The following is a 51,352-nucleotide window of genomic DNA, read 5'->3' on the forward strand; positions in this document are numbered from 1 at the left end:
TTTTGCGCCGCAAAGCTGGTATTTATTTATACAGAAAGGACTGGTGTAGATAAATTTTCTATCCGCTTGCAGGTACTGGGGTGGCACATCTTTTTAGGATCGTGAATCGTGGGGCGTTCGTCGTCTGTTGTCTGTTGTCCATCGCCCATCACCAAATTCAAACTATCCCATATGGAAGAACTTTTCACTACCCAGATTTCTCAAGGTGCCGGCAGCATGGCCTACCGTGTGGTATTTGACCAGGAGCAGTACCAGTTTATTCCCAATGGTTTTGAAGGCAGCAGCTTTGCCTTTCGCCGGGAGCACGACGAGTGGCACCCGGTGGAACCCTTGCCCGAGACAGTGCAGGACCAGGCAGTGGAAGCACTGGAAAAATACCTCCTCTCGCAGCATTAGCTTTTCAACCCTATAAGGTTTTAAAAACCTTATAGGGTTGCCCGTACAGCAAGCTGCAGAAATCCTTCCTGGCAATTCTTTCAAAATCCTATCAATCACTGGTTCTTGGTTCCCCTCATCCTTACGCTTCACCTCGACGAGGCTTCCTTTCAGTACTTCAACCAGTTGCGCAAAGCGCATTTTCCACCGGAGCGCAACTTTATAGCTGCGCACCTGACGCTTTTTCACCACCTGCCCGATACACCTGAACTGCGGCAGCAGCTTGCCGGTGCTGCAGGCACCCAACAGCCCTTGCAGCTGGAAGTTACCGGCCTGCGGTCGTTGGGTGGTGGCGTGGCTTTCCGCCTGCACTGCCCGCCTTTGCAGGCCTGGCACCGGCAGCTGCAGCAACAATGGTTTGACCTGCTCACCCCGCAGGACCGGCAGCCCCTGCAGCCACATATAACGGTACAAAACAAGGTAATGCCGCCAGCAGCCCGCCAGCTCTTACAACAGCTTGAAGCCGGTTTCACCCCATTCCACGTGCAGGCAGCCGGCGTACAGCTATGGGCTTATATGGGCGGTCCCTGGCAGCTATTGCAGGATTACCCTTTTGCTTCCTCTTCCGGCCAGGCGGCTGCAGTTTAGCCGGCCTGGAAACATTGCCTTGAGAACATACTACCGTTATTATTGGTCTAACCTTATTCCCACCCTGTCCCCACCTTCCTCCCACCATATCCCAGGTATAAGCCGTGTATATCCCTACTTTGTTCCCACTTTACCGTAACAGTGGGAATAGAAAATGGGAACTATGGTGCAGTTTGTCCAAATGCTGACCTGCGATCGGAACCGAAAAGCAGTTAAAAGCAATCAGTACTTTGTTATTTCCATGTGCTGCTTTGGAGTGGCAGGGTTTGCAGGTAGGCCCAAGCTATGATCGGGTTAAGCATGCAGGTACGCCGCTGCTACAATGGGGTGAACTCCGCCGAGCACAATCTGACCTAAGGCTTTGGTAAGCAGATAGAGCGAAGTGCATAATTGGATTGTGGTTCGCCCTGCAGCCATGCGTGGGCTTTTTATTTATACAGAATAACCCCTTCAAGGAGCGTTGTAAAACAGAAGCTGTTGGCCAAAATTTCCTGAGTTGCAAAGGTGTTGCTATGGTCAGGAGGATAGCTGTATCCCACCGCTTTCCTGCAATTATGGGTGCATCTACGCGGCCACCCGCGGAAAACTACGTCTCCCCTTAACAGAAAGTACTTTTTAGCTATATGTGTTTTCCATTAGCCTCCCGTTTTTACGCGTTTTTACGCGTTATACCTGAGCTGGTCTTACTAGTTTGGTGTTTGTTTTTCCTGTGCAGCTGACCTGCCGGCCTGCATTTGCACCAGCAAAAGTCCTGCATTTAGTCCGTAGTCCAAACCAAACAGGCACTTAGCCGTATCCCATGAATTCTAGCAAAACAACAATATGCGTTGGATTGCAGCACCTGTTACTGTTGCTTTTGTGTATGACGCTATGGAGCGTTCGTACACGGGCTGCTTCCGTTTATTTCAACAATGTTTACCAAGGAGCTGGTACTGGTTATAATGCGAGCAGCAGCCCCATTGCCAATATTACCCTGTTACAGGGTACCGGCTTCCGCTTTACTTCGCTCAACCCCGATGCTCCCAACTTTGTGGCCGATGCTGGTGGCAACGATATACGCGGTACGCTCAATTATGTGGATCCTACCGGAAGAGTAATACAGATTACCGGTATTGTTTCCCGTTTAGATAAAATAAACGGGGTTCCGGAAGGATTCTATTTCGTTGACCTGGTAAATGGGAAAGGCTACCTGCTGGTGTTGGCAGGATCAGAGAGTATGTACAGAGCAGGTACCGATGTACGCACCTCGTCCGAAAGCACCCTGTTGTCTTCGCTGAATACCACTGTAACAGACCAGCAGTCGGAGCCCCGCCTATCCATTGCCAATACATCGGCAGTGGAAAATGCAGGCTTTATGGTTTTCAACCTGACGGTAAACCCCGCAGCATCCAGCAATTTTTCTTTTACGCCCACCCTTGCTGCAGGCACGGCAACATCGCCTTCCGATTACACCACTTCCATGCAGTACAATACCGGCAATGGGTGGCAACCCGTGTCGGGCCCCATCAACGTGTCGGCCTCTGTTACTTCTTTCCAGATAAGGGTGCCGCTGGTAGATGATAATGTTGTGGAAAGCAATGAAACTTTTATCCTGAACTCGGGGCCCATTACCGGGGGCAATTTCCTGAACCACCAGGGCACGTTTGGGCAAGCCTCCATCCTCGACAACGATGGCAACCCGGCACCCATCAGCCAGTCCGATGTGGTATATACCTATGGCGATGGGCCGTTTACGCTCAACCCCAGCTCTCCCAACACTACCGGTGGCTACACCTACAGCGTAACGGGTCCGGGAGGCGTGGTAATGCAAATGCAACAAACCAACAACTTTAGCATCCTGGGTGTGGGGGTTACACAGGTAACCATTTACCAGGCACCAGGCAGCGGCTATGGCATGGGAACCCAGGTAGTTAAGGTAACGGTGCTGCCTGCTTCCCTGCAGATAAAGGCAATCGATAAAACGAAACTGTATGATGGCCTGGCATTTACCGGCGGCAACGGGGTTACATATACCGGGCTGGTGTACGGCGAAACTCCGGCCGTGCTTTCCGGAACCCTCCAGTACAGCGGCAGCTCGCAACAGGCGGTGAATGCCGGCACCTATGGCATCACTCCCGGCGGGCTGTCCAGCAACAACTACTCCATTACCTATGTGGGTGGCCAGCTCCATGTATTGAAAGCATCCCTCACCATCACTGCTGCCGACGAGGTGAAAACCTACGATGGCCAGCCATACAGCGGCGGCAACGGCGTAGGCTATGCGGGTTTTGTGGCGGGAGAAACAACTGCCGTGCTGCAGGGAGCGCTCAGGTATGGCGGCACAGCGCAGGGAGCAAAAAACGTTGCCACTTATGCCATCGCTCCATCGGGCTTTACGGCCACCAACTACAATGTCAGTTATATTAGCGGCAGGCTGGTGATCGATCCTGCACCGCTTACCATTTCTGCACAGGCGCAAAGCAAGGTGTACAACGGTCAGGTGTACAGCGGTGGCCACTCGGTTACCTACAATGGTTTTGTAAGCGGCGACAATGAAACCAATGCGCTTACAGGTACCCTTTCGTATACAGGCAACTGGCAGGGCGCCACTGCCGCCGGCACCTATACCATTACGCCACAGGGACAAACAGCGCCCAACTACATCATCACCTATGCCGATGGTACCTTGTATATCAATAAGGCCACGCTGACCATTACCGTGCTGAACCGCACCAAAAACTACGACGGGCAGGTGTACAGCGCCGGTTATGATATTTCTTATGGTGTTTTTGTAAATGGCGAAAATCCGTCGGTATTAAGTGGAACGCTGGTATATGGCGGCAACGCACAGGCGGCGGTAAATGCCGGTAACTATACCATTACAGCCGGTGGGCTTTCTGCTGCCAATTATAATATCAATTATGTAACGGGCATCCTCACCATCAACAAGGTGCCATTGGAGGTGCGGCCCAACAACCATAGCAAAACCTACGATACACAACCCTACAGTGGTGGCAACGGGGTGAGTTTTTCCGGTTTTATGAACGGCGAAACGCAAACGGTGCTGGGTGGCAATCTCACCTTTGGCGGTGCTGCGCAAGGCGCCGTAAATATGGGCAACTATACCCTTACTGCCAGCGGCTTTACGGCTGCCAACTATACCATTAGCTATACTGCGGGTACGCTCACCATCAACCCGGCGGTGCTTACTGTAACCACCCTCAGCCATACCAAGGCTTATGACGGTCTGGCTTACCAGGGCGGCAATGGTGTGCGCTATAGCGGGTTTGTAGGTAACGAAACAGAAACTGTGCTGGGAGGCAACCTCCAATACAGCGGTGCTGCACAAGGAGCAAAGAATACCGGTACTTACGCTTTGTCGGCAGGCGGGTTGGCAGCCGCAAATTATACCATTCAGTACATGGCTGGTACGCTTACCATCACGCCCGCTCCACTAACCGTGCAGGCTCTTGCGCAAACAAAAGTGTACGACGGAACGACTTTTGGCGGTACCCACAGTGTGCGCTACTCGGGCTTTGTGGCCGGTGAGTCGGAGGCGGTGCTGAACGGAACCCTCAGCTTCGGCGGCAACTGGCAACCGGCCACTGCCGTGGGTGACTATTCCATCCAGCCTTTGGGTCTAACGGCTGCCAACTACCAAATCAACTATGTGGGCGGCACCCTCTCCATCACACCCGCAAACCTTGTTGCAACGGTTGACAACAAACAAAAAATTTATGACGGTCAAGTCTATGGCGGCGGCTATACCCTGTCGGTAAGCGGCTTTGCTCCCGGCGAGAACTACCAGGGCGTGTTGAGCGGCACCCCTGTTTTTGGAGGCTTTGCTTCAACGGCTGTTGGTGCGGGTAGCTATGCTATCAGTGCAGGCGGGCTTTCGGCTGCCAACTATACCATTACCTATGTGCCGGGTACCCTTACCATTAGTAAGGCGTCCCTGTTGGTAAGTGCCGGATCGGCTACCAAAACTTACGATGCCCAACCTTATGCAGGTGGAAACGGGGTCAGCTATAGCGGCTTTGTAGCTGGCGAAGATGCCACCATACTTGGGGGTAACCTTGTTTATGGTGGCACTGCGCAGACTGCCGTTCATGTGGGCAGCTATAGCATTATTCCCAGCGGACTTTCGGCAGCCAACTACGATATCACCTATAACAACGGTACCCTCACCATTAACCCGGCCCTGCTTACCGTTGCGGTAAACAGTATTGCCAAAACCTATGATGGTACAAGCTATAGTGGCGGCAATGGCATCAGCATCACCGGCTTTGTTGGTGGTGAAGATGCTTCCGCTTTGAGCGGCACTGCAGTTTACGGCGGTTCGGCACAAGGTGCCAGGGATGCGGACAGTTACACCTTAACGGCAAGTGGCTTGTCTGCATACAACTATACCATCACCTATGTGGCGGGTACCCTTACCATCAACAAGGCACCTTTGCAGGTAAGGGCTGCAAATCAGATCAAAACCTACGATGGGCAGGTATTCAGTGGCACACATAGTGTTGTCTACACCGGCTTTGTGGTGGGAGAAACAGCAGCCGTGCTGGGAGGTACTATCAATTACGGCGGTAGCTGGCAAAGGGCTACCGGTGTTGGCACCTATGCCATACAGCCTTTTGGGCTAACGGCTGCCAACTACACCATTACCTACGAAGCTGGTGCCCTGGAAATCAGGCCTGCCCTGCTTACCATAATGGTGGACAATAAAGAGAAGACCTATGATGGCCGCCCATTTTCTGGTGGTTATACCCTCAGTTACCGTGGTCTGGTAGGCAATGAAACAGCGCAAACGGCTCTTGTGGGTAACCCCCGTTTTGAAGGTGCTGCCATCAGTGCTACCTATGCGGGTAGCTACGGCATCACAGCGTCGGGGCTTACTGCTGCCAATTATACCATCCAATACGAGGGAGGTACGCTTACCATCCGTAAAGCGGCCCTGGTAGCTGCCGTTCAGTCTGCAGCCAAAATATATGATGGCCGCACTTACTCGGGTGGCAATGGTTTAAGCTTTACCGGTTTTGTGGCCGGTGAAAACGCCGCTGTGCTTGAAGGCAGTGCGCGTTACGGCGGTACGGCGCAGGGTGCCAAAAATGTAGGCAGCTATACCCTTACTGCCGATGGACTTTCGGCAGCCAACTACCTCATTAGCTATGTACCGGGTACCCTGGCAATCAGTCCCGCTACCCTGATAGCCAGGCTGGTCAATGCCGAAAAAATTTATGATGGCAAGCCCTGGCAGGGTGGGAGCGGTATTACCTACACCGGTTTTGTGCCGGGTGAAGATGCATCGGTGGTGGGAGGCAATCCCCAGTACGGTGGCACAGCACAGGGTGTGCGCCGGGCAGGTACCTATACCCTTAGCCTCAGCGGATTGCAGGCTGCCAACTATACCATTACTTATGAACCTGCTACCTTAACCATCCGCCCCGCACCACTTACGGTGAAGGTGCACGATGCCCGCAAGGTGTACGACGGCCGTCCATATGCCGGCACCCATGGCGTGAGCTATGCCGGTTTTGTAGCCGAGGAAACGCCAGCGGTGCTCACCGGAACCCTGGCCTACAGCGGCAACTGGCAGACGGCCATCAATGCGGGTTCCTACCAGATTGTACCCGGCGGTATTGCGTCCGTCAACTATGCCATCAGTTTTCTTCCGGGCAGCCTGGTAATTGCCAAAGCGCCTCTTTTGGTAACGGCAGAAAATAAATCAAAGACCTACGACGGTCAGCCTTTCAGCCCTGCGGGGTATACGGTTGGCTACCAGGGTTTTGTTGCCGGTGAAGATGAACGCCAGCTTTCGGGCAGGCTCCTTTTTGGCGGTGCTGCCGCTACCGCCACCCGGGCAGGCAGTTATGCCATTGTTCCGGACGGACTGTGGGCGGCCAACTACGAACCCCATTTTGCCGCAGGCACCCTGGTTATCAACAAGGCGCCCCTGGTGGTGAAGGCCCTCGACCATTCCAAAACCTACGATGGGCAGCCTTTTCCTGCCACGGCTTATAAAGTAAGCTTTGGCGGTCTGGTACGGGGCGAAGAGCCGGGTACCGTGCTGCAGGGTACCCTGAAATTTGCCGGAACCGGCGTTACTGCTACCGATGCGGGCAGCTATGCCGTGCGTCCCGGTGGACTGAACGCCGCCAACTACGATATACGGTACGAGGATGGACTGCTCACCATCCAGAAAGCCGACCCCGTACTGGTGCTGCCCGACGTGGTAAAAACCTATGGCGACCCCGACTTCAGGCTGGCAACCCCGCAAAGCAAGAGCACGGGCCGGTTTAGTTTTGCCCTCAACAACGATTCGGTGGCCCTGCTGGCGGGCAGTACGGTAAAAGTGCTGAGCGTGGGCACGGCACCCATTATGGTATGGCAGGCCGAAGACCGCAACTACAATGCGGCCAGCGCCAGTGCCCGCCTGGTGGTGAACAAGGCGCCCCTTATCGTAGTGGCCAATGGCGCTTACCGTTGTGTAAACGACAGCAACCCCACCCTTTCCTATACCATCAGGGGTTTTGTAAAAGGCGAGCATGCTGCCGTGCTGAGCGCCCAGCCGCAGGTAAGCACCACCGCTACCGCCAGCAGTCCCGCCGGCCTTTACCCCATCACCCTTACGGGCGGAGCCGCTGCCAACTACAGCTTTCGTTATGTGGAAAGTACCCTGCGGGTGAACAAACCGGTGCGCCAGCCGGTAGAGCTGCCGCTGGTATCGATGGTAAAAGGGGAAAGCGCACAACTCCATGCCCGTCCTTTTGGCACTGCTTACCAGTGGCTGCCGGCCACAGGTCTTAGTGCGCCCAATGCGGCCAGCACCGAGGTGCGGGTGCAGCAGGACCAGGAGTTTACCGTAAAAGTGACCGAAAATACGGGTTGCGTGGTGGTGGACCGGGTGAAAGTGCGGGTATTTGAACAGGGCGGCCTTTATGTGCCCAATGCTTTTTCGCCCAACGGCGATGGCCGCAACGACCAGCTGCGGGTGATCGGGCCCGGGCTGAAGCTGAAATTCTTCCGGGTGTTCAACCGCTTTGGACAGATCATGTTTGAAACTGCCGACGCCAGCAGGGGCTGGGATGGCACCTTCAGGGGGACCCCTCAACCTGAGGATACCTATGTATGGGTGCTGATGGCAGAGAAAAAAGACGGCAGCCCATTGGAAGGAAAAGGGTTTGTGATCATTACCCGGTAAGTACATCATGGTTTATGCCGTAGCCAGGGAGCAAAAACCTGTATGTATCAATTTGGAAGGCACTTCCTACAGGTTGGGGCAATAATTGACGGGATCCTTATCCTGCACATTAAAATATACACGGCGCCTGTTTGATGGGCTTTATCCTATTTGGCTGAAGGCCCATCGCCAGCATCCTAGTATGCCCAAGCTATGAGGACTACGTATTTATCATAAGCGAAACCACGCAATACTCAATCCCGGTATTTACGGGCAAAAAAGAGTAGTGTTGCCGCCATTTTCGAAAAAATTCTAATATGGCGTAGTGGTAAACCCTAACTGGAAAGATGGTGGTTATTATGTAGTACAGTTTATTTCAGGTTATAATGTATCATTATGCGCTATATATATAGTTGCTTTGCAAAAAAATCCATTTGCGCTAGCCGTTCCCCCATTTGCCCGGTGGTGCCGGTATCTTTTTGCCTGATGGAGCATACCTATTATTCATGTATCCAATCTTTGCTGCCCGCCTCTTGCGCAACGAGCAACCCCGTGCTGCCCGTACCCAACCTGCTTTGCCTGTATTGAAAAACAAAAACTTCGTTTTCCTGGCCGTGCTCACCCTGGTTTGCACCCTGGTTGCCGGTGCCAAAACAACCGGGCGTCTCGAGGGAGCACCCATTGAAAAAACCATCCAGCATACCCGCACCAGCCTGGTGGAGAAGATCGGCAAAGCCCTGCAGGTGCCCGGTGCAGCAACCCGGTTCTTCCAGTTGTTCAACGGTGGCGCCAGCCAGCCTTCTGCTTTTTGGCAGGCACGCCTGGCCATTTTGGCCAATAATCCCGAAACCGCACTGAGCGTAAGCATCCAGCAGTTGAGCAACGAGCAGCTGAGGGGTGCCTATGGTGCTTTTACCCGTAAAGGGGTAAACGGCCAGCCTGCCATTTACCTCAACCATTACTGGCTGGAACAACTGGCCAGCAAATCGGGTGTGGAAAGGGTACTGGCAGAGGAAATGGGCCATGCAATTGATTATTACCTCAACGGCAACCTGGAAACCCCCGGCGACGAAGGCGAGGCTTTTGCCCACAGCCTGCTGCACCTGCCGGTAAATGAAGCGGAAGCCAAACGCATGGCGGAAGAGAACGACATAGAGGCACTGGTAATAGCGGGCAAGGAAGTAGTGGTGGAAGAAGCTACCATTTATTTCAACAATATGTACAAGGGTACGGGTATGTATACCTTGCAGGACAACACGGTAACTGGTATACAGCCTATTGCCGGGTCAGGATTTCGTTTTACTTCAGCCAACCCCAATGATGCCACTTTTGTAAAAAGCGGCAATAACGTAAGTGGTTTTATAACCTATGTGGACGTTAACGGCGTGGTGCAAACCCTGACCGGTGTTATTTCACGCCAGGATAAATCAGGATCCACCACCACTGCACTCCAGTTTCTGCTGGCAACCAACCCCACCAACACCACACAGGCACAGGTTTACTGGCTGATTATGCCTGGCCACGAATCGCGTTACAGTACGGGTGGTACCATCACCACTTCTTCGGACCCCAACTACGACCGGGATATGAACACCGTGCTGGCCAACCAGCAGAGTGCGCCTAAAATAACCGTAAGCAATCCTACGGTTGCAGAAAATGCAGGTTCGGTTGTTTTCGACCTGACAGTAAGCCCCAATGCTACTTCCACCTATTCTTTTACCCCCACGCTTACTGCGGTAACAGCTGTTGCCGGCACCAACTACACAACAACCGGCATACAGTATAAAACCAATAGCAACGGTACCTATACCAATTACACCGGTGGCGCCCTTTCTTTTGGTACAACGGTAAACAGCATACAGATCAAAGTGCCTGTACTGAATGATGGCGTAACTGCACCCACCTTGTATTTCAACCTGAATACAGGTGCCATTTCCAACGGGGGCATCTTAAACAATGCAGGCGCTTATGGGCAGGCAGGCATTACCGATGTGACGCCGGCCTCAACCATTACGCATGCCGATGTGGTAAAAACCTATGGCGATGCAGCCTTCTCCCTGAACCCTACTTCTAATAATGCTACGGGTGCATTCAGCTATGCCGTTACCGGAAACGGTAATGTATTGTCGGCCAGCGGCAACAACTTTACTATCCTGGGCGCCGGTACCACCCAGATCACTATTACCCAGGCTCCCGGAAGCGGTTATGGTCAGGGTACCAAGGTGGTGAATGTTACCGTAAACAAAGCCAGCCTTTCGGTAACGGCTGATGGTAAAACAAAAACTTATGGCGGGGCCAACCCCACGCTGACGGCTTCTTACAACGGGTTTGTTTACAACCAAAACCTGGCAAGCAGCGGCGTAACCGGCACACCCGCCCTGTCTACTACCGCTACTGCTACCAGCGCTGTTAATACTTACCCTATTACTGCTGCCGTGGGTACGCTTGTTTCCGGCAACTATAGCTTTACCTATACCCCGGGTACGCTTACCGTGAACAAAGCAACGGTAACCGTTCGGGCCGACGACCAGGTGAAAACTGCCGATGGCCAGCCCTTTACAGCATTTACCTCCAGCTACTCGGGCTTTGTAAATACCGACAACAGCTCCGTGGTGACCGGCTCCATTATTTATGGCGGGGCTGCCACTACTGCTACTGCGATTGGTACTTATGCTATTGTACCTGATGTAAGTGGCCTCAGTGCCGCCAACTACAACTTTGTGGCATCAGGCACCGATGGTACCCTCACAATTTCCAACCAAACGGTTGCACCTATTACCCAGGCGGATATTGTAAAAACCTATGGTGACAACAGTTTCACCATGAGCCCCATTTCGGCCAATACTACCGGTGCTTATACCTACCAGGTAACGGGTGCTGCCGGTGTGGTAACCGAAAGCAACGGCACTTTCACCATTGTGGGTGCGGGTACCACGCAAGTAACCATCAGCCAGGCTTCGGTGGGTGCTTATGCGCCGGGTACCAAAGTGGTAAACGTTACGGTAAATCCCCGTACCCTGACGGCCACCGCTACCGCCACCTCCAAAATGTACGATGGCAATAACACGGCTGCCGTATCCCTCGGCGATGACCGCCTGGCTGGTGATGCTGTAACGGTAAACTATACCGGCGCTACGTTCAACAATGCCAACGTGGGCACCAACAAAGCAGTAACGGTTTCAGGCCTGAGTCTTTCGGGTACTGCTGCTGGCAATTATACTTTGGCAGCTACCACCGCTTCAGCCAACGCAGATATTACTGCTGCACCGGTAACCGTTACCGTTGCACAAACTTCCAAAACTTATGGTACGGCTGATCCTGCGTTTACCTATACAGCCGCAGGCCTAATAGGCAGCGACCAGCTGACCGGCACGGTAACCCATGCTGCCGGTATCACTGTGGGTACCTATGCTTTCAGCGGCCTGAGCAACAGCAACTATACCGTAACCTTTGCGCCTGCCAGCTTCAGCATTGTGCAGGCTACCCTGGTGGTGACGGCTGCTGCAACCGATAAACAATATGACGGCAATAACACTGCTACTGTAACCCTGGGCGATAACCGGGTGGTTGGTGACCAGGTGACCGTTTCCATTACAGGTGCCACCTTTAGTGATGCCAACGTGGGTAATGGTAAAACGGTTACTGTTGCAGGTCTGAGCCTGTCGGGTACAGATGCCGGTAACTATATATTGGCCGCAAATACTGCAACGGCTACTGCCAGCATTACGGCCAAACAGGTAACGGTTGTCGTGAGCCCCGCTTCGAAAGTTTATGGCACCACTGACCCCAATTTTACAGCTATACCCACCGGGCTGGTAGGCAACGATGTGCTCACCGGAACCCTGGTGCGTGCCAGTGGTTCGGCTGTGGGTACCTATGCCTTTAGCGGACTGAGCAACGGCAACTATACTATTATATATAATAACAGCTTTGCCATCACACCAGCAACGCTGACCGTAACTGCTTTGGCCTCCGGCAAGCAGTACGATGGCAACAACACGGCAAGTGTTACGCTGAACGACAACCGCGTAAGCGGCGACCAACTGACGGTAAGCAATACCGGCGCAACCTTCAGCAACGCCAACGTAGGCAACGCCAAAACCGTTACGGTTGCAGGCCTGGGCGTTTCGGGTGCCGATGCAGGCAACTATACCTTGGCTGCTACCAGCATTACCACTACTGCCGATATCACGGCTGCCGCAGTAACCGTGGTGGTGAGCCCCACAACCAAAGTGTATGGCGCTGCCGATCCCGCATTTACCTACACATCTACCGGCCTGGTGGGCAGCGATGCGCTGACCGGCTCGGTTACCCGTGCTGCAGGTACTGCAGTAGGCAGCTATGCCTTCAGTGGTTTAACCAACAGCAACTATACTATTACATATAGCCCTGCCAGCTTCGGCATCACTGCACGTACGCTTGTGGTAGCCGCTTCGGCCAGCAATAAAACCTATGATGGCAACAGCACGGCTACCGTTTCGCTGAACGACAACCGCGTAAGCGGCGATGTGTTCACTGTAAACCGCACCTCGGCTACCTTCAGTGATGCCAACGTAGGCAATGGTAAATCCGTGACTGTTGCAGGCCTGAGCATCTCGGGTGTTGATGCCGGTAATTATACCCTTGCTGCAACAACAGCTACCGCTACTGCCGACATTACAGCCAAGACTGTGACCGTAGCAGTGACGCCCGCCACCAAAGTGTATGGTGCTGCCGATCCTTCGTTTACCTATAACCAAACAGGACTGATAGGCCAGGACCAACTGACCGGCACCATCACCCGCGCTGCCGGTACCGGTGTGGGTACCTATACGTTCAGCGGCCTGAGCAACGGTAACTATACTATTACATATAGCCCTGCCAGTTTCAACATCACTGCCCGTACGCTTACCGTCACAGCTACTGCCAGCAACAAGCCCTATGATGGCAACAACACCGCTACCGTAACCCTGGCCGATGACCGGGTGGCTGGTGATGTGTTTAACGTAAACCATACTGCCGCCACCTTTAACGATGCCAATGCCGGCAATGGTAAAACCGTAACCGTTGCAGGCCTGAGCCTGACGGGTGCTGCTGCCGGCAATTATACCCTGGCTGCAAATACTGCAACGGCTACTGCCAGCATCACGGCAAAGGCAGTTACTGTAACTGTGGCACCTGCTACCAAAATATATGGTGCTACCGATCCCCTGTTTACCCCAACCATCACCGGCCTTGTAGGCAGCGATGTGCTGAATGGTTCCCTGGTGCGTGCTGCAGGAAACGGTGTGGGTACTTATGCCTTCAGTGGTCTGATCAACAGCAACTATACCATTACCTATAGCCCAGCCAGCTTTGGCATCACTGCACGTTCGCTGAACGTAACCGCCACGGCCAACAACAAGCCTTATGATGGCAATACCGCGGCTGTTGTAAACCTGGGCGACAACCGCGTGGCCGGTGATGTGCTGACCGTAAACTATACTGCGGCCACGTTCAACAATGCCAATGCAGGTACGGCCAAGCCCGTAACGGTTACCGGTATCAGCATCGGCGGTATGGCTGCTGCCAACTATACCCTGGCTGCTACCAGTGCCGCTACCACGGCCAATATCACGGCGGTGCCTGTAACGGTTACCGTGTCGCCTGTTTCCAAACCTTTGGGAACACCTGACCCCGTATTTACCTACACCACTGCAGGCTTGCTGGGCAGCGATGTGCTCACGGGTACCGTGGTGCGTGCCACCGGTGAAACCATGGGTACTTATGGCTTTAGTGGTTTGGCCAACAGCAACTATACTATTGCCTATACCCCTGCATCGTTCACCATTACGCAGAGCCCGCTTGCTATCAGCGGCCAGCCACAGGGTGCAGCGCTTTGCCAGGGTGGTACCCTCAGTCTTTCGGTAACGGCGGCAAATGCTACGGGTTACCAGTGGTATAAAAACGGGGTGGCCATTAGCGGTGCTACCAGCGCCACATATGTCAAGAACAACCTGACTGCCGCTGACGCAGGCACCTATACGGTGGTTGTAAGCGCAGCAGGCAACGTTACCGTTACCAGCGCCAATGCTACCGTAACGGTGAGCCAGCCGGTAACGGCGGCCATCACCCCTGGCGGCAGCGCGGCCTATTGCCCCGGATCTTCGGTGGTGCTCTCGGCCAACAGCGGCGCGGTATCCTACCAGTGGCTGCGCAACGGTACCGCCATCAACGGCGCTACTGCCCGCACATATACCGCAACGGCTCCCGGCAGCTATACGGTTGTGATCAATATGGGTACGGCCTGTGGCAATACCACCAGTGCTGCCTTTGTATATGCCATGGACCCCGCAGGCGACTGCGATGGCGATGGTATCACCAACAGCATTGAGTGCCCTTCGCTGGGTGCCAGCTGTGCGGATACCGATGGTGATGGTACTCCCGACTACCTGGACCTCGACTCCGACGGCGATGGTATTTCCGACGCCATTGAAAAAGGACCTTCCGGTACGCCAGTGGACACCGATGGCGATGGTGTGCCTGATTTCCGTGACCTCGATACGGACAATGACGGCATCCCCGATGCTGTTGAAAAAGGCCCCAACGGCACACCGGTAGATACCGATGGCGATGGTACGCCTGATTTCCGCGAACTCGATAGTGATAAGGATGGCATCCCTGATGCAACCGAAAAGGGCCCCAATGCAACACCCCGTGATACGGACGGTGATGGTGTGCCCGACTTCCGCGACCTGGACAGCGATAATGACGGCATTCCTGATGCGGTAGAAAGAGGTTCCAGCGCTACGCCCTTGGATACCGATGGCGATGGCATACCCGATTTCCGGGATGTGGACTCCGACAACGATGGCATTACCGATGCCCAGGAAAAGGGCAACGGCAGCCAGCCTTTGGATACCGATAACGATGGTATCCCTGATTTCCGCGACCAGGATTCAGACAATGATGGTATTTCGGACCGTGTGGAACGCGGTTCTGCTGCCCAGCCCATTGATACTGATGGGGACGGCATCCCCGACTTCAGGGAACTGGATTCGGATAACGACGGCAAACCCGACAACCAGGAAGGTGGTACCGAAGACTGCGATGGCGATGGCATCCCCAATTTCCGCGACCAGCAGGAATGCCTGATCGACATCCTGGTGCCCGATGTGTTTACACCCAATGGCGATGGCATCAACGATGTGATCAAGCCTGTACTGCCCGGCATCGTACAGTTCAAATCCTTTAAGGTGTTCAACCGCTGGGGTAACCTGCTGTATGAAACCCGTGAAGCCGGTAAAGGCTGGGATGGCCGCTACCTGGGTGCGCTGCAGCCCACCGAAACCTACCTCTGGTTTGCCGAAGGCCTGGGTAAGGATGGTCGCAACATCATCAAACGCGGTACGCTGAGCCTGCTGCGCTAATCAATCCTTATTTCCCTGTTCCTGCCCCGTGCAGGAGCAGGGATCATATAACCACCAATCCGGAAAAACCTCCTTGCATCTTTTGTCATGAAAAAACTGCTCCTCATTGCTTTAGGTCTTGCCACCGGTGCCCTTGCCCAGGCCCAGGACCTGCACTACAGCCGCATCCAGGAAATGCGCACCTGGTACAACCAGGCCCTGCAAACGGATCGCCAGGCTACCGGCGCCCTCAACTATCGCACGCTGGATTACCAGGGCATCATTGCCTTCCGCACCGCCACCGGCCTTGTGGATGTGCCCCTGCTGCGCAAGGATGCCCATGATGCCAACAACGGTTACCTGAGCCTCACCGGGGGCGTGAGCATTGATAAAAGCAATAGCCGCGTGTTGCAAAACTTCAGTGGTATGGCCGGTGTCAGCTACTCGCTACCCGTAAATGCCGCCCGCAACACTTATGTGGCTGCGGGTTTCCAGGGTGCTTTTTTCCAGAACAGCACCAATATGGGTTCGGCTACCCTGCCCGACCAGTACGATAATTACCGCCTGGTGCCCAACCGCGCCACCGCCGATCCTTACGGCTCCGCAGAAGTGCATTATATCAGCCTGAATGCCGGCCTGAGTGTGTTTCACAAAAGCGAAGCGGTACAGTGGTATGCCGGTGCATCGATGCGGCACCTCAACGAGCCGCAGGCCAGCAACAGCAAGGGCGCCGGTTATAACCTGCCCCGCACCTATAGCGCACAGCTGGGTTATGTACGCCAGATTGACGGCGACCAGCGCATCGGGGTGCACACCGCCCTCAACTGGAAAGCCGAAGCCTATGAACACCTGGCCAACCTGCAGTACAACTACGAGTTCAACCGCTTTGGCTTCGACCGTGGACTGGGTTTTGGCCTGGGTTACCGCTACCAGGATGCCATCATCCCCAACTTCGAGTTTCGATTGGAGAAAACCACCTTTGGGTTTAACTATGATATCAATGTGGGCGGTATCCATAAAATGGGTATGCGCCGCACCAGCATGGAACTGGGTATCAAGCACCGGTTTTAATGTTATTCACAAATAAATGGTCAGCCCTCGCAGTTGCGGGGGCTTTTTTGTTGGTGCTCACAGATGGCACGGATGATTTCTTGGACATTTTGTACTAACTGCATGGTTGCTGGTTGCCGGTATTTTGAACTTAGGTGCAAGCCAATTGAGATGGGTAGGACTGTGTAGCGCTACCGCGATTTTGCGGTGGGTTTCATGCAAATGGCGCGGAGCAGCAGAGGGCACAAAGGAATGCTTTGGTACAAAACCAAGTACCCATCCGTGTTTATCTGTGCCATCTGTGAAACATACCCCTGATCTTAGGCTAGCCAATTGCATATTGCCATCTAAACTTGCAATCCCAATGACTACAGAAGTACTTACCGCTACCGCCATGGGTATTGCCCTGAGTGCCTGTTGCGGCTTCCGGGTGTTCATCCCGGTGCTGGCGGCCTCGCTTGCCGGCAGGCTGGGTGTGGTAGACCTGCCCACCGATATGGATTGGATGGCATCCCTGCCCGCCCTGATTGCTTTTGGGCTGGCAGCCGTACTGGAAATAGCGGCTTACTATATTCCCCTGGTAGACAACCTGCTCGATACCATTGCAACGCCACTTTCGGTGGGAGCAGGTACGGTACTGGCTTCTTCTTTATTGCCGCTCACCGAAGCGGAGCCCTTGCTGCGCTGGGGCACGGCCCTGGTGGCGGGTGGTGGTGCAGCCGGCACCATTCAGTTGGGTACAGGCCTGCTGCGGCTGATCTCTTCCAAAGCAACTGCCACCGTGGGCAACCCGGTGGTGGCCACTACCGAGAATGCCGCCGCAATAGGGGGCGCCATTTTCAGTTTTATCATACCGGTGGTGCTGGCGCTGATCTTATTGGTGCTGGTGGTGTGGGTGTTGGGAAAACTGGTGCGGACGGCGAGGAGGATGGGAAATGGATGATAGCCCATGGATAATGGACGATGGACCATGGTAGGAAAAGCTGCCTACTTTCCATAGTCTATCGTCAATGGACCATGGTCTGTCCTCAATGCTCCTGATTCAGCAACCGGAACAGCTGCACCAAGGCTGCTTCGTTCTTCAGTTTGAGCTTGTGCTTTTCTGTAAGCTGGCTGATGGCTGCAGCCTGTGCTGGCATTTGTTTAACCAGGTAGTCTTTGTCTTTTTTAACTGGTATTATTTTACCATCCGGCAGACTGGCATACAGCATTTCCTTTTTATAACCGCGTTCCTCTTCCGGGATATCTTCTTTGGCCAGGTAAATGGATTTAGCCTTGCAGCGTAGCAGCTGTACAGGCCCATCGGCCAGCAATTCGTAAAAAGTAGCTTCATCGTTGCGCTGTACCGGCGGGTAGCCGCTGCGGTATACTACCTGTATGCTATCGTCTTTTTTGATGATGCCCATGGAAAACTGCTGCACAGGATCGAGGAACTCCATCACCTGCCCGTTCTGCTGGTAGAAAAGCTGGTTGTTGTACACGTCAAAAAGCAAGGGCAGTTGTCTTTGCTGACCGCTGGTTTTGAGCGTCACCACGCCCGGCGACCACTGTTGTTTAATAAACAGCTTTTGTACATCATCGGTGACCTCCACCGGCGGCAGCGAGCCCATGGCAAGAGGCCGGGGTGTATAGCGCAACTCCTGCTGTTGGGAAAAGGCGGAACAGGCCATCAGCAGGTAAAAGGAGAGGAGGAGGGGCTTCATGGTTAGCGGGTTTGGTTTCAAGTTCGGAAAAAAACCAAAACCACAGGGGGAATAAAGATGATGGACGATAGACCATGGACCATAGTAAGAATAGTTGCCTTCTTTCCACCGTCCATGGTCCATCGTCCATGGTCTGATTCCTAATAGTCCACCACCTGCTCCACAATAGCCTCGGGCAGCTCGCGCCAGCCGTACTGCTGGTTGCGGAGCTGGGGCTCGAAGCCTGCCTCGCGGATGGCATCCTGGATGGTGCGGCTGGTAAAGCGGTGGGGAGCACCGGCGGCACTCACCACGTTTTCTTCGATCATGATGGAGCCAAAATCGTTAGCGCCGGCATGGAGGCAGGTTTGTGCGGTTTGTTTGCCCACGGTAAGCCAGCTGGCCTGTATGTTCTTTACGTTGGGTAGCATGATACGGCTGATGGCCACCATGCGGATATACTCTTCGGGTGTGGTGAGGTTCTGCACGCCACGGATGCGGGTAAGCAGGGTGTCCACATCCTGGAAGGTCCAGGCAATAAAAGCCAGGAAACCCTTGGCCTGCTCCGGCTTTTTGGCCTGCACCTCGCGGATGCGCACCAGGTGCTCGAAGCGCTCCTGTATGGTTTCCACGTGGCCAAACATCATGGTAGCCGATGTGGTGATATCCAGTTTGTGTGCTTCGTGCATGATGGCCAGCCATTCGTCGGCGCCGCACTTGCCTTTGGAGATGAGGCGGCGTACGCGGTCCACCAATATCTCGGCGCCGGCACCGGGCAGCGAGTCCATACCCGCTTCCTTGAGGGCTTTCAGCACCTCGTGGTGGCTGGCCTTTTCCAGCTTACAGATATGGGCCACTTCGGGTGGCCCGAGGGCGTGGAGGCGGATATCGGGGAACTCGGCTTTGATGGCCCTGAAGGTGTCTACATAAAACTGGAGGCCCAGCTCGGGGTGGTGGCCGCCCTGCAGCAGCAACTGGTCGCCACCATAACGGATGGTTTCCTCGATCTTGCGGCGGTAGGTAGGCATATCGGTGATATATGCCTCGGCATGGCCGGGTATGCGGTAGAAATTGCAAAACTTACAGTTGGCCACGCACACGTTGGTGGTGTTCACATTGCGGTCGATCTGCCAGGTAACCTTGCCATGGGGTACCTGCTTTTTGCGCAGCTCGTCGGCAATCATCATCAGGTCGGTAAGCGGTGCGTGGTGGAAGAGGTGCATGCCTTCTTCAACACTCAGAAAACCAAAGTCCAGGGCTTTGGCATACAATGCGGATAAATCCATAGAACTGCAAATTTAGGTTACCGGGCTTTCCCTTTTACGAAGGAGCAGAAACAGAGCGAATTGGGGGTTAACTTTAAGAAAATAGTTTGGGGTTAGGAGTTTGGGGTTTGGGATTAAACCAACCCCAAACCCCAAACTCCTAACTCTTAACCTAATCCATGCGCACCCTTTTGCTTGCCCTTCTTTGCTTGCTGCATGCTGTAAACACGCTGGCCCAGGAAGAGTTCATCCAGCCTTCCCGGTATCTTACCCGTGTGCCCATGGAGCTGCTTACCGGCGGCGTCATCATCATGCAGGCACGTTTTGCCAGTTTCCCTGATACGCTCAACTTTATCCTGGATACGGGCAGCGGCGGCATCTCGCTCGACAGCAGTACCTCGCGGTACCTGGGACTGGAGCCTACCCCGTCGGACCGCACCATCCGGGGTATTGCGGGCATCCGGCAGGTGAGTTTTTTATACAACCAAAAACTGCATTTCCCCGGCCTTACCATCGACAGCCTTAACTTCCACGTCAACGATTACGAACTGCTCACCTCTGTGTACGGTCTCCGCATCGATGGCATTATCGGATACTCGGTGCTGAGCCGGTACATCGTCAAGATCAACTACGATTCTTCTTATGTGGAGTTCTGGAGCCGTGGCAATATCCGGTACCCGCGGGGAGGCTTTATGCTGCGGCCCATCATTGCCAGCCAGCCGGTAACCTTTATGCGGGTAAGGGAAGAGCGCGACCTGACCAGCCGCTTTTTGTTTGACATCGGCGCCGGCCTCAACCTGATGCTAAGCACCGATTTTGTACGCGACAGTGCCGTGCTGAGCGGCAAACGCAAAATGTATGTCAAACAGGTGGAGGGCCTGGGCGGTAAGGTGGATATGAAAATGACGGTGCTGAAAGAAGTGAAGATCGGGCCGTACAAGTTTCGCAATGTACCCATCTATGTTTTTGAGGACGAGTTCAATATCACTTCCTATCCTTACCTGGGGGGTATTTTGGGCAATGACCTCCTGCGCAGGTTCAACCTCATCATGAACTACGAAAAGCGCGATTTTTACCTTACGCCCAATACGCATTACAACGATATTTTCGATTATACCTATACCGGCCTGGAACTCTACTACCTCGACGGCAAGATTTTGCTGGGCGATGTGGCCCGCGGCTCGCCTGCCGAAAGGGCGGGGCTGAAGGAAGAAGACGTGGTTGTGGCCATCAACAAGAAGTTTACCCAAAACCTGCAGGCATTCAAAAACGAACTGCAGAACAGCCGCGAAAAGATCAAGATCATCGTGCTGCGCGGCGGCGAGCTGAAGGAGTTTGAGTTTAAGGTAGAAAACATCATGAAGCGGTAGGGGAAGGTTGGGGGTTTTAGAGTTTGGCGTTGGCGTTGGGCGCCTGCAAGGGAGTAGGGTTAGTGAGGCGAAAACAGGGCAGCAGCCTTGGGCTTGCGCCACAGCCCAGGTGAAAAGCGGAACTTTTAGATTTTACCCACACTACGCTGGCTTTTAAGCCAGCTTAATCCTTCAATTTTTTCCGGAAAACACCTTAGCAGTGAATATTGCTTTCGTATCAACGTGATCTTATGAAAACTGGTCTTTCAGGCGGTCAGCGAATCCTTGTTGTTTTTGTATGGTTTGTAGTGGTCATTATTGGTTTTATGATAAAGCTGCCATCGGGTTTCCGGCACATTGATAAAGAATTGCACGCAACCTTTTACTTTCTGGCGGCTGCTTTTTTGAATGTTTTATTTGCACGGACAAACCTTGTCAGGCATGTGCTGATCTTTATTGGGCTTTACCTGTTCGGTATGGCAATAGAATTCGGGCAGGCCTACTCTAATAGATTCTATCGCCGCCGGATACATGGGCGCTTCGACCCGGAAGATCTTCAATGGAACTTAAAAGGTTTAATGGCCTTTTCGCTGTTTTGGTTGATTTGTATAGCCGGTATAATTCTTTACAACAAAGCCACATCAAAAAACAAGCTGTAAGATTCGCCCCACGACAGCGGCCTTGAATTGTGGCCGCACGAGCCAGTGAAAATCTGGAATAAACCTCCTTTACCGCCGTTCATTTGGTTCGATGCTGTTCGGCTATCTTTGCGGCCACCTCAGTGGAAAAGGCCGCTGCCGGCTGTAAAGCCAGGGGTGCAAATAATTTTTTGGATGCTCCAACCCACTTATACGGAACTGCTAGCCTGTCCTTCCTGTAAATCGCCTTTGGAGGCGCAGGGCCAGCGGTATGTGTGCCAGAACGAAGCCTGCCAGGGCATGTACCCCATTCAGGGCGGCATCCCGGTGCTCATCAGCGAAGACAATGAAATTTTCAGCCAGCAGGATTTTGCCCGGGAGCAGGATATTTATTTCCGTACCTACAAAAGCCGGCTGATGCAGGTGCTGCAAAAGGTTCAGCCTGATGTGAGCACCAACCTGAGCGCGGCAAGGAACTACCGTTTTTTGGCCCGCGAGCTGGCTTCCCGCAAGGGGTTGCGCATACTGGTAATTGGCGGCAGCATCGATGGCTATGGCATCGGCGAGCTAAAACAAAACCTGCCCGCCGATGCGCTGTTGGTGGAAGCCGATGTATCGTACGGGCCCAATACCAAAATGATCTTTGACTCGCACCAGATACCTTTCCGGGACGAAACCTTCGACCTGGTGGTGGCGCAGGCCGTGCTGGAGCATGTGCTCGACCCCTTTGTCTGTGTAGCCGAAATGCACCGGGTGCTGAAGACGGGTGGAATGGTATACGCCGAAACGCCCTTTATGCAGCAGGTGCACGGCGGCCGTTACGATTTTCACCGCTTTACCCACCTGGGCCACCGAAGGCTGTTCCGCCATTTTGTACAGGTGGAAAGCGGTATTGTTTCGGGGGCGGGCTCCGCATTGGCATGGGCCTTGAAATATGTGGTCACCAGTTTTGCCCGCAACAAGAAGATGGACAAGGTGCTCAGCTATTCGGCGCCCTTCCTCTTTTTTTGGGTTAAATACCTCGACCTGCTGATTGGCCGGACGCGGGGATCGCTCGACTCGGCATGTGGCTATTTTTTTATGGGCCGCAAAGAGCCGGGTTATGTACTTTCCGATAAAGAATTGCTGGCATCGTACAAGGGGTTGCGGGGAAATGTAAATTAGTATCTCAGACGGTCTACATTTAGATTTGTATAGATAAGGGCGTTATGGGGATGAATACGGAACATGGCACAAGGAGAACCGTGCTACTCTGTGTCCTCCCTGTCTCCGTGGTTCCCTGATCTGATTGCAGCTGTCGTTATCAAAACAACCTGCAAGGGGTTGTGCATCGAATTATTCCAAACAATAAAATTTTTACCAACGTGGTTCAGTTTGACCGATTTGTGCTGGCTAACGGCCTGCGGGTGCTGGTGCACCAGGATACTTCCACGCCCATGGCGGTGGTGAACGTGATGTACGATGTGGGTGCCCGGGACGAAAACCCTGCGCAAACGGGCTTTGCGCACCTCTTTGAGCACCTGATGTTTGGCGGCTCCATCAACATCCCCGAATACGACGAGCCCCTGCAGATGGCCGGAGGCGAGAACAATGCCTATACCTCCAACGACGTTACCAACTACTATATACAGCTGCCCGCCGACAACATTGAGACGGCCTTTTGGCTGGAAAGCGACCGCATGCTGTCGCTGGCCTTTACCGATAAAAGCCTGGATGTGCAACGCAAGGTGGTGTGCGAGGAGTTCAAGGAGCACTACCTCAACAAACCCTATGGCGACGTGTGGCTGAAGATGCGCGAGCTGGCCTATACCACGCATCCTTACCGCTGGATGACCATTGGTAAAGAGTTGTCGCATATTGAAAATGCGCAGCTGCAGGATGTAAAGAATTTCTTCTTCAAACACTACCGGCCCAACAATGCCATATTGGTGGTGGCAGGTAATGTTACTACAGAAAAGGTGAAGGAACTGGCGGAAAAATGGTTTGGTCCTATCGAGGCGGGTGAGCCCTATGTGCGCAACCTGCCGCAGGAGCCCGCACAATCGGCGCCCCGCAAACTGGAAGTGAACGCACCCGTGCCGCTGGATGCTTTATACAAATGCTGGCATATCTTTTCGCGTACGGATGACCGTTATTATGGCACCGACCTCATTACCGAAATCTTGGGTGGCGGCGGCTCATCCAGGCTGTACCAGGCCCTGGTAAAAGAGCAGAAGCTTTTTTCCAATATCGAGTGTTATCACCACGGCACCATCGATGCGGGTCTGCTCACCATTGAAGGCAAGCTGGTAAAAGGCGTGAACATCGCCGATGCGGAAAAAGCCATCGATGCCGAACTGGAAAAACTGAAAGCCGAGATCATCAGCGAAACAGAACTGCAGAAAGTGAAGAACAAAACCGAGAGCATGATTGCTTTTGAAGACATGAGCGTGATGAACCGCGCCAACAGTCTTGCGTTTTACGAACTGCTGGGCGATGCCACCATGATGAATACCGAACTGCAGCGCTACCAGAAAGTATCGGCGCAGGACATTCACCAACTGGCCAACGATATTTTTAAAGAAAGCAACTGCAGCACGCTGTGGTATTTATCAAAAAACTAAAAGTCAAAAGGCAATATTCAAAAACGCTCGAAATGGGCAAGGTCACTTGACTTTTGATTTTTGCCTCAATAGCCCAACTCCATGGAAAAGATACATCCGCAAACGCTCAACCGCACACAGCCTCCGCGCATCAAGGATGCTGTTGAGTTTGACCTGCACCTGAAGTCTTATGAAAAGTTTACCCTCGACAACGGTATTGAAGTGTATGCCGTAGATGCAGGCGCTGAAGAAGTGATGCAGATCGAGTGGGTGTTTTATGCAGGCAACTGGTTTGAGCAGAAAAACCTCGTGGCTGCCTCTGCCAACTTCCTGCTGAAGAACGGCACCAGCACCAAAACGGCTTTCGAGATCAACGAGCATTTTGAATACTATGGTGCTTATCTCAACCGCACCTGTTATAATGAAACGGCAAGCGTTTCGATGCACACCCTGTCGAAGCACCTGGAGCACCTGTTGCCCGTGGTAAAGGAGCTGATCACGGATTCCGTGTTTCCGCAGGAAGAGCTGGACACCTACCGCCAGAACATGCAGCAAAGGTTGCGGGTAAACCTGAAGAAGGGCGACTTTGTTGCCAACCGCCTCATTGATGTATACCTCTATGGTGAGGAGCATCCTTATGGTAAGTATGCGAAGAGTGAAGACTTTGACGCACTCACCCGCGAAGAGATCCTCCAGTTTTATAAAGAGTACTACCAGGAAGGAAGGCTGGTGATTTTTGTTGCAGGCAAGCTGCCGGCCAACACTTTTGAGCTGCTCAACAAAAGCTTTGGCGACCTGAAGACCAGGCCCGTTGAAGTGTCCCCCATCCTGGCCCTGCCTGCCGCAGAAAAGAAGTACCGCGTTACCAATGATGCCAGCGGCGTACAGGGTGCCATCCGCATCGCGCAGCCCTTCCCCAACAGGCACCACCCCGACTTCATGAAGGTGCAGGTGCTCAACAACCTTTTTGGCGGTTTCTTTGGTTCGCGCCTGATGAGCAATATCCGCGAAGACAAGGGTTATACCTATGGCATCTACAGCTACCTGCAAAATCATATCCAGCAAAGTGCCTGGGTGATTTCCACCGAGGCCGGCCGCGATGTGAGCGAGGCTACGGTGCAGGAAGTGTACAACGAAATGGAGCGCCTGCGCAAGGAGCCGGTGGGCGCCGAGGAACTGCTGTTGGTGCAGAACTATATGATGGGTTCCATACTGGGCGACCTGGATGGCCCGTTCCATATCATCGGCCGCTGGAAGAATATCATTCTCAACAACCTGGAAGGCCAGTTCTTCTACGACCAGATCAATACCATCAAGAACGTATCGGCAGAGGAACTGCAGGCCCTGGCCAACAGGTACCTGCAGCCGGAGTTGTTTTACGAACTGGTGGTAGTGTAGGGTAATTAGCTAATTAGCCAATGAGCTAATGTGCTAAGCCGTTCTTAGTGCAATAGCAGCTACTTTAGCGCATAAACAAAGATGCTGGGTTAAGCTTTAGCACATTATCAATTTAGCTCATTAGCAAATCAACCATGGGTTTTATCTTCAACATCCTTGCTACTGCCGCAGCTGCCCTGGTGGCTGCGTATTTACTTCCGGGTGTCAGCATTTCCAGTGTGCCCACGGCAATCATTGTGGCGCTGGTGCTGGCCCTGCTCAACACTTTTGTAAAGCCCATTCTGATTATGCTCACCATCCCGGTTACCTTGGTTACCCTTGGCCTGTTCCTGCTGGTGATCAATATCCTGATCATCAAGTGGACGGCCAGCCTGGTATCGGGCTTCCAGGTGGATGGCTGGCTGGCGGCCTTGTTGTTTAGCCTGATCGTATCGGTGGTGAACTCCGTTTTTCACGGGCTGGCCAAAAGGAGTGAAGCCTGATATAAAAAGGCTAACCTGATTGGATAAACGGGAAAAGCTGCAAGCTTCAAGTAAGTGATTCGGTTCTGTGGTTTTCAAATACAAAGTATAATGGATGGAGTCAAAAAGGCGGCCTGTTGCAACAGCGCTTTTTTGACTTTTTAATTTGTAGCGGTTATGATGGAGTACCAACGCAAAGGTTTGTCCAACGAAACACTAAAAGACTTGTACCGGCGCTTGTTGTGGCCCCGGCTGATAGAAGAGAAGATGCTGGTACTGTTGCGGCAGGGGCGCATTTCCAAGTGGTTCAGCGGCATTGGGCAGGAGGCTATTTCGGTAGGCGCTACGGCTGCCCTGCAGCAGGAGGAATGGATCTTTCCGCTACACCGCAACCTGGGTGTGTTCACGGGCCGCGGTATGCCTTTGCATCAACTGTTCAAACAGTGGCAGGGTGCGCAGGATGGTTACAGCAAGGGGCGGGAGCGCAGTTTTCATTTTGGCAGTGCCGATCACCATGTGTGCGGGATGATCTCGCACCTGGGTCCGCAATTGACGCTTGCAAACGGCGCAGCATTGGCAGCCAAACTAAAAGGTGCAGGAAAGGTGGCCCTTGCTTTTACCGGCGATGGCGGTACATCGGAAGGCGACTTTCATGAAGCCCTCAACGTAGCTGCCGTATGGGACCTGCCGGTAATTTTTATTATTGAAAACAATGGCTACGGTTTGAGCACGCCGGTTAATGAACAATACCGCTGCACACAGCTTGCAGACAGGGGGAAAGGTTATGGCATGGAAAGCGTTACCATCGATGGCAACGACATTTTAACGGTATACGATACCATCAAGGGTGTACGCGATTATTGCCTCCAGCACCAGAAGCCTTACCTGGTGGAATGTATGACCTTCCGGATGCGGGGGCATGAAGAAGCCAGTGGTACCAAGTATGTACCCAAGGAGTTGTTTGAAACATGGGCCGAAAAAGACCCGATCAAAAACTATGAAACATGGCTGCTGCAGGAAGGGGTGATGGGTGCCGATGAAACAGCACATATCAGGCAAAGCCAGCAGCAACAAATAGAAGCGGAACTGGCCATGGGCTTTCAGTCGGAGCCGGTACAGGTAAGCAGCGAAAAGGAGCTTGCCGATGTATATGCGCCGCATACCGTGAAATACCCGTTGCGGCAGGTGCAGGATACTGCTGCGCGGTCCTTGCGTTTTATCGATGCCATCTCGGAAGCTTTGCGGCAAAGCATGGACTGGCACACCAACCTGGTGCTGATGGGGCAGGATATTGCCGCATATGGCGGTGCCTTCAAAATCACTGAAGGCTTTGTACAGCAATATGGCAAAGAAAGGGTGCGCAACACGCCCCTGTGTGAAAGTGCGATCATTGGTGCCGCACTGGGCCTGAGCCTGGAAGGGTACAAGAGCATGGTGGAAATGCAGTTCGCCGATTTTGTATCGGTGGGCTTCAACCAGATTGTAAACAACCTGGCCAAAATTCATTACCGCTGGGGCCAGAACGCCGATGTCGTCATCAGGATGCCTACGGGCGGTGGTGTGGGTGCAGGGCCTTTTCACAGCCAGAGCAATGAAGCCTGGTTTGTGCACACTCCCGGGCTTAAAGTGGTATACCCCTCCACACCCGAAGATGCCAAGGGCTTACTGATTGCCGCCATCAACGATCCCAACCCCGTTATTTATTTTGAACACAAAGCCCTTTATCGCAGCATCAGCGGCCCGGTACCCGAAGCTTATTATGAAGTGGAAATCGGCAAGGCCCGGCAGGTAAAGGTGGGGGAGGAACTGTCCATCATCACTTACGGCGCTGGTGTGCATTGGGCCGAAGCCTTTGCCGCCGAACACCCCGAGATCGACCTGGATATTCTTGATCTGCGCAGCCTGCTGCCTCTGGATTATGATGCCATCCAAGCTTCGGTGCAGCGTACCGGAAAGGTACTATTGCTACACGAGGACACACTTGTGGGTGGTATTGGCGGCGAGCTGGCCGCCTGGATTGCCGAACACTGCTTCGAGTGGCTGGACGCACCGGTGATGCGTTGTGCTTCGCTGGATACGCCGGTGCCTTTTCATACGGAGCTGGAGCAGAACTTTCTCGCCAAAAGCAGGCTGGGGGAGGTGGTGGATAGGTTATTGGGGTATTAACTCCGAAATCAGCGAGACACCTAACAGGTTTTTAAAACCTGTTAGGTGTGGCTTAAGGCCTGTTAGGTGTAGTCCTCCCTATAATCAATCATCATTTTCATGTTCCAGAAAAGCCTGTCGTTCTAATACTGTATCTCGGTATTGCTCATGGTAGTGCAAAAAATTATCTCGTCCGCCAAACCATTCTAAAACTTCCTGTCGCGTCAACTTGGTAGGTACATCCCGCAACATGCTGTGAAAAGAAGTGTGTTCGTACTTTTTATAATCATTTACAAAGCCATGCTTTTGTGGATTGCCATGAATGTAAAAGACCAACTCCTGTAACATTATTCCTCTATCAACACATTTCCGCCGGAAACGTTCCTGAAACAAGCTGCCGGTGCGGTTATACGCTTTATTGATGCTTTTAGCATAAGCATTGAAGCAATTGGCAAATTGTTGGGAGAGGATACACCTAACAGGTCTTGGAGACCTGTTAGGTATGGATACAACAGGGTGCTTGTCTGAAAAGTAAAAGTCTGGCGGGTTGGGCTGCTTCATCTTTACCAAGAAATGGAAGTGATTGCGCATCAACGCATACGCATAAGTATCGGCAATGGGACTAACATACCTTGCCCAAAGTTGTAAGAAGTAATCATAGTTGCGGGGTTCAATAAAGATATTTTCTCTGTTGTTGCCCCTGTTATAGATATGGTAGTAGCAATTGGGAACAAGGGGTTCGAGTGTTTCCTGGTGCATGGTAGGTGGTTTTGGTTTTTTGCGGCAGGCTTTAGGTAAACACCTGACAGGTTTTTAAAACCTGTGAGGTGTGGCTCAAACTTGGGCGGTGTATTCCAAAATACAAAAGCCCACCGGGTGATCAAAGTCACCGGAAATGTTCCTGTTCAAACATTAGTTTAGTAGCATCACTCCTAAACCTTTTACCATGAAAAAGAACATGGGCGCTACCGACCGCATCCTTCGTGTTGTAATTGCCACAATAATTGTGGGCTTGTACTTTGGTAATGTTATTACCGGAACCCTGGGAATTGTATTGCTGGTGGTTGCCGGTGTATTTGCGCTGACTAGCCTGGTTGGATATTGCCCCTTGTATGCGCCTTTTGGTATCAATACCTGTGGTTATAAAAACACCTAACAGGTTTTTGGAACCTGGTAGGTGTTTTTTTGGAAACCTACAAGGTTTTAATAACCTTATAGGTTTAATTACTTCCCTTATCCCCCACAAACCACTGCTCCTTGTTTTTAAACAGCACATTAAAGGTGGTTAGCGAGCCATAGCAACGGGTTATGTATTGTTGGAGGTTCACCTTATCCTCATCGCTCAGCGTCTTATGGGCGTTTACCTGTTGCTCCAGCACCCGCAGGCGGTCGCGGAGCATCACGATTTTGTGAAAGAAGTCTTCAATGGGCAGTTCCTTTGGCTTCAGGCCTTTGTCGGCAGGCTGCAGCAGGAGGGTACCGCCCTGCCAGCGTTCGCCCAGGGGCACTACTTCGCCAAAGCCATTCCACTGGCGCAGTATTTTGAGCAGGGAGCGCTCCACTTCGGAGTGGGTCTCTATTTCTTCCGTTACATTTTCGGGAATGATCTCTTCCAGCTGGTCGTCGGTTTTATCCACTTCCTTAATGCCATGATGGATAAAGGAGATCAGGTAAGTGGCGTAGCGAATGCCTACAATTACGCCGGGGCCGTATTGGGTATGCTGGAGACGGGTGCCGATGCCTAGGGTGAGCATGGTGAATGTTTGTTGTTTTTGGTTTTTGTTTTCAGTTGGATCAAACCTTTACCTACAAAGGCTTATTTGATCAATGCAACGATAAACCAAAAACTAAAAACAAAAAACTCAAAACCCCTTACTTCTGCTCCACATCCGGTGAGCTTCCTTGATATACGCCTGGAAGTCGTAATCGTTGCTGTAAACGGTAAACTCGTAGGTAGGCCGGTGGGCTTTCATAAAGGCATCGAGGTCTTCACCGGTCAGGTTGGTCAGGCGGCGGACCAGGGCTTTATTGAAACGGTAGTCTATGTATTTATCCTGCTCCTGCAGCAACAGGCGGGCCTGGAATCGCTCCATGCTTTTGTTCTTGCGGAACTGAAAGACGCGGATCAGTTCGTTGATATCGATACCGGCACCGGTAGGACCGATAGATGTCATGGTGCCCAGGTTGGGCCGCTGGAAGTTGAACGCCTTGGCATAATCTTCCCGGTTCTGGAGCGAATCCTCGCGGTAGTTGCGGGGCCTGATGCGCAGGTCCCGCATCACCGTCACCCGCACCTGCAGGGCAATGTTGAACTGATTGATATCATTGATGCCCAGCACCGGGAACTTCATGGTGGGCTTGCCCAGGTAAGAAAACCAGATGGAATCTTTTTCGCCAACGGCAATATTGTAGCGGCCATTGGCATCGGTAACGGTACCTGCACCACTGGTGCTGATCACACTCACCGCTTCCAGTGGCACCGACCGGGAAGAGTCGAACACCGTGCCCTGTATCCGGTATTGCGCCAGCGCAGCACTACCCAGCAGGCAGGCCACCACAAGCAACAACGGTTTGATCAATACAGGTACGTGCAACAGCCTCATGCCGGGCAAATAACGAAAGAATAAGTGAATGGTATGGTAAAAGCAACCGGGTTTGGGGTTAGGAGTTTGGGGTTAAGGGTTACAACCCCAAACTCCTAACCCCAAACACTTAACTATTCCAACGCCGCATACACCATATTTTTAAACTTATCATGTATTTCGCCGTGGCTGTTGGGCAGCAGGTTGATAAAGAGCTGGCCGACGATTTTCTTCTCGGGGTCTATCCAGTACTGCGAGGAGAAATAGCCGCCCCAGGAAAAACTGCCCTCGGATAGTGCAGTGTAGGCCTTGCTTTGGGGGGTTACCAGTTCGAAGCCGAGGCCAAACTTATGTCCCCAGCCGCGTTCGATGGCGCCGATCTGGTTGGTGGTCATCAGCCGCACGGTGGCGGGTGCCAGCAGCCGAACGCCGTTATAGGTGCCGCCGTTCAGCAGCATCTGCATAAATAAGGCATAGTCGTAGGCCGTGGACGAAAGACCAGCGCCGCCGGAGAAATAAGTGCCCGGGGCAGCGGGGTAGTTGGGGTTTACGCCACGGGAAGCAGTGGCATCGGTCACCGCCAGTTTCTTGTCCCTGTCTTCTGTGTGCAGGGGCACCAGGCGGCTGTACTTGCTTTGGGGCAGGTAGAAATAAGTATCCTTCATGCCCAGCGGGGTAAAGATGCGCTGCTGGAAATAGCGGTCGAGGGGCATACCGCTGATCACTTCAATTACATAACCCAGTACATCGGTGTTGAGGCCATAGGTGAACTTTTCACCAGGCTGGTGCTGCAGGGGCAGGGTACCCAATATTTTCATTTTATCACCCAAAACCACACCCTGCGGTGCGCCAATGCCACTGATAACGCCTGCTTTGGCATAAATGGCGTTCATCTCGGGCGAGCCGATACCGGCATAGCCAATACCCGAACTATGACTCAGCAACTGCCGTAGGGTGATCTCCGATTTTGCCGGGCTCGTAGTATAAGAGGTATCGGCCTTATTAAAGGAAGCCAGCACTTTGGGGCTCCTGAACTCCGGGATGTACTTGGATACAGGATCGTCGAGCAGCAGCTTGCCTTCTTCCCACAGCATCATGATACCCACCGAGGTGATGGCCTTGGTTTGCGAGGCAATGCGGAAAATAGCGTCTTTGGTGAGGGGTGTACCTTTGGCAACATCGCTGTAGCCAATGGCTTTGTGGTAAATGATCTTGCCATCTTTGGCCACAATGGCGGTGGCGCCGGGTATCCAGCCTTTGTCCACGTACTCCTGCAGCAGGGCATCAATACGGGCCAGCCTTGCCGCCGATACGCCGGTGGTTTGGGTGGCAGGCTGCAACAGCACCGAGGTTTTCAGGGCAGGCTGCGCCTGTGCAATGCCGCAGGCAAGAAGCAGGATGGAAAGCAGATGTTTCATATTGTGTTTGGTTTGGAAGAGTTTTAGAGGCAATGGACGATGGACCATGGACCATGGACCATGGTCTATCGTCTATCGTCTATGGTCTATGGTCTATGGTCTATGGTCTATGGTCTATGGTCATTGACGACTGACGACTGACGACTGACGACTCAAAAAAAGCCACCTAAGATACAACACACCCTCCTTCCTTTATCCGCAACCTACCGTCGTCCGTAGTCCTAGTGGTCTGTCGTCCTGCCTTCATCCCTGCTCCCGAAGCAGTTGCTCAATTACCCTGGGGTAGTGCTCGTGCTCCAGTTCATGAATTTTTTGGGCAAGGGAATCAGGGGTGTCGGAGGCATCCACCGGGCAGGAAGCCTGGAAGATGGTATCGCCATGGTCGTAGTGCTCGTCTACATAATGTATGGTGATGCCGCTTTCTTTTTCCGCCGCTGCCACCACTGCCTGGTGCACAAAAGCACCGTACATGCCTTTACCGCCCCATTTGGGCAGGAGGGCAGGGTGAATATTGACAATTTTCCGGGGATAGGCATCGATAAGGGTAGTAGGCACTTTCCACAAAAAACCGGCAAGTACCACGAAGTTGATCCCTTTGGCCTGCAGTTCAGGTACATAGCCGTCGCCACGCAGGAAGCGTTCCCGTTCAATAACCAGGGTAGGTATGCCCGCGTCGGCAGCAACCTGCAACACGCCAGCGCCGGGTTTGTTGCAAACAACCAGGCTTACTTGTGCAAGGGTGGAGGCTCCGGTATTAAAATGTTCTATAATCTTACGGGCATTGCTACCTGCACCCGAAGCAAAAACGGCCAACTGAATCATGCGCTAAAGCTAAGTAGTGATCTGCACACAGAAAGACAATGTTCCAACGGCGATAAATTTTGGTCCCAAATCCAGGCATCAAATAGTTAAAATTTTTTAACCGTTTGGTTTGCTCTGTGACCAAAAAAGCCCATTTTTGGGTAAGACATTAAACAAATTCACCGATTGTTGAATTGTCTGAAAATTGTCAAACAAAGCTGGTTGAACAAAGAAAATCCACGCGGCAAAAATCGCTGAAACTCAAGCTGGAAGCGGGTTGAAAAAAATTTCTAACGTTTGGATTTTTGTAAAATTCCTGTCATATTTTTGCACCCAATTCAGGAATTTATCCACAATTTAGATCACCAGCATCTATGATTTTCATCAAGCAAAAAGTGAAGAAGGCCCTATTGGCAGGAATTGTTACGCTTCTCTCTTTTACTTCCATAAAAGCACAAGACGGAAAGCAGCTCTTTCAGGGCAACTGCCAAAGCTGTCACGCTATCAACAAGCAACTGACTGGACCTGCGCTTGCCGGTCTAGAAACCCGTGGGCCCTGGACAGATCGCAAGAACCTGTACAAGTGGATCCACAACCCTGCAGCCTTCATTCCCACTACCCCTTATACTAAGGAGCTGCAGGCGCAGTTTGGTGGCCAGATCATGCCTGCCTTCCCCCAACTGGCTGAAGGTGACATTGACGCCATCGTAGATTATATCAACAAAACTGCCGCTGCCGATGCTGCTCCCAAAACCGATACAACGGGTGCTGGTGGCGCCGCTGCTGCCGATAGCGGTGGCCAGAGCGCAGTGGTTTTTGGTATCATCTCACTGGTACTGGCCCTGGTAGCGCTCATCCTGCTGCAGGTAAACAGCAACCTGAAAAAGCTCTCCGACGACAAAGAAGGCATCCTCCGTCCTGATCCTGTTCCTTTCTACCGCAATAAAATTTACATCTCCCTGCTGGCCCTGGTGCTGTTTGTGGTGGGTGGTTATTTTGTAAGCAAGGGCGCCATCAACATGGGCCGCCAGAAAGGATATGCACCTGACCAGCCGATCTTCTACTCGCACAAAGTACACGCTGGCGTCAACCAGATCAACTGTTTGTATTGCCACGGCAGCGCATGGGAAAGCAAACATGCCGCCATTCCCTCGGTGAATATCTGTATGAACTGTCACAAGGCCATCAACACTTACGAGAAAGGCCCCAAGCTGTACGACCAGGCTGGCAACGAGATCAACGGTACCCAGGAAATCCAGAAGCTGTACAAGTATGCAGGCTTCACTGCCGGACAGGCATGGGACCCCGCAAAAGCAACGCCGATCGAGTGGGTTAAAATTCACAACCTCCCCGACCACGTATACTTCAACCACGCACAACACGTAAACGCCGGTAAAGTAGCCTGCCAAACCTGCCACGGCAATATCCAGGAAATGGATGTGGTAGAGCAGAAAGCCGACCTGAGCATGGGCTGGTGTATCAACTGTCACCGCGAGTCGAAGGTGAACTTCAACAACAGGAGCGACAGCACCGGCAACAAGTTCTACAGCATCTACGAGAAGTTCCACAACGACCTGAAGAGCGGTAAGATGGACAGCGTAACTGTAAAAGACATTGGTGGTACCCAGTGTATGAAGTGTCACTACTAAGCCTTAGCCATAAGAAAGCACAACACGACGAACTCAATTTTTATCAAATAAAATAGTGTCCCGTACCCACGGGATGGAGTAACATGGAAAATAAGTATTGGCAAAGTTTCGCTGAGCTGAACGACAACGAGAATTTTCAAAAGCAAAACAAAGACGAGTTCCGCGAAGAGCTGCCTTTTGGAGATATCGATGATAAAGGTCTGCTCGACAGCAAAACACCACGCCGTGATTTCCTGAAATACCTGGGCTTCTCTACTGCCGCAGCATCGCTGGCAGCCTGTAAGCAGCCCGTACGCAAAGCCGTTCCTTATGTAAACCGCCCCGAAGAAATCGTTCCCGGTGTGGCTTCTTACTATGCTACCACTTTTACCACCGATGGTGAAGTGCTGCCCATCGTTGCCAAAGTGCGCGATGCACGCCCCATCAAAATAGAAGGTAACACCGTGTGCTCGTACACACTGGGTGGTACCTCGCCCCGCGCACAGGCTTCCGTACTGGACCTGTACGACACTTACCGCCTCACACATCCCCGCCGCAAGCAGGGCGACAAGTACCAGGAGATCCCTTCTTTCGATCAGCTGGACAAACAGGTAACAGAAGCACTGGCAGGCCTGGGTGGCCGCCCCGTGGTTCTGCTTACCCATACCATTGCCTCTCCTTCTACCCAACAGGTAATCAGCGAATTCCTGGCTAAATACCCCGGAAGCCGCCACGTTCAGTACGATGCTGTTTCGTACAGTGGTATGCTGCTGGCCAACGAAGCTTCGTTTGGTCGCCGTGTACTCCCCACCTTCGAGTTCGACAAGGCTGATGTGATTGTTAGCCTTGGCGCCGACTTCCTCGGTACCTGGGTAAGCCCCGTTGAAAATGCCCGCAAGTATTCTTTCGGCCGCAAGATCAACGAGCAGAACCCCACCATGAGCAAGCACTACCAGTTTGAGTCGTACATGAGTATGACCGGTGCTTCTGCCGATGAGCGCTTTACCCACCGTCCTTCGGAAACCGGTGCTGTGGCACTGGCCCTGTTGCAGGCTGTAGGTGGCGCCGTTAGCGCTCCCGCCATTGCCGATGCAAAGCTGAAGGCAGGCATTGCCAAGGTAGCCGCCGACCTGAGAAAGCACAACGGCCGTGCCTTGGTGGTATGCGGAAGCAACGACCCCAACGTACAACAGGTGGTAAACGCCATCAACGCCGCTGTAGGCGCTGTGGGCACAACCCTCAACTTTGCCCAGCCCAACCTCACCAAGGCTGGTGTAGATAAAGACCTGGTAGACCTGGTAGCGCAAATGAATGCCGGTCAGGTTGGTGCCCTGCTCATTGCCGGTGCCAACCCCGCCTACGAGTACTTTGATACAAAGGCTTTTGCGAGCGCCCTGCAAAAAGTGAAGTTCTCTGTTTCTTTCAACGAGAAAGCAGATGAAACTACCGAGCTGACCACCTACCAGGTGCCCATGCACCACTACCTGGAAAGCTGGGGTGATTTTGAACCTAAAACTGGTTATTTCGCCTTCCAACAGCCTACCATTGCGCCCCTGTTCAAAACCCGTCCGTTCCAAACCTCGCTGCTGAAGTGGGCTGGCAACGGTACTGATTACGATACTTATTTCCGCCAGTTCTGGATCAGCCGCCTGGGAGGTTTGCCCGCCCTGGACAAGGCCCTGCAGGATGGTGTGCTGGAGGGAGGTACTGCCGCCCGCAGCCTGGCAGGTATTGCCGCTGCTGCCGTTAGCGACAGCACAGTAGCTGCTCGTGTAGTTACTTCGGTAGGTGGTGCTTCCTTCAACGGAGCCGGTGTAGGTGCTGCCGCTGCAGCCATCGCTGCCACCAAAGCAGGGAAGGACGAACTTGTTATTTACCAGAACATAGCCATGGCTTCCGGTAAGCAATCGGGCAACCCCTGGCTGCTGGAAGTTCCCGATCCGATCACCAAGGCTACCTGGGACAACTACGCCATGATCTCTACTGCCAAGGCAGACGAGCTGGGCATCAAATACAAAACTTCCGATTACGAATATTACCCCGACAAGCCGGTAATCAAAATCAGCGTAGCCGGCAAAGAAGTAAGCCTGCCCGCACTGGTAATCCCCGGTATGAACGCCAACACCATTGCAGTAGCTGTAGGTTATGGCCGCAACGCTGGATTTGGCAAAGCTTCTGAAGGTGTAGGTAAAAATGTTTTCCCCTTTGCCCGTTTCAACGGCACCACTGTTGACTATTCCAACAACGTTACCGTTGCTGCCGAAACCTTTGGCACGGAAAAGGTTGCTCAAACGCAGATCCACCAGTCGTACGAGGGCCGTACCGAAGTAGTAAAGGAAACAACCCTGGCTACCTTCGTTGCCAATCCAACCATGTTCTCTTCTTTCCGCGAAGAGCTGGCAAAAGACTATGCGCCCAAAAGTGGTGACTACCGCAAGGAAGCTACCCTTTACGGCGACCACGTACAGCCCGGACCCAAGTGGGGCATGTCTATCGACATGAACTCCTGTATCGGTTGCCAGGCCTGCGTTGTAGCCTGCCACACCGAGAACAACGTTCCCGTGGTAGGTAAGAGTGAAGTGCTGCGTTACCACGATATGCACTGGCTGCGTATCGACCGCTACTTTGTGAGCGACGAGAACAACCCCGATGACGTAAAAGCGGTGGTGTTCCAGCCCATGATGTGCCAGCACTGCGACAACGCGCCTTGCGAAAACGTATGTCCCGTAGCTGCTACCATGCACAACGAAGAAGGTATCAACCAGATGGCCTACAACCGTTGCATCGGTACCCGTTATTGCGCCAACAACTGTCCTTATAAAGTACGCCGCTTCAACTGGGCCGATTACACCGGCGCCGACTCGTTCAAAGACAACCAGGACCAGAAACTGGTAGGCGAGCTGGACCCCGTAGTATTCCAGATGAACGACGAGCTGACCCGCATGGTACTCAACCCCGACGTTACCGTGCGCAGCCGTGGTGTAATGGAAAAATGCTCTTTCTGCGTACAGCGTACCCAGGCAGGCAAGCTGAAGGCAAAACTGGAAAACCGCCAGCTGAAAGGCGACGAAATCCAGAGCGCCTGTGCCCAGGCCTGTCCTACCGGTGCCATCGTTTTCGGAAACGTAAACGACGAAACCAGCACGGTAGCACAGCTGCGTGAAAACAACAACGGCCGCCTGTTCTACGTAATCGAGCAGATCCACACCCTGCCTAACGTAAGCTACCTGGCCAAGATCCGCAACACCGAAGAGATCGTACAGGTGAAGCGTGAAACTGCCGGTGGCGAACACCAGGGCCAAGGTGAAACACCGGGTGCCAACGCCGACCAGAAAGCAGAAAAAGCAGGTCACGAAGCGCACTAATCAAGAGGACGGAAAAAAGATAATAGAAAAGAAAACAGCTAACGGCTAGCAGCTTAAAGCTAAAAGCTAAATCATATGGCATTACTTAAATACGAATCGCAGGTAAGACCACCCATCGTAGAGGGCAACAAAGATTACCACCAGGTAACTGAGGATATCTGCCGCCCGGTGGAAGCCAAACCATCCAAACTGTGGTGGATTGGTTTTATCATCTCCGTGGCACTGCTGATGTTTGGTGTGTTGTCGGTGTACGTAGAAGTAGTTTACGGTACCGGTCAGTGGAACCTTAACAAGACCATCGGCTGGGGTTGGGATATCACCAACTTCGTATGGTGGGTAGGTATCGGTCACGCAGGTACCCTGATCTCCGCGATCCTCCTGCTGTTCCGCCAGGGCTGGCGTACCGGTGTAAACCGCGCCGCGGAAGCGATGACGATCTTTGCGGTAATGTGTGCGGGCCAGTTCCCCATCTTCCACATGGGTCGTGTATGGAATGCATTCTTCGTACTGCCTTATCCCAACACCCGCGGCCCTTTGTGGGTAAACTTCGACTCGCCGCTGTTGTGGGACGTATTTGCGATCTCTACTTATTTCACCGTATCGCTGCTGTTCTGGTACGCAGGTCTGCTGCCTGATATGGCTACCCTCCGCGACCGTGCCAAGGAAAAATGGCGCAAGCGCTTCTATGGTGCAGCGGCTTTTGGCTGGACGGGTTCTACCAAGCACTGGCAGCGCCACGAAGCACTTTCGCTGGTACTGGCGGGTTTGTCAACTCCCCTCGTACTGTCGGTACACACCATTGTATCTTTTGACTTTGCCACTTCGGTAATCCCCGGCTGGCACACCACCATCTTCCCGCCTTACTTCGTTGCCGGTGCGGTATTCTCCGGTTTCGCCATGGTGCAAACCCTGCTGCTGATCACCCGTCGCGTACTGGGGCTGCAGGAGTACATCACCACCGAACACATCGAAGTTATGAACAAGGTAATTGTACTTACCGGTTCCATCGTAGGTATCGCTTACCTCACCGAGCTGTTCATGGCCTGGTACTCGCACGTAGGTTACGAGTGGTTTGCTTTCAAAGAAAACCGTGTAAACCTGTTCTCACCCTATGGCTGGAGCTACTGGCTGATGATGGGTTGTAACGTAATCTCTCCCCAGATCTTCTGGTTTAAGAAAATGCGCCGCAATCTCACCGTTACCTTCTTTATGTCCATCCTGGTGAACGTGGGTATGTGGTTCGAGCGTTTCGTGATCATCGTTACTTCGTTGTACCGCGATTACCTGCCCTCCAGCTGGTCTACTTACTATACCCCCACTATATGGGAGATCGGTTTCTACCTGGGTACGTTTGGTTTGTTCTTTACCTGCTACTTCCTGTTCTCTAAGTTCTTCCCTGTAATTGCCATCGCCGAGATCAAGCATATCCTGAAGAAGAACGGCGACAACTACAAGCAGAAGATGGATGTAGTGGAAGAAGAAAAGGTAGAGGAGTTTGCACACGCACACGCTCACTAAAAAGCTGTTGGCCATTAGCTTTTAGCTGTTGGCCAACTTAAAAGATAATTGAAAGGATAAAACAGGATTAGCTAACCGCTAACCGCCAAAAGCTAAAAGCTCCATTATGGCTATCAAAAAATTTGTTGTAGGCAGTTTTTACGATGAGCAGGTGCTGTTCCCCGCTGTGAAAGCTGTACGCAAATCAGGTTATAAAATTCATGACGTATACACGCCTTTTCCCATCCACGGATTGGATACGGCAATGGGTCTGCGCGATACCAGCCTGCACACTGCAGGTTTTATCTACGGCATCACCGGTACATCGGTAGCCTTTTCGTTCATCACCTGGGCATTCACAACCGACTGGCCGCTGAACGTAGGTGGTAAACCGTTCTTTTCGCTGCCCGCATGGATTCCCATCATGTTCGAGTTGACCGTATTGTTTGCGGCAGTGGGCATGGTACTCACCTTTTGCTACCTGTGCCAGCTGGCGCCGTTTGTAAAAAAGGACCACTTCAACCTGCGCGCAACCGATGACACTTTTGTGATGGCCATTGAGGTTACCGACCGCACCAATGTTGCGGAAGCGCAATCCTTCCTGACCAGCCTGGGTGCTCAGGATGTGGTGTTGACAGAAAAAGAAACCGGCTGGTGGATTGGCCGCTACGACAAAAGACAGCAACTGCTGTCCACCGACCCTCAAACTGCATTGTAATAAACCGTAAGAAGAATAAGATGAAAAAATTGCTGATAGCAACAGGTATTTGGGCAATGGCCGCCACCCTGGTTAGCTGTGGTGGCGCAGAAGGTAACGATCCCGGTCGCGCCTACATGCCCGATATGTATTACAGCCGTGCTTATGAAACTTACGGCTACAACAATATTGGTGATTACCAAACCCTTAAAGATCGGGGCATCAACTACAACGCGGCGCCTGTAAAAGGAACCGTAGCCCGTGGTGCCATGCCCAGCACTTTCGACTTCCCCGCAACGGATAGCGGAAAGGCGATGGCTGCCTCTTACCCCAACCCGCTCGCGGATTTCAAAATGAGCGATGCCCAGATGAAAGAAACCGAGCGCCTCTACCTGGTAAACTGCGGCATCTGCCACGGCACCAAGCTGGATGGCAACGGCCCCCTGTGGAAAGGTGGCGATGGTCCTTATCCTGCCGCCCCCCGCAACCTGCTGGATGATTACAGCAAAGGACTGGCAGACGGTGAGATGTACCATGCCATTACTTATGGTAAAGGCCTGATGGGATCTTATGCAAGCCAGGTACACCCCGAGCAGCGCTGGTGGATCATCAACTACATCCGCACCAAACAAGGTGGCGGTGCAGTACAGGCGCCAATTAAAGACACCGCAACAACAGGTGCCGGTGCCCCGGAGAACCAGGCAGCAGCGCAAATGGGTACTAAATAATTAGCAAGTTTTTCAACAATACATAATGGCAAGCAGAGACCAATTTGTAATTCCCAAGCGTTATAATACCATATCACTGGCTTTGATGGGTGTAGGTATTGTATCGGTATTGATCTTATTATTCAGCCACGGCTTAAGCAACGACGAGCACGAGCAGGCACGTTTCTGGGCATCCCTGCTTCAGAACAGCGTGTACTTCCTGTTGGTAGTTAATGCTTCCATGTTTTTTATCTGCGCTACCACCCTGGCATGGGGTGGCTGGCAGATGACCTTCCGCCGCGTTCCCGAGGCCATCTCCACGGTAGTGCCGGTACTGGGTATCATCACTTTCCTCATCCTGATGGTAATTGTTTTTGGTGGCAACCACACCATTTACCATTGGACCGATGAACACCATGTAATGGAAGACGAAACCCTGTTGCACAAAAAGGGTTTCCTGAACAAGACTTTTTTCACTGTTTGGAGCATCATTACCATTGGTGGCTGGTGGTTTCTGGGCCGCAAGCTGCGCCAGTTGAGCCGTCAGAGTGATGCTGCACCCATGAGCATTGAAGAAGGCAAACGCTATATTTTCAAAAACACCGTATGGGCTGGTGCCTATGCAGCGCTGTTCGGTCTTACTGCGCTGTCTACAACCCCCTGGTTGTGGCTGATGTCCATCGATGCACACTGGTATTCTACTATGTATAGCTGGTACACATTTGCATCCAGCTGGGTTGCGGGTTTGGCGCTCATCACCATTTTCGTGGTGTACCTGAAAAACAACGGTTATCTGGAATATACCAACCGCGAGCACCTGCACGATATGGGCAAGTTCATGTTCGCTTTCTCCATCTTCTGGACTTACCTGTGGTACAGCCAGTTTATGCTGATCTGGTATGCCAACATCCCTGAAGAAACCGTATACTTCAAGCCCCGCATGCAGGGTGTGTACCGCGGTATCTTCCTGCTCAACCTGGTGATCAACTTCCTGGCTCCCCTGCTCATCCTGATGAAGCGTGGTGCCAAGCGCAACTACGGTACCATCACCATTATGGCGGTGCTGATCATCTTTGGCCACTGGCTGGATTTCTACCAAATGGTATTCCCCAGCATCAGCGGCGACCATGTTCCATTTATGTTGGTGGATATGGGAATCGGTATTGGTTTCGTTGGTATCATCATGTATGTTACCGCCCGTTCGCTGGCGAAGCATCCCCTGGTGGCCAAGAACCATCCTTTCCTCAAAGAAAGTATCATTCACCACACTTAATCCAATTGCGGTATAAACAGAAATAACAGAAGTACGTATGTCATCTAATACTTGGATCATTATCGCACTAATTCTGGGTTTTATCATCACCTTCCAGATTGCAAAGGCTAGCGAATACGTAGCCGTACTGCGGGGTGAAGAGCGCACCCGGAGAGAGAACAACCGCATCAACGCCTTCCTGTTGCTGGCCTTCCTGGTACTGGGATTGTTTGGTGTGTGGTATTGCAACGATATCCTTAAGGGAAGAATCCTGGGGGAAGCTGCTTCCGATCACGGCGAGCGCATCGACACCATGTTGTACATTACCCTGGCCATTACAGGTATTGTATTTGTAATTACACAAGCCCTCCTGTTTTGGTTTGGTTATAAATACCAGGAAAAAGAAAACCGAAAAGCTTTCTACTTCCCACACAACAACAAGCTGGAATTGATCTGGACTGTAATCCCTGCCATTACCCTCACCATCCTGGTAGGTTTTGGATTGTACTACTGGTTCCAGATTACCGGTGAGGCACCAAAAAATGCACAGATTGTTGAGGTAACCGGTAAACAATTTGGCTGGGAATTCCGTTATCCAGGTCGTGACGGCAAGCTGGGTAAGAAGTATTACAAGAATATCGACGAGGCCAACTCCAACCCCTTGGGCCAGATCTGGGAGGACAAGGATAACCACGATGATATCTATGTAAGCCAGGAAATGCACATCGTAGTGGGCAAGCCTGTTAAACTGATCATCGGTGCTAAAGACGTTATTCACGACGTGGGCTTGGTACACTTCCGTATGAAGATGGACGCTGTTCCCGGTATTCCTACTACCATGTGGTTTACGCCCAAGTTCACCACCAAGGAAATGAAGGAGAAGTACGGTCCTGATTTCAACTACGAAATTTCCTGCGACCAGATGTGCGGTTCCGGTCACTGGTCGATGAGGGGTACGGTAGTAGTGGAAACACAGGAAGAGTACGATCGCTGGCTGGCAGGTAAAACGCCTCAGTATGCAGCTGCAAAGGCAGCAGTTGCTCCGGCGCCCCCTACCGGCACAATGGCCAACGCCACCGATACGGTAAACACTTCTGTATCGAATGGCCAGCCTAAGGAGTTTGCTAAATAAATTGAAACGAGTTTCCTAAAATAAGAAGACATGAATCAGGAAAGCAATAACACTGTTCGCCCGGAGGTTCACGTAACACACGATGGACACCACGTGGAGCATGACCATGGTCACGGCCACCACAAGGAAACGTTTATTACCAAATACATTTTCAGCCAGGACCACAAAACCATCGCCAAGCAATTCCTGATCTCAGGTATGATCTGGGCGGTAGTGGGTGGTTTGATGTCGGTACTGTTCCGCCTTCAGTTGGGTTACCCCGACCAGAGCTTCGAGATCCTGGAAACATTCTTCGGCCGTTGGGCTGAAGGTGGCCAGATCAAGCCCGAGTTTTACTATGCCCTCATCACCATGCACGGTACCATCCTGGTATTCTTCGTGTTGACCGGTGGTCTGTCGGGTACCTTTGCCAACTTACTCATTCCACTACAGGTAGGTGCACGCGATATGGCGTCGCCCCTGATGAACATGCTGAGCTACTGGTTCTTCTTTATCGCCAGCGTGATCATGATGTCTTCGCTGTTTGTACAAACAGGTCCCGCTTCCGGTGGTTGGACATCTTATCCCCCGCTGAGCGCCCTCGGACAAGCTTCTGAAGGTTCGAAAGTGGGTATGGACCTGTGGCTGTTGTCAATGGCAATGTTCATCGTGTCCTCGCTGCTGGGTGGTCTGAACTATATCGCTACCATCCTGAACATGCGTACCAAGGGTATGAGCATGACGCGTATGCCTTTGACCATGTGGGCGCTGTTCTTTACAGCCATCCTGGGTGTATTGTCTTTCCCCGTTCTGCTGTCGGGTGCCATCCTGCTGTTGTTCGACCGAAACCTGGGTACTTCGTTCTACCTGAGCGATATCTATGTAAAAGGTCAGATCATGCCTAACGAAGGTGGTTCGGCAATCCTGTACCAGCACTTGTTCTGGTTCCTGGGTCACCCCGAAGTATACATCATCATCCTGCCTGCGATGGGTCTGGTATCCGAGGTAATGTCGGTAAATGCCCGCAAGCCCATCTTCGGTTACATGGCGATGGTTGGTTCCTTGTTCGCAATTGCCATCCTGGCCTTCCTGGTATGGGCGCACCACATGTTTGTGAGTGGTATGAGCCCCTTCTTGGGATCCTTCTTTGTACTGCTGACGCTCCTGATCGCCATTCCTTCGGCAATCAAGGTGTTCAACTGGATCACGACCATCTGGCGTGGTAACCTGCGACTCAACCCGCAGATGCTCTTCGCCATCGGTTTTGTGAGCATGTTTATCTCTGGTGGTCTTACCGGTATCTTCCTGGGTAACTCTACCATCGATATCCATATCCACGATACTTATTTTGTAATTGCGCACTTCCACATCGTGATGGGTGTAGCTGCCTTCTTTGGTATGTTCTGCGGTGTTTACCACTGGTTCCCCAAAATGTATGGCCGCTACATGAACAGCACACTGGGTTATATCCACTTCTGGGGTACCCTGATCGGTGCATACCTGATCTTCTGGCCCATGCACTATATGGGTCTGGCAGGTGTTCCCCGCCGTTACATGGACTTCCGCGGCTGGACTTCTTTCAACCAATTTGGTGAGTTGAACAAGTTCATATCAATTGTAACCATCGTGGTATTTGCCGTACAGCTGCTCTTTATCTTCAACTTCTTCTACTCTATCTGGAAAGGCCGTAAAGTGCGTTCGATGAACCCTTATGGTGCCAACACCCTGGAGTGGACCACCCCCATCAGGCCTGGTCATGGCAACTGGGTAGGTGAGATTCCTGAAGTACACCGTTGGGCATACGACTACAGTAAAGATGGACGTGAGTTCATCCCCCAAACTGAGCCGGTGAGCCCGAACGAAACTAAACACTAAACAAGAAGGCACAGCAGTACAATCGTGCTGTTGTGCCCATCAAATAAATACAAGGACGAATAGTGAGTGAGACCACGCAACAGGCAATCCCTGCTAAGCCATCGCTGATCAAGGATTACCTGCAGTTGATGAAGCCTTCATTGAGCATCATGGTGGTCTTCTCTAGCGTGATCAGTTACTTGCTGGCGCCCAACGTGCTCTTCGACTGGTGGCAGATTGTATTGCTTTTTGTAGGCGGTATGCTGGTAACCGGCTCGGCCAACACCATCAACCAGGTGGTGGAAAAAGACACGGATGCGGTGATGAAGCGAACCGCTTCCAGGCCGGTAGCTTCGGGCAGGATGACGGTGCAACATGGCTGGACTTTCGCCATTGTTACCGGCATAGTAGGGGTGCTGATACTCGGGTTCTTCTTCAACTGGTTAAGTGCTGCTTTGGGTGCATTCAGTCTGGTATTGTATGCATTCATCTACACGCCGCTCAAGCGTCAAAGCGCTATCGCGGTATTTGTAGGCGCTTTTCCCGGAGCACTGCCCTGCTTAATCGGCTGGGTGGCCGGTACCAATGCTTTTTACCCCTGGGAAGAAGTGCTGGTGGCTGGCGAAAGCTATACCAACCTGGGAGGTTGGGTGCTCTTTGGATTACAGTTCCTGTGGCAGTTTCCGCATTTCTGGGCCATTGCCTGGGTTGCGCACCGCGATTATAGCACCGCAGGGTTCAAGCTTTTACCGAGCGATTTGGGTCCAACCAAGTTCACGGCATTGCAAACCATTGTGTATGCCTTGCTGCTGGTGCCCATCGGCATCTTGCCTTATTACATCAACATGTCGGGCATTACCAGCCTGTACGTGGTGCTGATCACCAATTTATTCCTGGTATTTCAGTGTTTCCGGTTGTACCGCGAGATGGATGTAAAGGCGGCACGCAGGGTTATGTTCAGCTCTTACCTGCATTTGCCGGTAGTGTTATTGGCCCTGTTGTTGGATAAAGTATAAGCAAAACAAAAGCACGGAGGATATGGTTTTGGAAGGCAAAAAAAGAGGGGTTCACCCCCACAAGTTTACCCTTTGGGTAGCCCTGGCCAGCATTGTAATGATGTTTGCCGGCCTTACAAGTGCGTATATCGTGAAAAGCAACCAGGCCAACTGGGAAGTGGTGGAAACACCCGTGGAGTTTTATTATTCCACTGTGGTAATCCTGCTGAGCAGCCTCACCATTCAATGGGCGCTTCGTTCTTTTAAACAAAGGGAGATGAGCCGCTACCGTTTGCTGATGGCCATAACCGGTGTACTCGGTATTGCCTTTATCTGGCTGCAGTGGGTAGGCTTTAATTGGATGTGGGACAATGGCGTAACCTTCCAGGGTTCTGGTGCCGGACAATTTCTTTATATCATCGCTGGCCTGCATGGCTTGCATGTGCTGGGTGGCATTGTTGCCCTGATTGTGGTGATAACAAGGGCTTTTGTTGGCCGCACACAAAGCTACAGTTCGGTACCCGTAGAGATCATGAGTACCTACTGGCACTTTGTTGATGTTTTGTGGATCTATTTGTTCATCTTTCTTATCATAGTAAAATAATTCGTCTATTTGCGCTGAAGTAAAGGACGAGTGCAGAAACGGAAAAACAGAAACTGTCTTTAAAATCATGGCAACAACTGCTGTAGCAACAAAAACAAACTGGTGGAGTGGTGGTAAGAGCCCCTTCAACATGGAGTACGGGAAACTGATGATGTGGTACTTCCTGATGAGTGACGCTTTTACTTTTGGCGCATTCCTGATCGCTTATGGTACCATCCGTTTCTCGCAGAACTACTGGCCCGATCCCAACGCAGTGTTCAACGCATTTCCCGGCGCTGGCCATGCCAACCTGCCGCTTGCGTTTGTATCGCTGATGACCTTTATCCTGATCGTGAGCTCGGTTACCATGGTACTGGCAGTACATGCCGGCCACCACAACAACAAGAAGGAAACCGTTAAGTGGCTTACCTGGACCGTACTCGGCGGCTTTGCGTTCCTTGCCTGCCAGGCATGGGAGTGGACCCACCTTATTACCGGTGAGCACGCAGTACTGGTACAAAACAAACTGGATGTAATTGGTACTACCGTTCGCACCAATCCCTGGGGTAACCCTATTGAAGGGGCTATGGTAGCCGATGCCCTCAAGAATACACCCCATGAAACACTGGTGAAACTGGTGCACATGGAAAATCACGAAATGCACCTTGAGCAACTGGCTGCCATGAGCGACGATAAGCTCCGCGCCATGGTCAACACTGCCGAACTGCATGTACGTGAGCAAGGCCCCGTAGCCTTTGGTGGTTTCTTCTTTGGTATCACCGGTTTCCACGGTTTCCACGTATTCTCCGGTGTGATCATCAACCTGGTAATGCTGGTGATGGCACAGCAGGGTGTGTTTGAGCGTCGTGGTCACTACCTGATGGTTGAAAAGGCTGGTTTGTACTGGCACTTTGTAGATCTGGTGTGGGTATTCGTATTCCTTTGTTTCTATCTAATCTAATCAACTCTTAAACGCATTATACAAATGGACCACAATAACGAATTACAGGAAGTAACCTTCCACCACGAACCCTCTGAGGGAACCGGCCGCATCTGGAAAACATTCTGGCTCCTGCTCGGTATCACCGTTATCGAACTGGGTTTGGGTCTGCTGATGTATGCTGTGAATATGCCTGATTGGATGCACCTCTTTATCAAAGGTGTGGTAGTAATCCTGTCGCTGGCAAAAGCCTTCTATATTGTAAGCATCTTCATGCACCTGGGCGATGAGATCCGCAACATGATCATGACCATTGTAGTGCCCCTGCTGTTGTTCGTATGGTTTATCGGCGCCTTCCTTTATGATGGCAACACCTACCGTACCCGCCGCAACCGCTACGACACTTACTTTGGCTCGCAATCTAAAGAGCAACTGAACCGCGAAGTGCGTTCGGCCGATACCACCATCAAGCCGCTCGACTAAGGTTTAACCAATATTGTCAATTTCTACAACCATCGCCGCATTACCTTTGCGGCGATGGTTTTTTTATGACCGGTGATGGACAGGATTAAGGAAGGATTTCGAGGATAGTTTCCGCACCTTATTTTCCTTCATTTGTTTACCATGCTCCAATCATTTGTTGTTTAAAGCCAGAAGCTTAGTGCGAGCAAAATGCACGTAAATAGTTGTGGTGGTTCAGAGCCTCCTATCAATCCTTTATAAATCCTACAAATCACCGGTTTGAATAAGAAAGCTGCTTTTGGAATACTCATCACAGTAGTCATACCCCTGATCTGCTACCTGATAGTAAAGAACGTCAGTACCGATGCTGCGCCGATGCCGCGGCACTACATCTTTGATACGGTGGTAACCAAAGAAGTAAAAGGTAAAGTAGTTACGGATACCGTATGGCACAAAGTGCCCGATTTTAAACTCACCAACCAACTGGGCCAGCAGGTGAGCTGGGCCGGGTTGGAAAATAAGGTGGTGGTGGCCAATTTCTTTTTTACCCGTTGCCCAACTATCTGTCCCAGGCTTACCAGGAACATCAAGCTTTTACAGGATAATATCAAGAGCTCGGAAAAAGTAGGCAACCGCTTTGCCGACTTCATGCATTTCATCTCCTTCTCGGTGGATCCGGAACGCGATAGTGTACATAACCTGAAACACTGGGCCGACCGTTTTCAGGTAAATCCTGAGAACTGGTGGCTGGTGACCGGTGACAAAAAGCAGATCTACGATCTGTCTATTAATGAAATGAAGTTGGGCCTGGTGGATGGTAAAGGCATAGATACTTCTTTTTTCCATACCGATTACCTGGTGCTGCTGGACCGCAACCGCAACATCCGTGGCTACTACCATGGTCTGGATAGCACCGCGGTAGAGCAACTGGCAAAAGACATTGTTTACCTCTACCTCGAAAAGGACCCCAAACGCAAAAGCGTATTTGCCGGGAAGTTTGAACTGTTGGCCATTGTAGCCCTTGTAACCATTGCCGCCGTTGCTTTGTTAGTATTCCTGCTTAAAAGAAAAAATCTATGAGTTTCGTTATTCAAAAAAATGATGGCCTTGCCAAAGGCCTGATCTGGGCGGTATCTTTTGTGGTATTTGCCGTTGTTGTAATCCTTGGCCGGGTAAAACTGGAAGTGGACCTCGGCTTCGATGTACACGTTTTTGCGGCCATAAATGCCGTGATCAATTCTGTTGTGGCCTTCCTGTTGGTTTTAGGCCTGATATCGGCTAAAAAGGGCCAGTATGAGCGGCACAGACGTACTATGATGGCTGCCATCCTGCTGTCGCTGGTGTTCCTGGTATTTTATATTGCCCACCACCTGCTGGCAGGCGATACCCGCTTTGGCGGCGAAGACGCCATCCGGTATATCTACTACTTTATCCTGATCACCCATATTATCCTGGCAGCCATCATCTTGCCCTTTATCCTGTTTACAGCATACCGTGCACTGATTGGTGAAAATGTGGCGCACCGCAAGCTGGCAAAGATCACCTGGCCCATTTGGTTTTATGTGGCGGTAACGGGGCCGGTAGTGTACCTGCTGATCAGCCCGTATTATTAAGTTTATTGTTTTTGGTTTTTTGTTTTGAGTTATTAGCAAAGCAAAAACCTACAATTTGATGCCGGCTGCATTGTGTAGCCGGCATCTTTGTTTGGATCCAGGAACAAAAAACGAAAAACCAAAAACAAGAAACCCAAAACATGTTTTCCCTATCTTGCCACACCGCATGAAGCTCCTTAGCCCTGCCATATCAAGATTTGCCCGGATGCGCCTCTGGTCGGCCGAACAGTGGATAACCGATCCCTTATCGGCGCAGCACAATGTGTGGCAGGACTTGCTGGCTGCCGGCCAGTATACGGAGTTTGGCCGGCAGCACCGTTTCTCCGCCATCCAATCCATTGCCGATTACAAGAAGACCGTACCCATTAGTGAGTATAACGATCTCAAGCCTTTTATTGAACGCATGATGGAAGGGGAGGAGAACGTGTTGTGGAATACGCCGGTGAAATGGTATGCTAAAAGCAGCGGCACTACATCCGACAAAAGCAAGTTCATACCTGTATCGGAAGAGAGCCTTGCCGACAACCACTACAAAGCCTCCAAGGATGTACTGTCATTTTATTATGCATCGCATCCCGATAGTGATTTGCTTACAGGCAAGAGCCTGGTGATTGGTGGCTCACACCAAATAAACCAGGTAAACGAAGAAGTGCAGTATGGCGATTTGAGTGCGGTGATCCTGCAGAATTCTCCTTTCTGGAGCAACTGGATCCGCACGCCTGATTTGTCCATCGCGCTTATGGATGAATGGGAAGAAAAGATAGAGGCGCTGGCGCAAAGCACCATCAACGAAAATGTAACCTCGATGGCCGGGGTGCCCACCTGGTTGATTGTATTGCTCAAAAGAATACTGGAAATAACAGGCAAGCAAAACATCAAGGAAGTTTGGCCCAGCCTCGAATTGTACCTGCATGGCGGGGTAAGCTTTGTGCCATACAAAGCGCAGTTCGAAAAACTCATTGGCGCACCCATCAACTACCTCGAGATGTACAATGCATCTGAAGGTTTCTTTGCCGCACAGGATGAACTGGGTGCCGATGGCATGTTGCTGATGTGCGAACATGGCATCTTCTACGAGTTTCTGCCTGCCGATGAGTGGGGTAAGGAAGATGGCCAAACCATACTGTTGGAGGAAGTGGAATTGGGTAAGAATTATGCACCGGTGATCACTACCAATGGAGGACTTTGGCGTTACCTGATTGGCGATACCATCCAGTTTATTTCCCTTGCGCCCTACCGCATCAAGGTATCGGGCCGCATCAAGCATTTCATCAATGCCTTTGGCGAAGAGGTGATCATTGATAATACGGATGCCGCTATTGCCGCTGCCTGTAAAGCAACAGGGGCCATTGTAAACGATTACACCGCAGCACCGCTTTATTTTTCAGATGAAGGCAATGGCGCCCACGAGTGGCTGATTGAATTTGACAAGCTGCCAGAAAACCTGGAAGCATTTGTTGCCGCAATGGACGGCCACCTGCGCAGCATCAACAGCGACTACGAAGCCAAGCGCCACAAGGATATCGCCCTGCGCATGCCGGTAGTGCATGTGTTGCCTACAAATACTTTTACTGATTGGCTGGCTTCAAAAGGAAAGTTGGGTGGCCAACATAAGGTGCCAAGGTTGGCGAATGACAGGAAGGTGTTGGAGGAGATATTGGGGAATAGGTGATTGGTGATTGGTGATTGGTGATTGGTGATTGGTGATTGGTGATTGGTGATTGGTGA

General features: G+C 52.1%; 36 protein-coding genes. 29 read left to right on the top strand and 7 right to left on the bottom strand.

The annotated features are described in order from the left end of the window. Positions 1 to 171 precede the first annotated feature (171 nt). The 6 genes from BUE76_RS03255 (at position 172) to BUE76_RS03280 (ending at position 17,542) form a co-directional block, all read left to right on the top strand. Positions 172 to 396 carry a hypothetical protein gene (locus BUE76_RS03255; RefSeq protein ID WP_073045369.1) on the top strand — a complete coding sequence of 75 codons (225 nt, stop codon included), beginning with the start codon at positions 172 to 174 and terminating at the stop codon, positions 394 to 396. Positions 397 to 501: 105 nt separating this feature from the next. Beyond that, complete coding sequence (locus tag BUE76_RS03260) at positions 502 to 1,023, top strand: 2'-5' RNA ligase family protein (RefSeq protein ID WP_073045371.1); 522 nt, start codon at positions 502 to 504, stop codon at positions 1,021 to 1,023. 832 nt (positions 1,024 to 1,855) lie between these two features. After that, positions 1,856 to 8,203, top strand: coding sequence for an MBG domain-containing protein (locus BUE76_RS03265; RefSeq protein WP_073045373.1), 6,348 nt, complete (start codon positions 1,856 to 1,858; stop codon positions 8,201 to 8,203). A 485-nt stretch (positions 8,204 to 8,688) separates the two neighbouring features. Further along, on the top strand, positions 8,689 to 15,570 hold the full coding sequence (locus BUE76_RS03270) for an MBG domain-containing protein (RefSeq protein ID WP_143157378.1): 6,882 nt from the start codon (positions 8,689 to 8,691) through the stop codon (positions 15,568 to 15,570). An 87-nt stretch (positions 15,571 to 15,657) separates the two neighbouring features. Further along, positions 15,658 to 16,620 carry a PorP/SprF family type IX secretion system membrane protein gene (locus BUE76_RS03275; protein WP_073045377.1) on the top strand — a complete coding sequence of 321 codons (963 nt, stop codon included), beginning with the start codon at positions 15,658 to 15,660 and terminating at the stop codon, positions 16,618 to 16,620. A gap of 343 nt (positions 16,621 to 16,963) precedes the next feature. Further along, the gene (locus BUE76_RS03280) at positions 16,964 to 17,542 is read left to right on the top strand and encodes a DUF4126 domain-containing protein (protein ID WP_073045379.1); all 579 of its coding nucleotides are present in this window, start codon (positions 16,964 to 16,966) and stop codon (positions 17,540 to 17,542) included. A gap of 85 nt (positions 17,543 to 17,627) precedes the next feature. Here BUE76_RS03280 and BUE76_RS03285 read toward each other — a convergent pair whose 3' ends face one another. Continuing rightward, the gene (locus BUE76_RS03285; RefSeq protein ID WP_073045381.1) at positions 17,628 to 18,302 is read right to left on the bottom strand and encodes a hypothetical protein; all 675 of its coding nucleotides are present in this window, start codon (positions 18,300 to 18,302) and stop codon (positions 17,628 to 17,630) included. A gap of 140 nt (positions 18,303 to 18,442) precedes the next feature. Further along, positions 18,443 to 19,567 carry a cyclic dehypoxanthinyl futalosine synthase gene (gene mqnC / locus BUE76_RS03290; RefSeq protein ID WP_073045383.1) on the bottom strand — a complete coding sequence of 375 codons (1,125 nt, stop codon included), beginning with the start codon at positions 19,565 to 19,567 and terminating at the stop codon, positions 18,443 to 18,445. A gap of 158 nt (positions 19,568 to 19,725) precedes the next feature. Here mqnC and BUE76_RS03295 point away from each other — a divergent pair, with 158 nt between their 5' ends. From BUE76_RS03295 to BUE76_RS03325, 7 genes are all read left to right on the top strand, one after another. Beyond that, positions 19,726 to 20,916, top strand: coding sequence for an aspartyl protease family protein (locus BUE76_RS03295; RefSeq protein WP_073045385.1), 1,191 nt, complete (start codon positions 19,726 to 19,728; stop codon positions 20,914 to 20,916). Positions 20,917 to 21,146: 230 nt separating this feature from the next. Beyond that, positions 21,147 to 21,554 carry a hypothetical protein gene (locus tag BUE76_RS03300; protein ID WP_073045387.1) on the top strand — a complete coding sequence of 136 codons (408 nt, stop codon included), beginning with the start codon at positions 21,147 to 21,149 and terminating at the stop codon, positions 21,552 to 21,554. A 174-nt stretch (positions 21,555 to 21,728) separates the two neighbouring features. Further along, on the top strand, positions 21,729 to 22,697 hold the full coding sequence (locus BUE76_RS03305; RefSeq protein ID WP_073045389.1) for a methyltransferase domain-containing protein: 969 nt from the start codon (positions 21,729 to 21,731) through the stop codon (positions 22,695 to 22,697). 161 nt (positions 22,698 to 22,858) lie between these two features. Then, a complete protein-coding gene (locus BUE76_RS03310; RefSeq protein WP_254049518.1) occupies positions 22,859 to 24,136 on the top strand; it encodes a M16 family metallopeptidase in 1,278 nt (425 codons plus the stop codon). An 81-nt stretch (positions 24,137 to 24,217) separates the two neighbouring features. Further along, positions 24,218 to 25,513: a M16 family metallopeptidase gene (locus BUE76_RS03315; RefSeq protein ID WP_073045392.1), complete on the top strand. Its 1,296-nt coding sequence runs from the start codon at positions 24,218 to 24,220 to the stop codon at positions 25,511 to 25,513. Positions 25,514 to 25,647: 134 nt separating this feature from the next. After that, entirely contained in the window at positions 25,648 to 25,995 is a 348-nt protein-coding gene (locus BUE76_RS03320; protein ID WP_073045394.1) for a phage holin family protein, read from the top strand. 156 nt (positions 25,996 to 26,151) lie between these two features. Continuing rightward, positions 26,152 to 28,140 carry an alpha-ketoacid dehydrogenase subunit alpha/beta gene (locus BUE76_RS03325; RefSeq protein ID WP_245798392.1) on the top strand — a complete coding sequence of 663 codons (1,989 nt, stop codon included), beginning with the start codon at positions 26,152 to 26,154 and terminating at the stop codon, positions 28,138 to 28,140. Between the two features lie 84 nt (positions 28,141 to 28,224). Here BUE76_RS03325 and BUE76_RS03330 read toward each other — a convergent pair whose 3' ends face one another. Beyond that, positions 28,225 to 28,878 (bottom strand): transposase, encoded by a 654-nt coding sequence (locus BUE76_RS03330; RefSeq protein ID WP_073045396.1) that lies wholly within the window; start codon positions 28,876 to 28,878, stop codon positions 28,225 to 28,227. Positions 28,879 to 29,065: 187 nt separating this feature from the next. On the opposite strand from BUE76_RS03330, the gene BUE76_RS03335 reads away from it, so the two are divergent. Next, positions 29,066 to 29,275, top strand: a complete 210-nt coding sequence (locus BUE76_RS03335; protein WP_073045398.1) for a YgaP family membrane protein — start codon at positions 29,066 to 29,068, stop codon at positions 29,273 to 29,275. A 64-nt stretch (positions 29,276 to 29,339) separates the two neighbouring features. Here the strand turns inward: BUE76_RS03335 and BUE76_RS03340 are convergent, their stop codons facing one another. The 4 genes from BUE76_RS03340 to purN all read right to left on the bottom strand — a co-directional run bounded on the left by BUE76_RS03340 (position 29,340) and on the right by purN (position 32,941). After that, positions 29,340 to 29,873 (bottom strand): hypothetical protein, encoded by a 534-nt coding sequence (locus BUE76_RS03340; RefSeq protein WP_073045400.1) that lies wholly within the window; start codon positions 29,871 to 29,873, stop codon positions 29,340 to 29,342. Positions 29,874 to 29,981: 108 nt separating this feature from the next. Next, positions 29,982 to 30,722, bottom strand: a complete 741-nt coding sequence (locus BUE76_RS03345; protein ID WP_073045402.1) for a carboxypeptidase-like regulatory domain-containing protein — start codon at positions 30,720 to 30,722, stop codon at positions 29,982 to 29,984. A gap of 113 nt (positions 30,723 to 30,835) precedes the next feature. After that, positions 30,836 to 32,119, bottom strand: a complete 1,284-nt coding sequence (locus BUE76_RS03350; RefSeq protein WP_073045404.1) for a serine hydrolase domain-containing protein — start codon at positions 32,117 to 32,119, stop codon at positions 30,836 to 30,838. A 243-nt stretch (positions 32,120 to 32,362) separates the two neighbouring features. Next, on the bottom strand, positions 32,363 to 32,941 hold the full coding sequence (gene purN / locus BUE76_RS03355) for a phosphoribosylglycinamide formyltransferase (protein ID WP_073045406.1): 579 nt from the start codon (positions 32,939 to 32,941) through the stop codon (positions 32,363 to 32,365). Positions 32,942 to 33,294: 353 nt separating this feature from the next. On the opposite strand from purN, the gene BUE76_RS03360 reads away from it, so the two are divergent. From BUE76_RS03360 to BUE76_RS03430, 15 genes are all read left to right on the top strand, one after another. Beyond that, a complete protein-coding gene (locus BUE76_RS03360) occupies positions 33,295 to 34,569 on the top strand; it encodes a c-type cytochrome (RefSeq protein ID WP_073045408.1) in 1,275 nt (424 codons plus the stop codon). An 83-nt stretch (positions 34,570 to 34,652) separates the two neighbouring features. Beyond that, positions 34,653 to 37,913 (top strand): TAT-variant-translocated molybdopterin oxidoreductase, encoded by a 3,261-nt coding sequence (locus BUE76_RS03365; RefSeq protein WP_073045410.1) that lies wholly within the window; start codon positions 34,653 to 34,655, stop codon positions 37,911 to 37,913. 75 nt (positions 37,914 to 37,988) lie between these two features. Then, the gene (gene nrfD, locus BUE76_RS03370) at positions 37,989 to 39,431 is read left to right on the top strand and encodes an NrfD/PsrC family molybdoenzyme membrane anchor subunit (protein WP_073045411.1); all 1,443 of its coding nucleotides are present in this window, start codon (positions 37,989 to 37,991) and stop codon (positions 39,429 to 39,431) included. A gap of 106 nt (positions 39,432 to 39,537) precedes the next feature. Next, a complete protein-coding gene (locus BUE76_RS03375) occupies positions 39,538 to 40,128 on the top strand; it encodes a DUF3341 domain-containing protein (protein WP_073045413.1) in 591 nt (196 codons plus the stop codon). 20 nt (positions 40,129 to 40,148) lie between these two features. Next, positions 40,149 to 40,835, top strand: a complete 687-nt coding sequence (locus tag BUE76_RS03380; RefSeq protein ID WP_073045415.1) for a c-type cytochrome — start codon at positions 40,149 to 40,151, stop codon at positions 40,833 to 40,835. A 25-nt stretch (positions 40,836 to 40,860) separates the two neighbouring features. Continuing rightward, positions 40,861 to 42,087 (top strand): quinol:cytochrome C oxidoreductase, encoded by a 1,227-nt coding sequence (locus tag BUE76_RS03385; RefSeq protein WP_073045417.1) that lies wholly within the window; start codon positions 40,861 to 40,863, stop codon positions 42,085 to 42,087. 37 nt (positions 42,088 to 42,124) lie between these two features. Next, complete coding sequence (locus BUE76_RS03390; RefSeq protein WP_073045419.1) at positions 42,125 to 43,198, top strand: cytochrome c oxidase subunit II; 1,074 nt, start codon at positions 42,125 to 42,127, stop codon at positions 43,196 to 43,198. Between the two features lie 30 nt (positions 43,199 to 43,228). Next, complete coding sequence (locus BUE76_RS03395; protein WP_073045421.1) at positions 43,229 to 45,052, top strand: cytochrome c oxidase subunit I; 1,824 nt, start codon at positions 43,229 to 43,231, stop codon at positions 45,050 to 45,052. Positions 45,053 to 45,114: 62 nt separating this feature from the next. Continuing rightward, the gene (gene cyoE, locus BUE76_RS03400) at positions 45,115 to 46,047 is read left to right on the top strand and encodes a heme o synthase (RefSeq protein WP_073045423.1); all 933 of its coding nucleotides are present in this window, start codon (positions 45,115 to 45,117) and stop codon (positions 46,045 to 46,047) included. Between the two features lie 22 nt (positions 46,048 to 46,069). Beyond that, positions 46,070 to 46,630, top strand: coding sequence for a cytochrome c oxidase subunit 3 (locus BUE76_RS03405; protein ID WP_073045425.1), 561 nt, complete (start codon positions 46,070 to 46,072; stop codon positions 46,628 to 46,630). Positions 46,631 to 46,697: 67 nt separating this feature from the next. Next, a complete protein-coding gene (locus BUE76_RS03410; protein WP_073045427.1) occupies positions 46,698 to 47,570 on the top strand; it encodes a cytochrome c oxidase subunit 3 in 873 nt (290 codons plus the stop codon). Between the two features lie 24 nt (positions 47,571 to 47,594). Next, complete coding sequence (locus BUE76_RS03415; protein WP_073045429.1) at positions 47,595 to 48,032, top strand: cytochrome C oxidase subunit IV family protein; 438 nt, start codon at positions 47,595 to 47,597, stop codon at positions 48,030 to 48,032. 258 nt (positions 48,033 to 48,290) lie between these two features. After that, positions 48,291 to 49,091: an SCO family protein gene (locus BUE76_RS03420; RefSeq protein ID WP_073045431.1), complete on the top strand. Its 801-nt coding sequence runs from the start codon at positions 48,291 to 48,293 to the stop codon at positions 49,089 to 49,091. Further along, entirely contained in the window at positions 49,088 to 49,624 is a 537-nt protein-coding gene (locus BUE76_RS03425; RefSeq protein WP_073045434.1) for a DUF420 domain-containing protein, read from the top strand. The genes BUE76_RS03420 and BUE76_RS03425 overlap by 4 nt, the downstream gene beginning before the upstream one ends. A 166-nt stretch (positions 49,625 to 49,790) precedes the next feature. Beyond that, positions 49,791 to 51,296, top strand: a complete 1,506-nt coding sequence (locus BUE76_RS03430) for a GH3 auxin-responsive promoter family protein (protein WP_073045454.1) — start codon at positions 49,791 to 49,793, stop codon at positions 51,294 to 51,296. Positions 51,297 to 51,352 lie beyond the last annotated feature (56 nt).

It is taken from the genome of Cnuella takakiae (genome assembly GCF_001953305.1).
GTDB classification, from domain to species: Bacteria; Bacteroidota; Bacteroidia; order Chitinophagales; family Chitinophagaceae; genus Flavisolibacter; species Flavisolibacter takakiae.

Coding starts and splice junctions, on each gene's coding strand:
- BUE76_RS03320 (WP_073045394.1), top strand. CDS start 25,648: ATGGGTTTTATCTTCAACATCCTTGCTACTGCCGCAGCTGCCCTGGTG.
- BUE76_RS03325 (WP_245798392.1), top strand. CDS start 26,152: ATGATGGAGTACCAACGCAAAGGTTTGTCCAACGAAACACTAAAAGAC.
- BUE76_RS03255 (WP_073045369.1), top strand. CDS start 172: ATGGAAGAACTTTTCACTACCCAGATTTCTCAAGGTGCCGGCAGCATG.
- BUE76_RS03335 (WP_073045398.1), top strand. CDS start 29,066: ATGAAAAAGAACATGGGCGCTACCGACCGCATCCTTCGTGTTGTAATT.
- BUE76_RS03275 (WP_073045377.1), top strand. CDS start 15,658: ATGAAAAAACTGCTCCTCATTGCTTTAGGTCTTGCCACCGGTGCCCTT.
- nrfD (WP_073045411.1), top strand. CDS start 37,989: ATGGCATTACTTAAATACGAATCGCAGGTAAGACCACCCATCGTAGAG.
- BUE76_RS03415 (WP_073045429.1), top strand. CDS start 47,595: ATGGACCACAATAACGAATTACAGGAAGTAACCTTCCACCACGAACCC.
- BUE76_RS03410 (WP_073045427.1), top strand. CDS start 46,698: ATGGCAACAACTGCTGTAGCAACAAAAACAAACTGGTGGAGTGGTGGT.
- BUE76_RS03300 (WP_073045387.1), top strand. CDS start 21,147: ATGAAAACTGGTCTTTCAGGCGGTCAGCGAATCCTTGTTGTTTTTGTA.
- BUE76_RS03315 (WP_073045392.1), top strand. CDS start 24,218: ATGGAAAAGATACATCCGCAAACGCTCAACCGCACACAGCCTCCGCGC.
- BUE76_RS03295 (WP_073045385.1), top strand. CDS start 19,726: ATGCGCACCCTTTTGCTTGCCCTTCTTTGCTTGCTGCATGCTGTAAAC.
- BUE76_RS03430 (WP_073045454.1), top strand. CDS start 49,791: ATGAAGCTCCTTAGCCCTGCCATATCAAGATTTGCCCGGATGCGCCTC.
- purN (WP_073045406.1), bottom strand. CDS start 32,941: ATGATTCAGTTGGCCGTTTTTGCTTCGGGTGCAGGTAGCAATGCCCGT.
- BUE76_RS03330 (WP_073045396.1), bottom strand. CDS start 28,878: ATGCACCAGGAAACACTCGAACCCCTTGTTCCCAATTGCTACTACCAT.
- BUE76_RS03375 (WP_073045413.1), top strand. CDS start 39,538: ATGGCTATCAAAAAATTTGTTGTAGGCAGTTTTTACGATGAGCAGGTG.
- BUE76_RS03340 (WP_073045400.1), bottom strand. CDS start 29,873: ATGCTCACCCTAGGCATCGGCACCCGTCTCCAGCATACCCAATACGGC.
- BUE76_RS03395 (WP_073045421.1), top strand. CDS start 43,229: ATGAATCAGGAAAGCAATAACACTGTTCGCCCGGAGGTTCACGTAACA.
- mqnC (WP_073045383.1), bottom strand. CDS start 19,567: ATGGATTTATCCGCATTGTATGCCAAAGCCCTGGACTTTGGTTTTCTG.
- BUE76_RS03280 (WP_073045379.1), top strand. CDS start 16,964: ATGACTACAGAAGTACTTACCGCTACCGCCATGGGTATTGCCCTGAGT.
- BUE76_RS03285 (WP_073045381.1), bottom strand. CDS start 18,302: ATGAAGCCCCTCCTCCTCTCCTTTTACCTGCTGATGGCCTGTTCCGCC.
- BUE76_RS03390 (WP_073045419.1), top strand. CDS start 42,125: ATGTCATCTAATACTTGGATCATTATCGCACTAATTCTGGGTTTTATC.
- BUE76_RS03305 (WP_073045389.1), top strand. CDS start 21,729: ATGCTCCAACCCACTTATACGGAACTGCTAGCCTGTCCTTCCTGTAAA.
- BUE76_RS03345 (WP_073045402.1), bottom strand. CDS start 30,722: ATGAGGCTGTTGCACGTACCTGTATTGATCAAACCGTTGTTGCTTGTG.
- BUE76_RS03425 (WP_073045434.1), top strand. CDS start 49,088: ATGAGTTTCGTTATTCAAAAAAATGATGGCCTTGCCAAAGGCCTGATC.
- BUE76_RS03385 (WP_073045417.1), top strand. CDS start 40,861: ATGGCAAGCAGAGACCAATTTGTAATTCCCAAGCGTTATAATACCATA.
- BUE76_RS03405 (WP_073045425.1), top strand. CDS start 46,070: ATGGTTTTGGAAGGCAAAAAAAGAGGGGTTCACCCCCACAAGTTTACC.
- BUE76_RS03350 (WP_073045404.1), bottom strand. CDS start 32,119: ATGAAACATCTGCTTTCCATCCTGCTTCTTGCCTGCGGCATTGCACAG.
- BUE76_RS03365 (WP_073045410.1), top strand. CDS start 34,653: ATGGAAAATAAGTATTGGCAAAGTTTCGCTGAGCTGAACGACAACGAG.
- BUE76_RS03380 (WP_073045415.1), top strand. CDS start 40,149: ATGAAAAAATTGCTGATAGCAACAGGTATTTGGGCAATGGCCGCCACC.
- BUE76_RS03360 (WP_073045408.1), top strand. CDS start 33,295: ATGATTTTCATCAAGCAAAAAGTGAAGAAGGCCCTATTGGCAGGAATT.
- BUE76_RS03270 (WP_143157378.1), top strand. CDS start 8,689: ATGTATCCAATCTTTGCTGCCCGCCTCTTGCGCAACGAGCAACCCCGT.